Genomic DNA, 56490 nt, shown 5'->3' with positions numbered 1-56490 from the left:
TCGTCCGGCGAATGCGTTCGAGTCCTTCTACAACACACCGGTGGCCGGCGGCTACAAGGGCAACACCAGGCTGCATCCCGAAGACGTCACCGGCGAGGAACTGGTGGCGGAGTTCAGGCCCGACTCGGCCACCCGCGCCACTGCCACGGCCTATGCCAATCACACCCGCGGCCTGCTGGTGCAGGCGGTGGACCCGGCCGACGGCATGCTGGTGTTCAGCAACACCGGGACCTTCGATGCACATGGACTGGAGCTGGAAGCGGAACACGTGTGGCCGCACGGCGCGCAGGCCAAGGCCAGCTACAGCATTCACCAGGTGAACGGCGCCTCGGCGCCGGGCATCGCCGCAGGCAATGCGGCGCACCTGGCCAAGCTGCTCGCCACCTGGCCCTTCGGCCGCGACTGGACGGCCGGCCTGCACACCGAGCTGGTGGGCCGGCGCGGCGATACCGCCGGCTACGGCATCACCGGTCTCACGCTCACCCGCTCGTTCGGCACGCCACGCAGCAGCCTGTCGCTGAGCATCGATGATCTCTTAGATCGCCGGCCGAGCGACCCGGGCGCAGACTCCGTGCTGCAAGACCGCACGCCCCTGTACGGCCGCGGCGTGCGGCTGAAACTGGAGCTGGCGTTCTGATGTCCATGCTCGGCCTGCGTTCGACCCTTGCCGCGCTGCTGCTCGGCGCGGCGGCCACGCTCGTGCCGGCGGTGGACGAATCGGAGCTGGAGGCGGCCATCGTCTACAACGTGCTGATGTTCGCCGACTGGCCACCCGAGGTGCTGGCCACCGGTGCGCCGGTGCGCTTGTGCGTGGCCGCAGGCGGCGGGCTCGCGCAAGCCATGAAGGCGCTGCAGGGCCGCGACCTGCGCGGTGCACCGATGCAGACGCAGGACCTGGGCAGCACGCCGCCCGCGCGCCCCTGCCACGCGGTGTTCGTGGACGGGTCCTCGCGGCCTCATCTGTCGCCGCTGCTGAAAACGCTGCGCGGCGGCGGCGCACTCATCATCAGCGACGACGCCGCCGCACCGGCCGACGATGCCGGCGTCGTGCTGTCGCGGGCCGGCACGCGCTACGTCTTCGACATCAACATGCAGCCTGTGAAGCAGGCACGCGTGCGGCTGAGCTCCAAGCTGCTGCGCCTGGCCCGGACGGTGCGTGAATGAACACCGAACGCCGCACCGACCCCTTCCGCGTGCGCCGGCCGCAGCGGCTGAGCCAGCGGCTGTCGCGCGCGCTGGTGGCCAGTTCCGGCCTCGCGCTGCTGCTGGCGGGCCTGATCTTCGACGGCTACGTGTACTTCTCGCAGCGCGCGGCGCTGGTGGACGACATGCGCGTGCAGGCACGCATCATCGCGGAGAACACCTCCGCGGCCATCCTGTTCGAAGACACCCGCGCGGCCGCGCAGACCCTGGCCGGGCTGCAGGCTTCGGCGTCGGTGCTTCGCGCCGAACTCCTGGACGCCAAGGGCCGCATCGTCGCCAGCTATTCGGTGTCAGACAACCCAGCACTGCCGCCTGACGTGCGCCAGCAGCTCGCGCCTTCGCAGCCGCATGACTTCGTGGACGGACGCCTGCTGCTTCGACAGGTCATCCGCGAAGGCCGCCGCGACGTGGGCAACCTGTACCTCGTGGTGGACCTCGCCCCCCTGCACCGCCGCGTGCTGATGCACGTGGGCATCACCATCCTCGCCTCCGCCGCGGCCTTCGCGCTGGCCTACGTGATGGTGCTGCGCATCCGCCGCGACATCGACGCCACCGAGGGCCGGCTCGACTACCTCGCCTACTACGACCCGGTGACCGGCCTGCCGAACCGCCACGCCGCCAACGAGCAGATGTCGCGCCTGATCGGCACCGTGGGCCGCTCCAGCGACGGCTTCGCCCTGCTGCTGCTGGACCTGGACGACTTCAAGATCGTCAACGACACGCTGGGCCATGCGGTGGGCGACGAGCTGTTGCGTGCCATCGCCCAGCGCCTCACGCAGCACATGCGGCCGGCGGACATCGCCTGCCGCTTCGGCGGCGACGAATTCGTCATCCTCTCGCCGCGCGTGGCCGGGCGCGTCCACATCGAGGTGCTGGCCGTGGCCGCGATGAAGGCGCTGGCCGAGCCCGTCAACATCGGCGGGCACGAGGTGCGCATCAGCGGCAGCATCGGCCTGGCCCACTTTCCCACCGATGCGAACGACATCGCCGGCTTGCTGCGGGCCGCCGACACGGCGATGTACGACGCCAAGGGCAAGGGCAAGAACACCTATTCGGTCTACGACGGCGGCATGGAGCAAGGCGCGCTGGCCCAGCTGCGCCTGGACAACGACCTGCGCCGCGCCATCGAGCGCAACGAGCTGAGGCTGGCGTACCAGCCCATCGTCAACCTGGGCTCGCACCGGGTGGAAGGCGCGGAGGCGCTGCTGCGATGGGACCACCCCGAGCTGGGCGCCGTGCCGCCGGCGGAGTTCATCCCGCTGGCCGAGCGCAGCGGGCTCATCGTGGAGATCGGCCAGTGGGTGCTGAACCAGGCCTGCCTGCAGATCAAGGCCTGGGCCGAAGCGGGGCACACCGGCATCTTCGTGGCGGTGAACGTGTCGGCACGGCAGATCCGCCGCGGGCTTCGGGCTCAGGTGGACACGGCGCTCGCGCTGTCCGGCGCCGACCCGCGCATGCTGGAGATCGAGATCACCGAGCACTCGATGGTGGAGGACATCGCCTCCAACGTGGACCAGATCGCCGCCCTGGGCGAGATGGGCATCCGCGTGGCGGTGGACGACTTCGGCACCGGCCTGTCGTCGCTGGCCTACCTCAAGCGCCTGCCCATCAACAAGCTGAAGATCGACCGCGCCTTCGTGAAGGACCTGCCGCACAGCCGCGACGACGCGACCATCGCGCTGGCCATCATCTCCATGGCGCACAGCCTGGAACTCACCGTGGTGGCCGAAGGCGTGGAGACGCGCGAGCAGCAGGACATGCTGGCCGCGCAAGGCTGCGATGCCGCGCAGGGCTACCTCTACAGCAAGCCCGTCGCGGCGTCGGAGATCGGCCGCCTGCTGGCGCAGGAAACGGCCGCGGTCTCGTAGCAGTTGCCGCGAGCCGCCGGTGCCCTCATGCACCGGCGGCCTGCGCTGCCTCCTCTTACCAACTCAGTCCGAGCGTGTACTTGCCGTTCGTGGCACCCGTGCCGCCGCCGTAATACTTGACCCGAACGAAGCGCTGCACCGATGCGCCCGTGCTGTTGGTCAAGGTCACCGTGTCGACCGCGCCCGTGCCCTTCTCGCTCTTGCCCAGCTGCGTGCCGGCGGAGTCGTAGACGTACAGGTCGTAGTCGCTGGAGGTGTTGGGCGTGAGCGTGGACGTCAGCGTCTTGCCCGCCGGCAGGTTGACCACGAAGTAGTCGCTGTCGGTGGACGAGCCCATGTTGCCGTTCCAGGTGCCCGGCGTGGACACGGCGTTGGCGCTGGCCCGGCTGTCATTGGGCTCGGTCTCGTTGTTGCCCGGCGGCGTGACGTTCACGATCTTCAGGAACTGCGCCGTCACCGGCCCCCACTGGCCCGAGGCCACCTTGGCGCGCACGAACACCAGGTGCTTGCCCAGCGACAGGCCGCTGGTACTCAGCGTGCCCGTGATGCCTTCGGTGCTGGAGTTGAAGCTGCCGTCGCTGGCCGCGAGCGGAATCGCCACCGCGCCGGAGGACCACGGCGGCGTGTCGATGTAGGCCTCGGCGCCCGTCACCGTCTGCGTCGGCTCCGTGCCGTTGCTGTTGTTGAAGCGCGTGTCGGTGGCCGAGGCGCTGACGGTGACCGGCGTGCCCGCCGTCACGCCGCCGCCGCTGGCGTCATTGCTCAGCGTGAGCGAGAGCACGTCGGCGCCGGCAGGGATCTGGTAAGGCGCGCGGATCACCTTGGCCGCGTAGATCAGCGCCGGCAGGTTCTTCGGCTTGGTCGAGCTGGTGTACGTGCTGCAGCTCTCGAAGAAGCTGGAGCCCAGCTCGATGGTGAAGGCCGCCACGCCGAGTTCGCCGTAGCTCGGGCCGTCGCTGGTGCCGTCGGTGGCGTACAGGCCGATGGACTGCTCTGGCGTGTAGCCGTTGAAGTACGCCAGGCGCCGGCCCAGCGTCTGAAGCGCCGTGCCGTTGGCCGTGGGCGTGGAGGTCGTGCCCCATGGCCACAGCACCAGCTGGCTGTAGCTGTGGATGTCGATGTGCATGCCCATGGTGTCCGCGGGTGCGCCATCGTTCGGGTTCGGTCCGCGGCGGTCGGGGAAGATGCTGCGGATGTAGTTCTGCACCGCCTGGACTTCAGGCTCGGAACCGGCCGACGGCCCACGATACGTTTCGTCGCACTGGTTGCCGCTGGAGCCCGATCCGCCGGTGCTGTTCCAGCCGAAGGTGAAGTTGCGGTTCAGGTCCGCGCCGCGGCTGTTGCTGGTCGCGCCGCAGTAGTTGGTGTTGGTGTTCTTGCGCCATGAGAGTCCGCCCTCCGCCTTCTTGCGTCCATCGGGGTTGGTCTGCAGCATCAGGTGGATTTCATGGTGGTCCACGATCCACGTGGCTTCCGGGTCGTTGCCGTAGCCGTTGATGAGCCAGCGCGCGAATTCGAGCGACAGCGGCGCCGTCGTGTACTCGCGGGCATGGATGGCGCTCGTGATGAACAGCTTGGGCTTGGTGCCGCCGATGGCGCTGTTGGTGATCTTCAGCACCCGCATGTCATAGCCGCCCAGGCCTTGCGTCTTCTGCCAGGAGTCGCCCACGTCCAGCCAGGTGGCGAGGTTCGGGAAACTGGTGGCGAAGTTCTGCGCAGCGGTGAAGGTCTCCTCCACCGTCTCATAGCAGGAGAAGCCGGGAATCGACTGCACCGTCGCGTCGGTGCTGGTGGCACCCATGCGCTGCCTGGCGTCGGCCGCCTGCTGGATCTGCGTGAGGAAGTCGTCGCGCTTCTGGATGAACTCCGGCGCGTGCTCGATGCGGAAGCCGAAGCTGCGCAGCGTGGCGATTTCCTGCGGGCTCAGCTCCAGCACGAGGAACCCTTCGTCGTAGTTCGACTCCAGGAGGTTGGCGTGGAAGGTGATGGCCGCCTTGCGGGCCGTGCGCGCATCGGGCGCATAGGCCTTGTAGATGTTGGTCCGCTGCTTCTCCTGCTCTCGCAGGACCCGCATTTCGCTGGCATGGTCATTGGCGGAGACAACCGGTACAGCGGAAACTGCAAGCAACAGCGCGGCAACCGCCGCACTCAACGGCGGACGAACGAAGGTCATGACGACACTCCCTTGTGGTCGAGGGTCCCAGCCCAGCAAGCCCGGCTGGATCGGCAAGCGCTCACGGGTGATCGACCCGCCGAAGCGCCGCGCGATTCTGAGGTACTTCTCAGTACCGATACAGAGGGTTCGTCATGTCGTCAGGGTCATTGCGCTGCTGTTGGCGAACCTCGCCTTTTGCGGTATTTCATGCGCGTGCGAAGGCAGCGTGGAGCAGTGGTCGCGCGACTACCTGGTGCTCAAAACGGTGCAGGGGCACTTCGATGGTGGTGCATGGACACCCGATGTCGACCGCTGGGGCGGGCCCAAGCATTTGCTGATGCAGTGCCTGGCGCAGGAAGCGCAGTCACAGGCCGTCACGAAGTTCGTGCTGCTGCAGTGGATGGGCACGCCCGACGAGGCACGGACCACTGGACCAACGCAGGTCTGGGCGTATCACTGGCGAGGGCGGCACGACCGGCTGCTGGTCACGTTGTTCAACGGCAAGGTCAGCGACACGAAGTGGGACCTGGCCTTGGAGTGAGGCACCGGCTCACGACCAGATGCGGTAGACCCAGTAGCCCTCGTTGTCCTGCGCACGCTGCGCGAGTTCGGTCGGCGTCATGCCGGTGAGCGCTCGGGTCTCGCGGCACAGGTGCGCCTGGTCGGAGTAGCCGGCTTCCACGGCGCGGTCGGCCCACGACACTGGTTGCCCTTCGATGAGCTGGGCGCGCGTGGCGAGGAATGACTGCTCCGCGCGGTCCAGCCGCTTGAGGCCGCGCAGTGGTTGTCCCACGATGGACTTGATCTTGCGCTCGACCTTGCGCACGCTGCGGCCGAAGCCCGATGCCGCGGCATGCGCGGCGATGCCATGGACCCAATCACCGACCACGTTGCCCGGCACGGCGCCGCTGGCACGCGCCTCGCGCCAGCGCGGCTCGACGAACTCCTCGACGATAGCCACGCGTGCTTCGTCATCGGCCGCCTGCATCACGCGCTGCGACAGGTCCATCCATTCAGGGCCGAGCACGTCTTCCATCGCCACCACCCGGTTGGTCAGCGTGGACACGTCCATGCCCGTCACCGCATGCCAGGCCTGCGGAAACAGCAGGGTCATGAAGGCGTGGACAGGCCCTGGGTTGAAGCTGGCGCTGGGCCGCGTGTGGGGGCCGCTCACGATGGCCGATGCCAGCCACTGGCCGTCCGGCATGGCCACGTCCTCAGGCGCCACCAGCCGGCACTGGCCTTCGATGAACCAGGTGATGGCGCACATGGGGCTGGCCGGGAAGCGGTTGATCCGTTCGTCGGCCGGCAGCAGCGCGATGCCGGTGGTGTCGCGGTCGATGTGGGCCCGGATGCACGAGGCCAGTGAGGTGCGCGGCGGCAGCAGGCGCGCGGTCGGAGGGAGTTCGCTGTTGAGAGGCACGGCCTGCATCGTAGCGCCGGGCGCATGCCGCTTTCATTCAAGACCGGGCCGCCGGATTGCGGCAGAGTATGGCCATCGTTCGTCTTTTCGGCCCCGCCAACCCATGACCGCGCAGCGCCCTCCCGGCCCCTCGTCCGCCTACTTCGGCATCCCCCTGGCCCGTCGCATGTTCCAGGACTACGTCGGCTTCCACCAATGGCTGCACCGCGAGCACGGCGACGCGGTGTTCATGCAGCTGGGCCGCATGCGCGACTACTGCTTCGCCCACCCCGACCTCGTGCGCGAGGCGCTGGTGGAGAAGGGCAAGTCGTTCATCCGCTGGAAGTACGGGATGGAGGTGTTCTCCCGCGCCCACGGGCAGAGCGTGCTCATCACCGAAGGCGCGGTGTGGCAGCGCCAGCGACGCATGCTGCAGCCGGTGTTCGGCCCCAAGCGCTTCGACGGCTACGCCCGCCAGGTGGTGGCCGGCAGCGCCGCCGCGCTGGATGCGCTGCCGGTGAACCAGCCCGTGGACTTCGAGCACGCCATGACCATGCTCACCATGGACGTGATCATGCGCACCATGTTCAGCAGCGAGGTGCCGGCAGAGGGCGTGGCGGCCAGCCAGGCAGTGCGCGTACTCAGCCGAGCGGGCATGAAGGAGATGTTCCTGCCTTTCCCGATTCCGCAATGGGTGTGGCTGCCCTGGCGCCCCGAGGCCAACCGGGCGCGGGCCACGCTGGACACGCTGGTGTGGCGCTTCATCCGCGAACGGCAGGCAGCGCCGGGCGAGCATGACGATTTGCTGGCGATGCTGATGTCGGCCGCCGACGAGGAAGGCGACCAGGGCCGGCTGGACCCGCAGCAGATCCGCGACCAGTGCATGACGACTTTCCTCGCCGGCCACGAGACCACCGCCACCGCGCTCACCTGGTGGGGCTGGGCCATGGCTGCGCACCCGGAGATCGCGCGCCGTGCCGCACAGGAGGTGGATGCAGCGCTGGGCGGACGTTCACCGGTCCACGCCGATCTGCACCACCTGCCCTACCTCGCGCAGACCATCAAGGAGACGCTGCGCATGTTTCCGCCGGCGGCGTCGCTGTTCACGCGGCAGGCCATCGAGGACGTGCAGATCGGCCAATGGCAGATTCCCAAGGGCGCGATGGTGCTCGTCACGCCGTATGTGCTGCACCACGACCCGCGCTGGTTCGACGAACCCGGCCGCTTCGACCCCGAGCGCTTCTCGCCCGAGCGTGCCGAGCGCATCCCGCGTGGCGCCTACCTGCCCTTCGGCCTGGGGCCTCGCGTGTGCATCGGCAGCAACTTCGCCGCGATGGAGATGGCCTTGATCGCCGCGATGCTGCTGCAGCGCTTCGAGTTCCGGTTGCTGTCAGGGCAGCCGGCTCCGCGGCCGGTGCTGAACGTGACGCTGCGGCCCGCCGAGGGCATGACCTTGGAGCTGAGGCGCCGCGTGCCTGCCGCATCGCCCGCACACGCGGAGGAACCTGCCCCGGCGTGAAGGTCCCCAGCGAAGTCCACCCTGAAGGCAGGCGCCTGACGGATCGATCGCTCAGGCCGTCCGCTCGGGGTCTTTGCGCCACACGCGCCAGCTTTCGAACACCGCCACCACGGCACCGAACAGCGACACCGCCGCCGGCAACATCGCACCGGCCGCATCGTTGACGAGCGGCATGGTGGCCAGCCCGACCAGCCCGCCGAAGAACCAGATGCGGCCCAGCAGGCGATTGGAGCGGTCCCAAGCCAGCCGGCTGTGGCGCGTCCAGTAGACACGCACGCCCGTCACCTTGTTCGGCTTGACCTTGCCGATGACCGCGCCGATGCCGATGAGGGTGAGCCACACCAGCGCACCCACCCACGGCATGTGCCCGCCCTGGAAGGTTCCCATGCCCAGCGAGAGCATCAAGGCGGTCGCGCCGCCCATCGCAATGAGCATGACCAGGCGCGCCGCGCCCTGCACCGTGCTGTTGGCAGGATCGATGCCGACGCGCCAGGCGGACTGTGCGAGCAGGAACTTCGAGGCCAGGGTCAGCACCGCGAGGCCCAGCAGCACCAGCGCGATCTCGTTGCGGTCGCCCCAGCCGTTGGGTTGCCCGTGCCAGTCGAAATGCACCGGCAAGGACCCCTCCGGTCCGCGCAACGCCACCCAGGCCGCCGAGCACGCCTGGACTGCGGCCAGCAACCAAGTGGCCAGATCAAACAAGGGGCGTGGCTGTGAGTTCTTCATGCGAGTGGCTTTCTCTTGAGGCCGGGCTTCTTGCGAGGGCGCGAAGCACCGGTGTTCATCAAGCCGACGAGGAAAGACACCGCTTCCTCGGCGGCGGACATGTTGAGGCGGTAGCGGATGGAGGAGCCTTGGCGTTCAGCCTCGACCAGGCCCGCGTCCTTCAGCACGTTGAGGTGGCCGGTGACGGTGGGCCAGCTCATGTCGAACATGGCGGCGATGTCGCCCGAGGCCATGGGACCGGCATCCAGCGCGCTGATGATTTCGCGGCGAGCCGGGTGCGAGAGGGCCTTGAAGAGTTCGTTCATTAGCCTCAATGCTAATTAGCCAATCAGCTAATTTCAACCAGAGACCACCCTGTCCTGTCGGATTCGGAATCCACCGGGGCCGCTGTCGGTCACGGCCTGATCCCGGCTCAGTTGACCGCGTCGTTCTCGCGCAAGTCCAGGCACTGCCGGTGCTGCAGGAACTGCGGCCGCTTGCATTGGGTCTGCATGCAGTAGTAGAGCGAGAAGTTCGTGCGCTGCCCGCAGACGGCACGCGGGTTGTTGGGCTCTGCGGGTGCGGCCTTGGCCTGGGTTCGCTTCGTGTCCGGCACGGGCTCGGCTTGGCTGCTCGACGTGGCGACGATGGTGGCAACTTCCGCCGAAGCGGGCGACTCGACCGGCAGCACCTGCACCGCTTTGGATGCAGGCACGGCGGCGGACACCGGTTCGATGGTTGCCACAGGCGGCGATTCGCTCACCCTGGCCATGGGTGGCGGCGCGGCGTGCGTCTGCAGTCGCCACCAGCCACCGGCCACGCCCAGCACCGCCAGGCCCAGGGCCACCGCCCAAAGTTGCCGGCCGCGCTGTGGCTGCGCCGCCATCGACGGCATCGCGGCGGTGGATTCGGTCGGCGAAGGCCGTTCTGCCGTTCCGGATGGGACGGAACCCTTTTTCTGCGCCGTTGGCACGCGGTCCAAACGCTGCCGAAACTCGGCCACGCTGTTGATGCGCCGCCGTGGATTGTTCGACAGCGCCGCGTCGACGCACGCCAGGAATGCGGCGCTGTAATGCAAGCGGGGGAACCGCGCATGCAGCTCGAGCGCGGTGTCGACGAAGGAAGGCGGGCGATGGTCAACGGCGTCCCTCGTGGCGCCCAGCTCTCCGCCTCCGATGGCCAGGTGCAGCACCTCGGCCAGCGCTTTCAGATCAGCCCCGGGGCCTGCGGGCCGCGACGGGTCTGCCAGGCGCCTGGCGGCACCGAGGCCCAGCAACACCGGCGAGCCATCGGCCTGCACGAGGATGTTGTCCGCCGAGATGCCGCCGTGGGTGCACTGCGCCGCGTGCAGCAGCTCCAGCGCACCCAGCAACGGCGCCATCAGGGCGCGCAGCCAGGCTTCATCGGGCGGATCCAGCATCTCGGCCAGCACGTCCGCCAGGCTGTGTCCTTCGCAGTACGCCATCGTCATGTAGGCGGTCTGGTGCTCTTGCCAGAAGCCGTGCACGCGAGGAAGCGCCGGGTGGTCCAGCCGCGCCAGGAGCTTGGCACGCTGCAGGAAGGTGCTCACACCCTGCGCAAAGCGGGCCGCGTCGGCGCCTCGCTTGAGCGACACCCGCAGGCCCTCGCCCCGCTCGGCGAGATCGGCGGGCAGGTACTCCTTGATCGCCACCTGCCGCTGCAAGGACGAATCGAGCGCGAGGTACACGATGCTGGAGCTTCCGCGGCCCAACACCTCCACCACGCGGAAGCCACCGAGGTTCGTGCCGGGGGGAAGCGCTTCAGCGGCCTGTGCGGCGTGGAGTTGCTGGGTGGTCGGGCCGAAGTCTGCCGGATCCATGGGGGCGGAGGGTTGTGGGGTCGGGGGGAGTGTTCTACGTCTGGGGCTGCCTGGGACTGAGCTTGATCGGGCATTGCGGACATGCGTGAAAAAATCACGGTGTTTTGGCAAGCGTGGTTCGAACTGCGGATATGCAGCCAGCAGCGGACCCTTGACGATGCGCCGCCGCCTCGCAGGCGCCGGCATTGGCGGATCGCTGCGGATACCTGGCCTGTGCCGCCGACGGCAGCGCACAATGGCGTCGCTGGGAATCAAGTCGCTGGGAATCGACCTTGGCAGGCCCCCTGAGAGGCCGGCCACCGGCAGCTCGAGGAGATCGGCGTGGCAACTGAGCGTGACTTGACGATCCGAAGAGGATGCGCGATTCGCCTGGCCTTCGCGGCGATCGCCTTGTTCGGGCTGCGTCCGGCGCCGTGCGCGGCGGCCCCGACCGCCCCGGCTCGCAACGCCATCGAGGCCGCTTCCAGCCCCTCACCGACGTGGACCGGCCCGACCTCCGGCCCGGCAGCCGTCCCGGGAAAGTCGATCGTGGTGCTGGCCGAAGACCTGCGCAACGGCGGCATCCTGGGAGTCGCCCAGGGCATTCGCGAGGCCGTGCGCGCGATCGGCTGGAAAGTCCGCATCGTGGATGCAGGCGGCACGCCGGCGGGCCGGCGCCGGGCCGCGGCCGAGGCCTTGGCGGCGCAGCCCGACGGCCTGGTGCTGTGCGGCTCGGACGCCACGGAGCTCGAGCCCATCCTGCGCGCCGCGTCGCCGCAACTGCCGCCGCTCGTCGGTTGGCACGCGGGGCCCCGACCCGGCGCGATCGCAGGAACATCGGTCGCCATGAACGTGACCACCGACCCGATCGCAGTCGCCCGCACCACGGCGCTGGCCGCGGTGGCGCAATCGGGCGGCAAGGCAGGCGTCGTGATTTTCACCGACTCGCGATTCGCGATCGCCACCGCCAAGGCGCAGGCCATGGCGGAGGTCATCCGGCAGTGCAGCGGCTGCAAGCTGCTCGAGGTGAAAGACGTCGCGATCTCCGAAAGCGCGGCGCGCATGCCGGCGCTGACCGAGGAGCTGCTCGCCGCTTACGGCCCGCGCTGGACGCAGGCGCTGGCGATCAACGACATCTACTTCGACTACGCGGTGCCCATGCTGACCAAGGCCGGCAGGCCGGCCAGCGCCATCAGCCTGCTGTCGGCAGGCGACGGCAGCGCATCGGCGTTCATGCGCATCCGCGCCGGCACCTACCAGACCGGCACGGTCGCCGAGCCGCTGAACATGCAGGGCTGGCAGGTGGTCGACGAGCTGAACCGGCTGCTGGCTGGACACCCGGTCAGCGGCTTCGTCGCACCCGTGCACCTCGTGTCGGCCAGCAACGTCACCGCTGACGGCGGTCCTCGCTTCGTCTACGACCCCGAGAACGGGTATCGGAACGCCTACCTGCGGATCTGGAAGGTGCGCTGAAGACCATGCCGTTTCGCCTGCCTGCCCGCATCTTCCCAACGCTGCATGGGGGCGCACTCACGGACCGGCTCATGCCCCATTCGCTGCGGGCGCAGCTGGCTGTCGCGCTGACGGCGATGGCGCTGCTCGTCGTCGTCGGCGGCGCGACGGCCTTCGTCGCCCTGTTCGCCACCGGACAGGCGGCACGACAGTTCTCCCAGGAACAGCAGGAACGTGCGCAGATCACGCAGGACCTGCAGCAGCGGACCCTGCAGATCGAGCTGCTTGCCGAGCGGATGACATCGGCCGAGTCGCAGTCCGCAGCCCGGGCCGCCTATGCGCGGATCCTGGAGGAGCTCGATGCGCTCGACCGGCTGACCGCGCGCCTGGCAGTGAGCGAGGATGCCTCGGTGCTCGACCTGCACCAGGCCAGCCAGCTGTTCAGGAACTCCGCGCACGTGCTCGCCCAGCTTCGGGAATCCGCTGCAAGGTCCGGGACCACCGACCTGGCGACCGCCGCGGCGCTGAACAGCTACCGCAACGAGATGCAGGCCCAGGCGCTGGCCCTGGCGCAGGCCACTCGCGAACAGTCGGACCGGCTGGCACGTGCGCACCTGGCGGCCGTCGCACGCGTCGTGGACGCCGCGCAGACGAGCGCGTACTGGGTGGTCGCCTGGCTGGCCTTCGGCCTGCTCGCCGCCGGCCTCGTCGCGCGGATCTTCATCGGGCGGCACGTCATTGGGCGCTTGCAGGAAGTGAGCCGAAGCCTGCTTTCGGCCGACCAGGCCGGCGATTCGCCACCGCAGGTTCCGGTGCACGGCGACGACGAGATCGGAGAGATGGCGCGCGCGGTCGAGCGCTTCCTGTCGGACCGGCGCGAGCTGGCCTCCACCCGCACCTTGCTGGAGGCCGAGCAACAGCGCCTGGCCGCAATCATCGACAACACGGCTGACAGCATCGTCGTGCTGCAGGGCGGCCGCGTGCGACAGTTGAATCGTGCCGCCGAACGCATGGTCGGCGTGTCCAATTCCGAGGCGGCGGACCTGCCCGCCGATGAATTCCTGGCCGACTTCGAGGGCCTGCACGGCGGCGTTCCCGGCATCCCGCGCGATGCGGTGGTTCGCCGCCGCGACGGCTCCAGCATTCCGGTGGAGGTGTCGCTCAATCCGGTCAGCTCGGGCAACGGCGAACTGCTGGTCCTCGTCATCCGGGATGCGACTTTGCGCAAGGAAGCCGAGCGGCACCTGATCGCCGCCCGCGACGCGGCCGAGTCGGCCCGCGAAGCGCAGGCCATCTTTCTCACGAACATCAGCCACGAGCTGCGCACGCCGCTGAACGGCATCCTGGGCTTCGTGCAAGTGCTGCGACGCGGCGATCCGCTGACCGAGCGGCAGGCCAAGGGCGTGAAGGTGATCGAGGAGAGCGGGCAGCACCTCAAGCTGCTCATCGACGACCTGCTCGACCTGGCCCGCCTCGAAAAGGCACGCGGCGAACTCAGCCCGTCCGAGATCGACTTGCCGCCATTCATGCAGGCGGTGTGCGACATCGTGCGCGTGAAGGCCGAGGAGAAGCGCCTGGCGTTCTCCTACCAGCCCGCCCCGGACCTTCCGCCGGCCATCGTGGCGGACGGCAAGCGACTGCGCCAGGTCCTGCTCAATCTCTTGTCCAACGCTGTCAAGTTCAGCGACACGGGCCGGGTGATGCTGCGCGCGGCGGCCGTGCCTGCTGCTGCACGCCCAGGCACGGTCCGACTGCGATTCGAGGTCGAGGACCAGGGCATCGGCATGACCGAAGCCCAGGCGGCCAGGCTGTTCCACCCGTTCGCGCAGGTCGCCGAGCACCAGGAGCGTCGCGAAGGCGGCACCGGGCTGGGCCTGGCGATCAGCCAGCAGCTGGTGCGCCTGATGGGCGGCGAGATCCAGGTGCGCAGCCCGCCAGGCCAGGGCTGTGTGTTCTCGTTCGAGATCGAGGTGCCGTTGCCGCAGGTTCCGGACCACGGGCAGCCGCAAGGCCAGGGTTCCGACACCGACGATGCATCGGTCCTGCGCGGAGCCCGCGTGCTGGTCGTTGAAGACAACATCTTCAACCAGGATCTGATGACCACGCTGCTGGGCGACGCCGGCGTGGAGGTCAGCGTGGCAGGCGACGGCAGGCAGGCCATCGAAGCCCTGGAACGGCAGCGTTTCGATGCCGTGCTGATGGACTGCCTGATGCCGGTGATGGACGGCTACGAGGCCACCCGCGCCCTGCGCCAGAGGCCGGCGCTGCAGACCCTGCCCGTGATCGCGCTCACGGCGAACGCGATGGTCGGAGATCGCGACAAGGTGCTCGCCGCCGGCATGGACGACTACGTCACCAAGCCTGTAGAGGTCGAGGAACTGCTCGCGACGCTGGCGCGGTGGTTGCGTGCTCGGGATGCAGACGCTGCTGATCGGCCGCTGGTGCTGGATGGGTCCAGGGGGCGGTAGACGTGCTGGGCGAGATGCATCGATGGAGCCCACCAATAGCCGCTACGACGCTTAACAGCAGAGTAATTTGGGTTCAGGAGGCCGCTGCCGCTCGGCTCCCGTAAGTGAATGGTTGGGTTCCGTCTGAAGCCGACTTGCCAGCACGCATGACGGGAAAGCAGCGGGAGCGGTCGATGATCTCAAGCCCCGAACCGACCTTGTCGGTCACCTTGCAGTCATTCATCCAGCGGTAATTGCCAGCGTGTCTCGCAAGCTCATACGAGCCAACCCCACCGAGTTCGACGAGTCGCGTCGCGAAACAAGGGCGTTCCGGAAGGCCCAGCGCCGGATCAGTATGGCGCCCGAGGCACGCGTCGATGATCAGATCAACGTTGACGTACAGCGGTCGCGTTCGTCGGGTACGACACTGTTATGGAGCACCAGTGGAAGCGCCTACCCGGCGACACGCAAGAGAGAGATCGACCACAGGGCCAGCCGTCCAAGCTGACCCATCTCTGGGTTGTCCCCGAGTTGGGTGAAGTTCAGATACAAGATAATGAATCAAAACTGGTTGTCCTAGGGAGGCGACGTGGGGGGAGAGACTAGCCGGACCGCGCAGATGGCGGCCAAGCTTTCGGACGAGGTGTTCGCAGAGTTCTTCTGGGAAAGGGTTGGCCCCGTCGATCAGAACTGGCCCTGCGAGGACAAGGAACATCACGGCGTTGATACGCACCCCGCCGACGTAGTGTTCTTTTACGACGAGCCGTATGCGCTCAAGCGCACTTTTGTGCACTGCGACCTGAAGAGTTATGCGAAGACGACCATCACCGCTGGCGCGGTGCATGGCGCCGTGGAAAGTCTCGCAAAGCAGATCGCGTGCGCTGAAAAGAGCGAGAAGTGGCGCGACCTGTACATGCACAGTAACGTCACGCCCGAGGTCTGCGGGCTCCTTTTTGTTTACAACCACGATGGCGGGTACGAAAAGGACTTTTCATCGCACCTCGTCACGATCAAGAGAGAGAAGCTGCCGCTGCCCAAGGGCGCGCGCATAGTCGTCCTCGGCCCAGCCGACATCTTCTGGCTCGACAACGTGAGGTATGACATTCGGCAGCTTCGTGGCGCCGCGGCTGGCATAACGCTACCTCCTCCGGCCTACTGCAAGTACTTTTATCCGCAATTCGATGGTCGTGCCAACCTACAGCCCGAGAAGGCACGCGCTGCCACCTTGGAGATGCTGACCTCGCCCTGGATCGTGCTTGAGTACAAGCACGGCCAGAACTACTCGCAGCGAGGCTTCATCGTCTACTACCGCAGGGACGGCAGTGACGAAGAGCAGTTCATGTACCTCTTGGACTACCTTCGCCACTACCAAGTTCTTGATGAGGGCGCTAAGGTCGAGGTGCGGATGCTAGGCGGCGATGCTGCTGCGGCTCCGCGCTTTCAGAAGGCGCAGCATCGCTATATCGAAAGCCTTGGCGACGACGCAGAAGCAACGGAGCTGGCCACCAAGGTGAAGGAGATCAAGTTCGCCAAGATGACCCACATCATCACGGACTTCTCCACCATTGACCTTGGGATGGACTATGCGTGACCGGAGCCAGCTCTACTACGCGACAAATCGTGAGATCCGGGACCTGCTCATGTCTGGAAAGCAGAGGATCACCGAGAACGTTTTGCTGGAGTTGTTGAGAGATCGCGGAATTCTGTGCTCACCAGATGAGCCCCGCGAGGATCTCGTGGAGCGACTGTCGATGCTGACGCACGACTACGCAGACGTGTGCGGTTTGCTTGAACGCCGCGAGGCACAACGCCGCGGCGAGAAGACTTCGACCATCGCAATCGACGTCTCGCTGACCCCAGACGAGCTGAAAGAAATCATCGACGAGTACCAGCAGGCTGAGACTGGCGAGAAAGTCTCGCACTACAAGAAGAGTCCCGACGAGTTCGTGATGAACGTGACCTACTACGACCCCGACTACTCGAAGACGCGACTTCTTCAGTGGCAAGAGCTGCACGCGACGATTGAATTCGTGAAGAAGGAAGGTCGAACGGAACTTCGGTTGCCTGCGACCGAAAAGGCACGGTCCATTGTTGACAATATCAAGGCGCGCGTGGAAGCCAAGAAGAAGACGCCTATTCAGCTCGAAGAGATTGAGCTGACGAACCTGACGGCCCCAGAAGATCGGACGACATTCTTTACCAAACTCATCTCGTCCTTGCCTCACTTTCCTTTGGAAAACGTCTCTCGCCTACGGGTAGCCCACTCGAAAAGCATCGATCAAGACGATGACTTCGATATGGAAGAGGAAGAGGTGGAGGAGGCAGCAGAGAAGATGCTAGGCGTGGTTGAAAACGTCGCACTGTCTGGAGAAAACTTGGTCGCGTCAGAGATGTACCAAGAGCTGAAGGCGAAGGGCTTCTACATCACGTCGGTCACATGGCGCGCACGCCAGGATGTGGACCCGTACGCAAAGGTCGAGTTCGATGCGGGGTTTGAGGACAGACAAGCGGCCAAACGGTTCAGGTACTCAGTGCACGGAGCCCTTCGCTTCAAGAATGGGAAGTACACGAAGAACCTTCGGCATGTTGAGGACGCGGAGAAGGCGGCGCTGCTCGGCATGATCGAGCAGACAGCACGCAAAGTGCTGGCCGATCTTTTGGCGGCGCAGGCGGCCGCTGATGCGGCCGCACAAGGCAACGGAGGGATCGAATGAAAAGGTATCGTTGGCTGCGCGCCAAGTGGCCGATCTCCATGCGCGTCCTAGCCAAACGTCTTAAGGCAAAGGGCTTTGAGGACGGCAAGACCGACGGTTTCGTAGTAGATCGAGCGCGTGATGACTACCTTGAAGCGAGGTTCGTCGAGCGTGTTGAGTATGACGACACAGTTGTTGATCCGTTCGGCAAAGAGCTATCGTTTCATCGGGTCGAGTATCGACAGTGCGAGTTTCGTGCCTCGGTTGACGGCCCCGGACTAGAGCTTGTCGATGCGCCTCGCGCTGTTCAGGCAGCAATTAGCGGGCTTGCCGAGGCTACCGAGTTCGGCCTTGCGATTGCATCCCTTAACCTCAATGTGCTGGCGTGGGCCAAGGGTGTGCAGCGCTTGGCCAACATCAGTGGCATTGTTGACTCGGTCCAGATTGGTGCGATCGAACTAGCACCTGGAATTACCGCCAAGGCCTTGGTTAGAGGATCCACGGACGTTCTATCTGCGAGCAACCGCTTAGTTGATGGCAAGAAGCACTTGATCGAGAAGGTGCAGTTGAAGCTCCCGGGCTCGCGAAAGACCGCGATTGTCCTCGCTGGCAACGGAACAGTGCGAATTGACTCAGAAGTTCCATCGGACACGGTCGTTTCAATTCGCGCCGCGCTACAGGAACTACTCGGTCACGATTGACGATCGCTTCACCAGATTTGGACGCTGTGTCTGATTCCTGGAGAGACTTTTTTCCCGATCAGATGTCGGCGTGATCGGCTGAGTTAGAGTCTGCCGCCAACACCGCGGTGCCGGCTGCTAAGAGCGACCCCTCCTCATCAATCTCGCTTTGCAGGGCCCCTATCACAGCGCGCGACCCAGCGTGGTCGAAGTGCGCCGCCATGTCGGTCAAGAGTGCCAGCAACTCGCGCTTGCGGGCTACATCATTGACTTCGTGAAAGGTCCTGAGGGCGGTTTCCGCAGCGCCATCCCTCGTAATGGCGAACTCGTCGGCAAGACGAGTTGCGTTCAGGGCGGCGAATTCGCAGATGCGGCTCGTCTCCCGGCCCTTTAGCGATCCAGCCTGAGGAACGATACGGCCGATCTCGTCAAACTTGAGGTGATGGTCCCATTCATCCAGATGCGGATGAACGATGAGGTAATCACCGCTAGTTGTTGACAGGGTGGCGAAGCGCTCACCAGTTGCGGAGATCGATCTGTTGGACTTGCTTCCATTGCAATGCTTGCAAGCCGCCGCAAGATTGGCGGGTTCAAACATGTACTCTTTATAGTCGGCCTTGTCCAGGATGTGCTCAGCGTCGTAGGTCAGTTTGTGGTCTTGAAACTCCACACTGCAATAACAGCACCTGCGCCGTTGCTGACGATAGTAGTGCTCCTTAGCCTCGGCCCGAAACTTCACGATGAGCGCGCCATAAGGACCGTCCTTGGTAGACCAATCGAGAGCGCCTTCTTTTGCCAGTTGCTTGATCCCAGTGTGCTCCTCGGCCGTCAACGACTCGACCGGATTGAGTACGTGCGCCCGACTTCGAAATCTTCTCATACCACTTCTTCCTCCTCAGCCTGGGGTGGGAGACGAGTTCTCAACGAGCTTTAGGGCTTTGTCCAGGAGGTTCTTCATTTCCCGCGAACCCTCGCCGTCCCGTTGGTACAGCAACATGTACTTCTCCAGCTGTGCACGGGCTTCAAGCCGGTCGTTGAAGGAACCTGATTCGGCCTGGGTCACCAAACCGAAGATCTCGTTCGAGATGTGAAGGTTGTTTGGAATGGGCGTATCGAAAACATCAATCAGCACCTCCTCGACGGAGGTTCTCTCGCGTTTGTTCACGGAAGTGGAGACACGACCCAAGCGCGGGTTATCCATCGCGATAGTCTTTACGTCGTGCCTAGCCGCTGCCTGAGCTATCAGAGGCGAGTGAGTCGCAATAATGACGTGGCAATCCTGAACCACCTCTAGCGCAGTTTCAAGATGCTTCAGGTAGCCCATTTGCCATCGGGGATGCAGACTGAGTTCGGGCTCATCTATCAGAACAAGGGAGTGGTCTTCGAGTGCCGCCGCCAAACCGAAGATTGAGCACAGCATCTGTTGCTGGCCAGAACTTGCGTGAGTCAGGTCGACTGGGTCACCTCCAATGGGTGTGAGCTTGCAGCCAACGAGTTCGAGCAGTTCGAGACGGGCGAGCACCGAGAACGCCTGAAGATAGGCGAAATCGGAGGACATGCCTTCCCTGCCACGGAACGCGGTAAACCTGAAGATTTCCAGGTTTCGATCTCTATGGGGCTCTCTTCCGACAAGGTAACTATCGACGAGGTTGATGGCATGCCGAAGATATTCGGCAGTCTCCCCGATGTCGCCGTTGCGGGCCTCGCGCCGGAACCGCTTCAAGACGTTCTTGCCGAATATCTGATTGTCGATACTGAATTCTCTCCCGCTGGCAAATAGCCCGAGGACGTTCTCGAGTCGCTCGGCCTCGGCGTCCAGCGACATGATGGCCGATAGGCCTCTGTGCGCGCGATAGGTCAGCTCGATTCCGCTCTTGAAACCGAGTTCCTCTAAGACGTCAAAGGCGACTTTCGCGGTCCCCGGTTTTTCGCTGAGGCGAAGGATGCCGTTTTCCACAGTCGAACGGGCCAGCTTGCGTAATCCAATGCTTGAGCCCTGATGGAAGCCAATGCAGACGTATTGCTCCTTACTCTCGTCTCCTCGGCCGTAGATGGACCCGAACTCGGGTGCCAATCTGGGTGGCGGCGGGAATCTGGAGAACGGACTGAATGTTTGCGCAACGAGTCGGATGCGGTCGTCCTCATCCTGCGAGGCTGGACTGTAGGAGACACGAAAGCCGGAGTCCTTTCTCCATCTCACGCTGGCTCCATCGGCTGTTGCGGAGCGGCCGTGAAACACCCTAGCGATCGAAGCGAGTACGTCCGTCTTGCCAGAGCCGTTCGGCCCGGTCAAAAGAGAGATCTGGTTGCGACGACTCGGATAAGGAATGTCAAAGCTTACCTCGACGTTTCGTGACGTCTTGGCGAGGTAGACGAACATAAGATCTCCATGCGTCAAAGTTCGAGCGGAACTCTTAAGCCACCGACACGCGATGGATGATAGTGCCGGCGGCGCGAGTCCGGACAGGACGCGAAGATGGCGGCACGGGTCCAACTCGGGGAATCCTTTCGCGGGCGAAATGACGCCGTTGCAAGGAACTGCGGGTTCTCAGCTCGTGCATCCTCAATTGCCCAATGGCTCATCATCGAGGCTTCGGCTAGGCCTCTGATGGGGCTGGTGGCGGTGGACTCTTCGCGTGGTACTCCGCTTGGCGTTGCTCGCGGTCCGCGCGCTGCTTCTCGATCTTGTCGATAACCTCTTGCAGGTAGTGCGAACGGATCAGGAGGTGCGTTCGGGACGCATGGACCCGCACAAGCAGAAGGAGGAGTTCAACTACGCCTACGTGTGCGCTCTTGGAGCGCATGCAGGGCTGAACCGTACCTCGTCAGTTACCCTAGTGCTCGCCCGGACATTCGGTGGGCTTTCAAGTCGAAGCCGCGTGCACGACCGCTTACGCTCGGAGTGGTCAATCGGCGTCTACACGTGAACGGCCGCACCCAGTCTGGAACCGCCGGTCGCCGCACCGACGTGGCAAACTTCTTCCGCCCCATCAGCGACATTCGTTGCCGTGCAGTTCATCGCGTCTCGGTGACAGGGTCAGCCTGCTCCGACGACCAAAGGCCCCTGCGCTCGTCTACCTGCACTTCGCACCCAGGATACAAACATGCTGCCCGCCCACTACGTTTGCACCAGTTGCAGCACGAAGTTTCTCTTCGAGTTTCGTGAGGCGGACTACTACCTGGGTACCGGGGAAATCGGCGGTGAAGTCACCGACAAAGACCTGCTGGCGGTGCCTCTTCGCCCAGCATGGTGCAGGGACTGTGGATGTGTCTGTCCGGTAGAAGACATTGCACCTCTGCGTACGTTCGAAGCAGCCTACGGGGCCGTGCGCAGAGGTCTCGCCTTCGACTATCCGTTTTCGTCTGAGCATGGAGACTCCTCCGAACACCTCGAAGCGGTCGAGGCCTACCTGCGTTGGAGGACGGGGCGTCGGCACGCGGCACGCGCCCTGTGTTGCGGCGGATCGAACTTCCTGTTGATGGATGTCGCGACTCCACTGTTTAAACACGCGGAATGCGATTTCGGTGTGGTCGAACCGGCCACGGCTTTCCTCGGTTCCTACAACTGGTCGCCGGGTATCTCCGGCCCAAGCAACACCCGCCTCTACACGACCGAGGGAGAGTTGATCGGGCTGCGCACTTGGCTACACACTGACAGAAGCTCGTGGAGCGTCGAGAAGCTAAGCTATCCACGGCACACCAGCGAGTAAATGACCCCCACCTCACTACGCCAAGCCCTGGCTCATCTCCGAGCCGGCCAGTGGACCGAAGCGCATGACCTGGCGCAGCAGGACAACTCGGCCCTGGGCGCGTGGCTCCATGGAATCCTGCACCTTCAGGAAGGCGACCTTGAAAACGCCGAATACTGGTTTGGCAGGGCGAGACGCGACTTTCGCAAGCGAGGCACCGTAGAGCAGGAGCTGGCAGCCTTCGAGGCTGCCCTTCCTCTCTAGAACTCCGCCGGTCCTTCGCAGCAACCGCGGACCAGCCCGACCACCGACGGGCGTGTGTCACCAGGTATCGCCCTTGGACTCACAAGGTTCTGCCTAGGCAGTTGCCTCCGGGCCGCCTACGCTTCCTCCCCACGCCAACAGGGAGACACATCATGGCGACACACCTCGGCCCTCTCGTCCGCCTGACCTTCGGCCTGACTCTCGCGCTCGTCACGCAGCTCACCCACGCCCAATCCACCTGCAGCACCGACGACCCCGCGCTCGACGACACCCTCATCGCCCACCCCTACGAAGCGAACGTCTCCCCCTACCCGCTCGGCCACTGGCTCTACACCCCTGCCGGCTACTCGAACGCAGCCTGCAAGACCTATCCCCTCCTCGTCGTCCTCCACGGCCTCGGCGAGAAATGCCCAGCGCATCCCCTCTCCGCCATCAACACCTCCAACACCAACTCCCCCGGCTACCAGATCCAGAAGCGCACCGCCTACACCGACCAGCGCCCCTTCCTCGACGGCCTGATCCTCGAACCCCAGACCTGCGACAGCAGCTGGACCGCCGCCAGCGTCGACGCGATGGTCGAGTACATCAAGACCACCCACCGCGTCGACCTGGACCGCATCTACGTCACCGGCCTGTCCCTCGGCGGCGGTGGTACCTGGACCTATGCGGCCGCCCACCCCACCAAGGTCGCTGCCATCGTGCCCATTGCCGGCACGGAGAAGGCCTTGTCGTCCATCCAGGCCGCGAGCCACGTGCCGACCTGGGCCTTCCACAACTTCAACGACACCAACGTGGGCCCCGGCCTGAACCCGCCCACCGATCTCTTCCGCTGCAAGAGCTACACCCACCGCATGTGCACCATCGAGCACATCGACCGCATGGTTCCCTTTGCCAACACCTACGTGATGGCCGGCTACTCCGCCGACGGCGGCGCCACCATGGCCGCCACCGACCGCACCGCCTCGCTCATGCCCGGCGGCGATCTGCTGCCCACGCAATGGGTGTGGGATTCATCAGCCTACCCGCTGGGCCTGCCGTCGACCATGCAGTTCACGCTGTTCGCCAAGTCCGGCCACGGCGGATGGCAGGAGGCCTACGCGATGCCGCAGATGTGGCAGTGGCTGTATGCACAGCGGCGCCCGCCGGCCACCACGCTGGTCATCGGCTCGCCGTCCGTCGCGCCCACCACCGTCGGCGTGAACGACGGCAGCACCATCACCATCACCGCCAAGATCAACACCGCCAGCAGCCTGGCGCAGATGTGGGTCGACCTGAAGAAGCTGGGTGGCGCGGGCCAGGTGCGAATGTCGCTCGTCAGCGGCACCACCAACACCTACCGTGCCGTGGTCGCGCTGCCGGCCAGCGGGCTGAGTGCGGGCGTCAAGGGCATCGGCATCACGGCCATCGACACCGCTGGACGCAGGACCATCAAGTACGTCACCCTCACCTTGCAGTGAAGCGGTTCCACCCAGGCCCTAACCGTTGGGATGCCCAGCGAGCGGGGCTTGGGTTTCAATGCAGGATGCGCCCAGCAACGCAGGATCATTCCTGGCTGTCCAAAGGAGCCCCCGCATGAACCAGCCCAAGGCTGATGCCATCTTCGCCGGCTCCGTGCCGGAGCTCTACGACAGCCTGATGGTGCCGCTGATCTTCGAGCCCTATGCCGAAGACATCGCCCGCCGCGTCGCGGCCCTGAACCCGAAGCACGTCCTCGAAACCGCCGCCGGCACCGGTGCCGTGACGCGCGCTCTGGCCCGGAGCCTGCCGCCCCATGCCGAGCTCACCGCCACCGACCTCAACCAGCCCATGCTGGACCGGGCCGCCGCCGTCGGTGCGCAACGGCCTGTCGCGTGGAAACAGGCCGATGCGATGAAGCTGCCTTTCGACGACGAGAGCTTCGACGTGGTGGTCTGCCAGTTCGGCGTGATGTTCTTCCCCGACCGGCCGCATGCATACGCCGAAGCGCGGCGCGTGCTGCGTCCGGGCGGCACCTTCATCTTCAATGCCTGGGACCGCATCGAGGAGAACGAATTCGCCCACACCGTGACCAAGGCGCTGGCCACGCTCTTCCCGACCGACCCGCCGATGTTCATGGCCCGCACGCCCCACGGCTACCACGACCGCGTGCGCATCGCCGCCGATCTGGCGCAGGCTGGCTTCACCACGACCGCGCTCATCGAGCGCGTAACCGCCCGCAGCCGTGCCGCATCGGCCGAGGTGCCGGCCATGGCCTACTGCCAGGGCACGAACCTGCGTGGCGAGATCGAGGCGCGCGGCGGCACCCTGACGGATGCGACCGCCGCCTGCACTCGGGCGATCGAAACGCTGTTCGGGTCCGGCGAGGTCGATGGCAAGATCCAGGCGAATGTCGTGACCATCAGGCGCTGAGGTGCCTGCGCTTCGCCCATGAGACTGTCCACTGTCCTCTTCGTCGCCCTGTTCGCGCTCTCTCCAAGCCTGCAAGCCCGCCCGGCCGCCCCACCGCGCGCCATCACGCCGCGAGGCCCGCTGGCGGCGGAGGAACTCAACAACATCGCCGTCTTCAAGGCGTCCTCGCCGTCGGTCGTCAACATCACCGCGCTGGGGTTGGAGCGCGACTTCTTCTCGCTGGACGTGCAGCAGGTACCCCAGGGTACCGGTACGGGCTTCGTGTGGGACGTGCAAGGGCACGTCGTCACCAACTTCCACGTCATCCAGGGCGCGAGCGGTGCGCGGGTGACGCTGGCGGACCAGTCCAGCTACAAGGCCGAGCTGGTGGGTGCCTTCCCCGACCGCGACATCGCCGTGCTGAAGATCGCTGCGCCGGCAGCCAAGCTGCGCGCCCTGCCGGTGGGCAGCAGCCGTGACCTGCAGGTGGGGCAGAAGGTCTATGCCATCGGCAACCCGTTCGGGCTGGACCAGACGCTCACCACCGGCATCGTGAGCGCGCTCAACCGCGAGATCGAGTCGGTGACGCGGCGCACGATCAAGGGCGGCATCCAGACGGACGCGGCCATCAACCCGGGCAATTCCGGCGGGCCGCTGCTGGATTCAGCCGGGCGTCTGATCGGCGTGAACACCGCCATCTTCAGCCCCTCGGGCGCGAGCGCGGGCATTGGTTTCGCGATCCCCGTCGACGAGGTGAACCGCATCGTGCCGCGGCTCATCCGCGATGGGCGCATGGTGCGGCCGTCGCTGGGCGTGACGGGCGGCGGCGCGGAGATCAACCGCGCGCTGGGGCTGCCCAAGGGCGTGGCGCTCTTGCGCGTGCAGCGCAACGGGCCGGCGGCGCGCGCGGGCCTGAAGCCCTTCACGCGCGGCGACAACGGCATCGTGCAGGGCGACGTCATCACGGCGGTCGACGACGAGGCGGTCGAGACCATGGACGACATGCTCACGGTGCTCGAACGGCTGGAGCCGGGCAACCCCTGCACGCTCACGATCTGGCGCGCGGGCGCCACCCGCAAGCAGACGGTGACGCTGGCGGAGTCCGAAGACTAGGCGTGGCGCTTCATCACGCGCAGCAGCCCCTGCAGCCCTTCCACGATGGCCGGCTCCTCGATGGCGCCGTAGCCGAACATCAGGCCCGCAGGCCCGCGCCGCAAGGCGTAGCGTGAGATCGACCTGACACCGATGCCTACTTCTCGCGCACGGGCGACGACGCCGTCAACATCCCACTCGCCCACCGCCAGCGCGGCGATGTGCAGGCCCGCGGCACCCGGCACGGGCCGCAGCCAGCGCGAGAAATCACGCTGCAGGCCGTCGAGGATGAGCTGCCGTCTCGCGCCATAGACCTGCCGCATGCGCCGCAGGTGGCGCATCAGGTGGCCTTCGGCGATGAAGGCGGCGGCGGCTTCCTGCAGGATCACGTCGGTGTGCGAATCGGCATGCCGCTTGGCCGCGACCAGCGCCGGCACCAGCGATGGCGGCGCCACCATGAAGCCCAGGCGCGCCGTCGGGTAGAGGACCTTGGACAAGGTGCCGACGTAGACCACGTCGCCATGGCGGTCCAGCGTCTGCAGCGCATCGAGCGGGCGGTCGTCGTAGCGGTACTCGGCGTCGTAGTCGTCCTCGATGACGAGGGCGCGTTCACGCCGCGAGAAGTCGATGAGCGCGGCGCGGCGCTGGCTGGAGAGGATGCAGCCCAGCGGGTATTGATGGGAAGGCGTGACGTAGACGAGGTCGACGCCGGTCTTGAGTTTGTCCACGCGCAGGCCGTCGTCGTCCACCGGCGTGGGCATGAGCCTGGCCCCGGCGGCAGCGAAGGTCACGCCGGGTGGCGAGAAGCCCGGGTCTTCCACGGCGATGCGCGTTTGACCGGGGATGACCAGCGTCCGCGCCAGCAGGTCGAAGGCCTGCTGCGACCCGTTGACGACGATCACCGACTCCGCATCGCAGGCCACCGCCCGCGTGTGGGCCACGTGGCGGGCAAGCGCAGCCCGCAGGCTGGCCTGACCTTGCGCCTGTCCGCGCGGGATGCGTCCTTGCGACAAGGCCCTGACGCTGCGCGCCAGCAGGCGGCCCCAGATGGCGTGGGGGAAGCGCACGGCATCGGCGATGCCAGGTGCGAACTCGATGCGTGCGGGCGGCGGGTTGGGATCCATGCCCTCGAGCCGCACGTGGGCGCCGGCGCTGAGGGTGCGCGGCTTGGCGGCATCGCGCCGCACGGCCGCCTTGCTGCGCGCAATCTCGGCCACGAAGTGCCCGGACGCCGCACGCGAAGCGATGTAGCCCTCTGCCAGCAGCAGTTCGTACACCGCCACCACGGTGTTGCGCGACATGCCCAGCTGCTGCGCCAGGTCGCGCGTGGATGGCAGGCGAAAGCCCGCATGCAGCCGCCCTTCGATGATCGCGTCGCGCAGCTGTCGGTGAAGCTCACGCAGCCGCTGGCGCGAGCCGGGTGGGGGCAACTGCAGATCGACGGGAAGGTCTGGCAAGGCGGACATGGCGCACCATCAATTGGACCAGTAGATTCTGTCAGAAGTGGATCTTTTGCAGGTCCATCGTCAGGCCGATGATCACTCCATCGACCAGGAGGATCACCCATGCCCCGCTACATCTGCGCCGGCTGCGGCCTGCAGCACGAAGACAGCCCCGAACCGCCCGCCGCCTGCGCGGTGTGTTCAGACGAGCGCCAGTACGTCTTGCCCACCGGCCAGCGCTGGACCACGCACGAAGAAATCGCTTCGAACCATCGCGTGCGCATCGAGCGCGACGGCTCCTTGCTCGGCCTGGGCATCACCCCCAGCTTCGCGATTCCGCAGCGCGCGCTGCTGGTGCCCGATGGCACGTCGAACATCCTCTGGGACTGCACGAGCCTGGCGACGGACGAAGCGGTCGAAGCAATCCAGGCCGCAGGCGGCGTGCACACCATCGCCATTTCGCACCCGCACTTCTATTCATCGATGGTGGAATGGAGCGACGCGCTGGGCGGCGTGCCGATCTACCTGCACGAGGCAGACCGCCAATGGGTGCAACGCCGCACCGCCAACATCGAGTTCTGGCGCGGTGACAGTTGCCAGTTGTCGGACTCACTCACCCTGCTGCATTTGCCGGGTCACTTCCCCGGCAGCGCATCACTGCATTGCGCCCAAGGTCCGGACGGCCGATCGCTGTTGCTGGCAGGTGACTCGGTGCACGTGGCGCAGGATCGGCGGCACGTGACCTTCATGTACAGCGTGCCCAACTACATCCCCATGCATCCGGATGCGGTGGTGCGGATTGCTTCGCGGTTGTCGGAATATGAGTTTGACGACCTCTACGGATTCACTTGGGGGCTGAACATCTTCGGTGATGCCAGCTTGGCGGTGAAGAGGTCGCTTGATCGGTACTTGGCTGCTGTGGGGCGGTGAGGTCGGGATTTCTCGTCGAGCCAAGCCTTCGCCACTTGAGCGGCAGGCGGCATGGGCCAGGGGCTGCGTCTGTGGCGGCGAGCAGCGCAGCACCGAGGGGTGGCGTGCGCAGCACGCTTCGTCTTCTAGCTTGCCGCGGCTGTTTGAGCGCAGCGCACCGCAGGGGCGCGTAGCGAGTTCCGCGGCACACCCCTCGGTGCGAGCAGCACAGCGAAGTCGGCGCTACGCGCCGACCGCCACAGCCGCAGCCCCTGGCCCATGCCGCCTGCCGCGGCCCCACCAAACGGAAGCGAAAGAAATCTCAGCCGAAGATCACTTCCCCGAAGGCAGCCCCAGCAACGCATCCCGCGTGCTGCCCCGAACCTTCGGCCCGATCCAGACCTTCATCATCATCGGGAAGAAGGCCTCGCCCTTGATGGTGTCGCCGATCTTCTGCCCGTTGAGGTTGAACTGCGTCGACTGCGTCGCAGGGTCGTAGTCGATGACCATCACGTCGCCCTTGAACACCTTGGCCCGGTTGCCGAACACGACCCCCAGCTGCGCCGTCTGCATGATGTTCGCGGCGAAATCTTCCGCGGCGTTCTGGCGGATGCGGTCCAGCATCGCGTTGGAAAGATCGCGCGCCGACACGTCACGCAGCATGTAGAACTGGATGCGCTTGGCGCCCTTTTCGGCCACCGCTGCTTCCATCGTGTTCTGCTTCTTCGGCAGGTAGAAAGCGACCGCCGTGGACTTCGTCGACAGGATGCTCGATGTCGCCGCCCCGTTCAGCACCAGGTTCGCACCATTGACAGAGGCTGCATCGGAAAACTTGAACCCTTCCACGTCCACATCGGCGGCCAGGGCCATGGAGCCGATCACGGTCAGACAAATCGCGGCGAGGAAACGGAAGAGGTGTCTCATGATGGTCTAGACAAGTTGTGATGCACCCCTGGACGCGGTCGCGTCGGGGCAGCGAATTACAACTTGGCCGGACGCCCCGCGATAGGGCAAACCCGTGGGGTCGGTTCTCTATTTGGTGCACATCGTGAAGGTTCGCACACCGATGTTGTGCACTTGGCTGGCACCATGCCGCCGCTGAATCACAACACCTTTTCCGAGGAACTCCATGACCCCGTCGACCCCTGCCTTCGCGAAGTCTGCGAAGGCCCGAACCCGTGTGGCCGCCGCGCTGGCCCTGCTGTGTGCCGCGCCGGCATTCGCCACCGAAGGCAGCCAGGTCCGCGCGCTGCTGGGCGCGCCGTCCTATGAACTGGCCACGCCTCAGTTCCCGGGTTGGTATGGTCAGCTCTGGCTGCAGCACTACGAAGCCACCAAGCTGCGCGGCGACGACGGCAACGCCGCCACCACCAGCACCACCCTGCCCGGCCTGGGCACGGTGCCGTTGGCGGTCGAAGGCAGCATCCGCGCCAACGTGCTGGTGCCGCGCGTCACCTACGTAAGCGAGAAGATCGTGCTGGATGGGCGCCTGGGTTTCTCGGCCACGCTGCCCATCGTGCAGCAGACCACGCATGTGAACCTGATTCCCACGCTGCCTGCCGGACTGCCGGCCGGCACCGTGGCCGCCGTGCAAGCCGCCATGGCGGCCGAAAGCGCGCGCCGCTCGGGCAGCCACACGGGGCTGGCCGATCCTGAACTGGCAGCCTTCGTCGACTGGGCGCAGGACGAGTCGCGCATCGTGGCGGGCGTCGCGGTGAACGCGCCGCTGGGCGACTACGACAAGGATCGCGCCGTCAACACCGGCTCGGGCAAGTACTGGACGATCAAGCCGCTGCTCGTCGCCTCGCGCGTGTGGGAGAACGGCTTGGAAGTGGGGCTGCGCGCCACCTATTCGTTCAACACCACCAACCGCGACACCGACGTGCGTTCGGGCCAGTACGTCCACGCCGACTGGGCCGGCATGTTCCGGATGAACGACCAGTGGCGCGTGGGCCTGCAAGGCTACGTGCTCAAGCAGACCACCGCCGACAGCGGCCCGGGTGTGGCGGCCAACGGCAACAAGGTGCAGGCCCTGTCGGCCGGCCCGGTGGTGGGCTACATCAGCGAAAGCGGCAGCTGGGCGCTGGACGTCAAGGTGATGCAGGAATTCTCGGTGCGCAACCGGCCGGAAGGCACCACGAGCTGGGTGCGCCTGAACCTGCGCCTGGACTGAAGCCAGGCGCAGTCGGCGCTGCCCGTCAAAGCGTGCGGATCTTCGAGGCCTGGGGACCCTTCTGGCCCTGGGTCACTTCGAACTGCACGCGCTGGTTTTCCAGCAACGTCTTGAAGCCGTCGCCCAGGATTTCCTTGAAGTGCGCAAAGAGATCCTTGCCGCCGTTGTCGGGCGCAATGAAGCCGAAGCCCTTGCCCTCGTTGAACCATTTCACGGTACCAGTTTCGGTGGTCATGTCGTCATCCCTGATTAAGTGGGTGGAGTAAATGCCCCAGCTGTCGCTGGTGCGGGTCAGCAGCGATCCGACGTGGACGCTGAAGTCTTGAATGGAGTCAGTGCCGCGATTCATCGGCGCGGCGTGTACCTCGACGCCGACGGCGGACCGCGGCGTTCGAGGTGGCGGAACGTGATGCGCCCCTTGCTCAGGTCGTAGGGCGAGAGTTCCAGTGAGACGTTGTCGCCGGCGAGGATGCGGATGTGATGCTTGCGCATCTTGCCCGCGGTGTAGGCAATGAGGGTGTGCCCGTTTTCGAGGGTCACCCGGAATCGTGAGTCCGGGAGGATTTCGTTCACGACACCGTGCATCTCGATGAGTTCTTCCTTGGCCAAACGCTCACTCCTCAAAGGTGGATCGATGGGCGGCGCGCGCTGGCGGCGCACCGATGTAGGCAAGGCCCTGCGCTCGCGCGTGGTCTGCCGCTTCTTCACGTGAATCAAACACGTTGTTCAGCCGCAGCACGCGGTCGTGCGTGGCGCGGCCTGAGCCGGAACGGATGGAGACCGAGGCCTCGTAGCGGCCGCTGCCGACCGGGCGGGTCAAGGGAGAAACGAGGTATCTCCCGACCTGGATGGAGGTATGGATAAAAAGTCTTTCGTGGCCGGGCCCGTCATCGGGGCGGCCGGGGGTCAAAGAGGGCATGCCCTGGGGCACGCTGGCGGCGGATGAGCTCTGTCCCGCGCGGCTGTCCAGCAGGGGTAGTCGCTGCGGGACAGGGGCCACCAGACGCCGAGGTTGCCAATCAACAGGGGCTGGTGAGGAAGGAGATCAACTCGTGATCTCAGCGCATCCGGCCTGCTCTGTGAAGCATCGGCACCAGACGCGTCGAAGGCCCAGAGTGTACCACCCGGTCTCGAACAACCCTGTGGCGGGGCCTTTGCGGCCGGCAACGGACAGCTAGGGCACACCCTAGCCAGGGCACGCACCATCTGTCTTCGGGAATTCCCACGGCCTAGCCTGCACCCTCTTGCGTCCCAGGAGTGCGCCGCCATGACGACCTTGCAGTCCACGTCCGCCGTCCGCCACAGCCCGCTCGCCGCATTCGATGGCGGCGGCACCGTGCATCACATCCGCCACGGCGAGACGCTGTCGGGCATCGCAGCGGCGCACGGCGTGAGCGTCGAGGCGATCATGCGGGCCAATCCGCAGATCCACGACCCGGACCGCATCTATGCCGGCGACACGCTGCACATTCCTCCCGCATCGCATGGCGAGAGCAGCAGTGGGCAGCCCGCCACGCACCTCATCCGCCCCGGCGAGACGCTTTCGCAGCTCGCGCGCAGCTTCAACACCGACATCGCCACGCTGGTGCGGCTCAACGGCATCCGCAACCCGAACCAGATCTACGCCGGACAGCTGCTTCGGCTGCCTGGTGCCTCCGGCCACGGTTCGACGGGCGGCACCTCGCCCACCCCGAGCGGCACACCACAACCGGGCCACCCCACGGGCAACTGGATGGCCATCGCCCGCGGCGAGATGGGCCAGGCCGAGATCGCCGGCTCGCGCAACAACCCGCGCATCGTCCAGTACCACCAGACCACCACGCTGCATGCGAAGAACGACGAAACGCCGTGGTGCTCGTCGTTCGTGAACTGGACGCTGGAGAAGGCCGGCTTCAAGGGCACCGACAGCGCGGCTGCCATCAGCTGGGCGCACTGGGGCCAGAAGGTGAATGGCCTGTCACAGGGCCGCGAGGGCGACGTGGTGGTGATCCGCAACCGGTCCACCGGCCAGGAGCACGTGGGCTTCCTCGTGCGAACGAATGGCCACCAGTTCACGCTGCTGGGCGGCAACCAGAGCAACCGCGTGAAGGAGTCGACCTTCAGCACCGGCAGCTACGAGGTGGTGGCGGTGCGCCGGCCGCCGGCTGCCGCGGCTGCATCGCCGTCCACACCCACGGGCGGCGGCAAGGGCATCAGCGAGGCCGACTACCAGCGTGTCGCCCGCGACCTGGGCGTGGACGTCGCGGCCATCAAGGCCGTGGCCGACGTCGAGTCCTCGGGCAGCGGCATGCTGCCGTCGGGCAAGCCGAAGATCCTCTTCGAGGCGCACATCTTCCACCGCGAGACGGGTGGGCGTTTCGATCGATCCAACCCCAACCTCTCCAGCCCGACCTGGAACCGGTCGCTGTACGGTGCGGGCGGCGAGCATCAATGGGAGCGGTTCGAGGCCGCCTACAAGCTGGACCCGGCCGCGGCCATCAAGGCGACCTCGTGGGGACGCTTCCAGGTGATGGGCTTCAACCACCAGCGCGTGGGCTACCCCACGCCGCAGGCCTTCATGGCGGCGATGAAGTCCGGCGAGGGCAAGCAGCTCGACGCCTTCGCGGCCTTCATCCGCACCGATTCCAAGCTGCTCACCGCACTGCGCAACCACGACTGGGCCAGCTTCGCCTACCGCTACAACGGCGCGGGCTATGCGCAGAACCACTACGACTCGAAGATGGCAGCGGCCTACGCGAAGTTTGCGCACTGACCGGGTGGCATCGACCTTGCGGCGCCTGGGCCTGGCGCTGGTGATCGGCGCGTCGCTGGCCGAGGCGGCGCAGCCGGCCAAGCCTCTGGCGCAGGCGCAGATGGAGGCCCTGGCGCTGGCAGGCGAGACCGCCGTTCGCCATGCACGCCTGGCTGCGCACGATGAATCGCCGCTGCGCTTCGAGTTCCATCGCCGGCAAGCCTTCGTCGTGAAGCTGGGCGATGTACCGGTGCAGGTGATGTCGCTGTCGTGGTGGCCGCAGTCGGGCGGCGACGCGCACTGCGCGCTGGTAGTGAAGTCGGCGAGCGCCACATCCCAGCATGCCGACGTGCCCGTCATCGACGCCCTCGCCGGTGCCGCCGACGATCCGCCGTGGTCCTGCGACGGCGAACCCGCCTTGCGCTTCACCGACGTGAACGATGACGGCTGCACCGACCTCGTCGCGCTGTTCCCGATGCGGCCGCCCTCGGGCGAGCGCTTCTGGCAGCCGGTGGTGCTCACCTGCACGGGCAAGGGCTCGCTCGCATTCGAGCAGTCCCTCACGAAACAACTCACCGGCCACCAGCCCCTGCACGATCTGCAGCAGGCGGTGCAGTGGCTGAAGCCCCGAACCGACTCAAGTTCACGCCCGGGCAGCCGATAAGGCGGGTTGCGATGTCCCGTCTCTTGAAGCCGTACCCGATGCGGTCATCTCCCCTTTTCCAAACCTCACTGCTGCCGTGGCTGCACCTGCTGCTCGGCTGGATGCTGCTGTGCCTGTGCGGTGCCGCGCAGGCCGCACCGGCTGCCGTCGCCCTGCGCGAGGGCAGCAGCCGCCTCGCGCTCGCCGGCCACTACGAGATCTTCGAAGACCCGAGCCGCACGCTCACGGCAGCCCAGGTCGATGAAAGCACCTACGGATGGACGACGCAGCGCCACGTGCTCAACCTCGGGCACTCCACCTCCGCCTGGTGGCTGCGCCTTCGGGTGGCCAACCCCGAGAGCGCAGCCATCACCCGAATCCTCGACCTGCAGAACCCGCGGCTGGATGACATCGAGTTCAACCTCATCCGGCCAGGCCAGCCCCGCCAATCCATCCACACCGGCGATCGCCTGCCCTACGGCACGCGGGCCATTCAGTACCACGGCTTCGCCTTCCCGATCACGCTGGCGCCCGGCGAATCGGCACAGGTGCTGATCCGCCTGGACTCGCACGACGGCTACTTCGGCCTGCTGCCCATGGCGCTGCTGAGCGAACCGGTGTTCCAGCAGGACACGCAGCGGCACACGCTGCTGTGCGGGCTGTACTACGGCGCACTGCTCATCCTGCTGCTGTACCACCTGTGCCTGCTGGGCAGCACCCGCGACGCTGCCTTCGCGTGGTACGTGTGCTACCTCGGGTTCCTCGTGGCCACGCGCTTTGCGATGGAAGGCCACGCCTCGCAGTACTTCACCGCGCTGCCGCCGGACTGGATCAACCAGGGCCTGCTGCTGTGCTATTCGATGAGCGCGGTGCTGTTCGGCCTGATGCTGATGTCCAACCTGAAGACGCTGCTGGTCCAGCATCCCTGGCTGCAACGGACCTGCTGGGCCGTGCTGGCGCTGAACGCCGTGCCGCTGCCGATGGCGCTGATGGGCTCCTACAGCGGCACGCTGAAGCTCGCCATGCCCGCCACCATGCTGAGCATCGCTTTCGTGATGGGCATGAGCGTGTGGGCCTGGCGGGTAGGCATGCGGCACACCCGCTACTTCCTCGCAGGCAGCACCTGCATGCTGACGGGCCTGCTGGCCGAGCGCCTGAGGCTGGAGTCGGCGCTGCCCGACCACCCGCTGCTGGCCTACGGCGTGGCCATCGGCTCGGTGCTCGAAGCCTTGTTCATCGCCATCGCGCTGGCCGAAGGCATGAACCGCATGAAGGCCGACAAGCTGCACGCCGAGCAGCAGGCACGCGAGGCGCAGGCGCTGCTCAACGACGAGCTCGGGCGGCTGGTGCAGGAGCGCACGCTGGAGCTGGAATCGGCCAACCAGCGGCTGACCACCTTGTCCATCACCGACGAGCTGACGGGCGCCTACAACCGCCGCCACTTCCAGGAGCAGCTCGCCGAGCGCATCGCGCAGGCCCGCCGATCGGACGATGCCATCGGCCTGTGCCTGTTCGACCTGGACCACTTCAAGGGCTACAACGACCGCTACGGCCACCCGGCCGGCGACGAGGTGCTGCGGCGCGTGAGCTCCACGGTGTCCAGGCACCTGAAGCGCTCGGTGGACCGGCTCTACCGCGTGGGCGGCGAGGAGTTCGCGCTGCTCATCTCATCGGCCGACCATACGCTGGGCGACCGCTTCATCGAGGAGCTGCGCACGTCCATCCATGCACTGGGCTTGCCGCACGAGAGGAACGAAGGCGGCGTGGTCACCGCGTCCTTCGGCCTGGCCTGGTGCAGCGATGTGGCGCGCGCGCAGATCGATGCGGAATCGCTCTACCGCGCGGCCGACGAGATGCTCTACCAGGCCAAGGCGCTGGGGCGCAACCGGGTGGAGAGCAGCGAGGTGGCGCCGCGCCCGCCATCGGCACGGCGGGCCTGAGACGGGCCGAAGAAGGTCAGCGGTAGAACGCTTCGACCTTGCCCTTGAGCTTGATCATCAGCGGGTGGCCCTTGCGGTCCAGCGCGCGGCCGGCGGGCACCTTGATCCAGCCTTCGCTGATGCAGTATTCCTCCACGTCGGAGCGTTCCTTTCCGTTGAAGAGGATGCCGATGTCGTGCTCGAAGATGGCGGCGACGTGGTGCGGGCTGCGCGGGTCCACGGACAGGTGGTCGGGCAGCGGCGGCTGGGGCTTGGCGGCGTCGGTCATGGGGTTCGATTCAGGAAGCGCAAAGCCGCTATTGTCTTCGCTCACAGGAAGCGCCTGGGCATGAGTTCCTTGTACGGGAAGTACGGGAACCAGGGCTTGGCTTCCTCCAGCACGCGGCGCACGGAGGGACGCTCGATCAGTCGCTCGAAGTACGCGGCCAGGCTGGGGCAGCCGGCCGGAAACGGCTCGAGGATGTGCGCGTAGAACAGCGACGGCGCCGCCGCGCAGTCGGCCATGGTGAAGCTGTCGCCCACCGCCCAATGGCCTGACGCCAGCTGCTTGTCGAGCATGGCGTAGGCCGCCTGCAGCACGCCCCGTGCATCGGCCACGCCGCGCGGGTCGCGTTCGCCTTCGGGTCGCAGCCGGTCGCCGACGATCTTCTGCATGTGCACATGCACGTAGTGGTCGAACACCCGCTCCCACAGCCGCACCTGCAGCGTGGCGTCCTTGTCATCACCCATCAGGCCGGCGGCCGACGGGAAGTGCTGGCACAGGTACTCGATGATGATGGTGGACTCGGGCACCACCCGGCCGCGGACCTCGTCGCGGATCACCGGGAATTTGCCGACCGGCCACAAGGCGTCGAGTTCGTCGCGATCCTCGGCCTTGCCGAGGTCGATCACGCGGCCCTTGAAGGCGATGTCCGCCTCGTACAAGGCGATCAGCACCTTGTGGCAGAACGAAGCGAGCGGGTGGTAGTACAGGGTCAGCATCGTCGGGCTCCGGGCGGTCAGGCGCACATGCGGCGCCAGTGTGCACGACTTGCCGGAACCCTGCGCGGGTGTCGCTCAGGCCGAGGTCTCGGCGTACAAGGCGAGGTCCGCCTCGACGCCGAGCTGGCGCATGAAGGCCTCGGTGTCGAAGCCTTCACGCTCGTAGTGCGCTTGCATGGTCGAGCGGGCGTGGCGGATGGCCTCGTCGCTCTCCCACTCCACGATGGTCACCACATTGAAGACCCCCGTGCCGCCCGTCTGCGTGAGCACCAGGTTGCGCCGGCAGCCCGGCAGCTCGCCCAGCAGGCGGTCCACGTGGTGCACGCGCGGCATGAACTGGGCCATGGCGGCCTCGGGGACGATGAACTTGTCGATGCGGTAGGTGCTGGTCATGGTGCGTCCTTCGGTGTGCGGTGGATGGAATGGCACGCACTCTAAAACCTCAAGTAAAGTTGAGGTCAAGAGGTTCTTGCACATGACGAATCCGCTCGAAGCCGCAGGCATCGCCACCACCTTGAGCGTGGGCGAAGTCGCCAGCCGCAGCGGCGTGGCGGTGTCCACGCTGCATTTCTACGAGGCCAAGGGGCTCATCGCCAGCCACCGCACCGAGGGCAACCAGCGCCGCTATGCGCGCGAGGTGCTGCGGCGCGTGGCCTTCATCCGCGTGGCGCAGCGGGTGGGCATTTCGCTGCAGGACATCGCGGCCGCGCTCGCCACGCTGCCGGACACCGGCGCGCCCAGCCGCGCGGACTGGAAGCGGCTGTCCAACACCTGGCGTGGCGATCTGGACCAGCGCATCGCCCAGCTGGAGAAGCTGCGCGACACGCTGGACGACTGCATCGGCTGCGGGTGCCTGTCGATCGACCGGTGCCGGCTGCGCAATCCGCTCGATCAACTGGGTGAACAGGGGTCCGGGCCTCAACGCCTGCTGGTGGCAGGCCCTCGGCGCAAGCTGCGTTGAGCCGTGCGGTCAGGTGGTCGGCGAGGCGGCCTGTTCGCGCGCCAAGGTGTCCACGGCCTTCAGTAGCGTGGGAATGCGATACGGCCCATGCATGCTCGCCACGCCCTGCGCGGCTTCCGACACGGGCATCCCCAGCGCCGTCACATACAACGGCCGCGCGCTGTCGCCCCGGAGGACTTCGATGGACGGCGCCGACAGGAAGGCCGTCTTCGCCACGCCCACGATGGCACAGCGCTGCCGCACGGCCGCATGCAGGTGCGCGCCCAGCCCCGGACGGCCATCTTCGGACAGCAGGCAATAGCCGTCGATGACCAGCGTGTGGATGTCGGGCGGCAGCTGGTCCACGATGCTCATCAGCGGCCCCAGTTCGCGCTTGTAGAACTCGCCCGGCTGGTAGTCCTGCACCGCGGCGGTGGCGCTGGTGAAGCGGGCCTGCACCTGGGCACTGCCCCAGTCCCAGAAGACCAGGCCGGCCGCATGTGCATGGGTGTCGGTGTACTGGACGTCGAGGCAGGCAAACACGGTTCGGGTCTCACGAAGAAAATGCCATGCACGATGCTGTGGCTTTCCGGCCGTAGTACATCACGACTCCCTGCCTCGGACACGACACCCATGACCCTGGATGCGACCCTCGCGGCGCTCGCCGCCTTCCCCGACCAACTCGAAGCGCACTTCAACGCCTTCCCGCCCGCGCTGCGGCACTGGGCGCCTGCCGACTGGGAAGGCATTCCCAGCGAGCACCTCACCGCGCTCGAACAGGTGTGCCATGTGCGCGACATCGAGATCGACGGCTACCACGTGCGGTTCCGGCGCACCTTGGCGGAAACGAACCCCACGCTCGTGTCCATCGACACCGATGCGTTGGCGGCCGAGCGTGCCTATGGACGCGACGATCCCGTCGCCGCCATGGCCGCCTTCCGCAAGGCCCGCGCGCAGACGCTGACGATGCTGGCGGAAGTCACGCCCGAACAGCTCGCACGGCCGGCCGTGTTTGAAGGCTACGGCCCGCTCACGCTGCGCAGCCTCGTCCACTACCTGTGCAGCCATGACCAGCAGCACTTGGCCGGGTTGCAGTGGCTGCTGGGCAAGGCCACGGCTGGCGCCCCATGAAAAACGGCCGCACGAAGCGGCCGCCTTCATCTCGGCGGGAGCCGATCAGCCCAGCTTGCGGCGACGGGCCATGAAGCCCACCACGCCCAGGCCGGCCAGCATCAGCGCATAGGTCTCGGGCTCGGGCACCGGCGTGCCGATGGCCGCGAACTCCGACACCGAGTAGAAGCCGTCGCCGCCCACGGCGGAGATGGTGAAGGCCGTGGCGGTCACGCCAGCGAAGTCGACGGAGCCGTTGTCCAGGCCCCAGGAACGGTGCGGCGAGATGGTGGTCAGCGAGTGCCAGGTGCCGCCGACGTCGCGGTAGCTGACGCCGTAGTCATCGTTGTTGTCGGCCTGCAGGTCCAGGTGCGTGACGAACGAGGCGCCGGCCAGTTCCATCGTGATGCTGGGCGCATTGCCGGTCCAGAACACGGTGCCCGTGTTCCATTGCGTGCCGACGGCCAGGACGGCACCGTCGGTGACGGTGGAGGCCGCGGCCAGCGAGCCACAGCACCAGCCGCCGCTGTCGCCGAAGGAGGCGCCGCTGAGGGTCACGGTGCTGCCCAGCGCGACGTTGGTCGCGGCGCTGGCGACGCCGGAGAACAGGGCCAGGGCGGCCACGGCCAGAAGCTTGCGTTGCATGAGGTGTCCCTCCGATCAGGTTGTTGGTGGGGAAATTATGTGGATCGCACACTTCAGCACGAAGACATGTCACTGTCTGAGCGTTCACTCACCCCGCGCATGGGGGCCGGGTTAGCCCGAGGTTTGGTGTCTGGCGGCTACGGCCGGTCGGCTGATGGTCAGTCCGGCCCCCGGCATGGCCCGGTTCGCCAAGCAGTTGCGCGCTTGGGGTACAACAGCGCATGCACCAGGATCAGCTTGCCCACTTGGCCCGTGAGGCCATGCTGCAGCGCGGCCTGCAGCCCGATTTCTCCGACGCGGCGCTGGCCCAGCTCGCCGCCATCACGCCGCCGGCCGCCGCCCCCGTCGATGGCCTGCGCGACCAGCGCTCGCTGCTGTGGTGCTCCATCGACAACGACGATTCGCGCGACCTGGACCAGCTCAGCGTCGCCGTCGAGTCGCCCGGCGGCGCGGTGCGAATCCTCGTGGCGGTCGCCGACGTGTCGATGCTGGTGCCGGCCGGCACGCCCATCGACGCGCATGCCTCGGCCAACACCACCTCGGTCTACACCGCGGCGCGCATCTTTCCCATGCTGCCCGAGCGGCTGTCCACCGACCTCAGCTCGCTCAACGAGGAGGAAGACCGGCTGGCGATGGTGATTGACATGAGCATCGGCACCGATGGCAGCGTGATCGACTCCGACGTCTACCGCGCCCTGGTGCGCAGCCACGCCAAGCTGGCCTACAACAGCGTGGCCGCCTGGCTGGAAGGCAAGGCACCGCCGCCCGCGCGCGTGAGCGAGGTGCCCGGCATGGACGCCCAGCTCAAGCTGCAGGACCGCATCGCCCAAGGCCTGAAGGCGCTGCGGGCCAGCCGCGGCTCGCTGCAGTTGTCCACGCCGCAGGCGCGGCCGGTGTTCGAAGCCGGCGTGCTCACCGACCTGCGCCCCGATGACAAGAACCGCGCGAAGGAGCTGATCTCCGACTTCATGATCGCCGCCAACGGCGTGACGGCGCGCTTCCTCGAACGGCGGGGCTTCCCGTCCATCCGCCGCGTGCTGCATGCGCCCCGGCGCTGGGAACGGCTGGTGATGCTGGCCGCGCAGCACGGCGTCACGCTTCCCGCGCAGCCGGACGCGCTGGCGCTGGATCGCTTCCTCGCGGCACAGCGGCAGGCCAACCCGCAGGACTTCGCCGAGCTGTCGCTCACGGTGGTGAAGCTGCTGGGCTCGGGCGAGTATTCGGTGGCGGCCGCAGGCCGCGGCAGCGAAGGCCACTTCGGCCTCGCGGTGAGCGACTACACCCACTCCACCGCGCCCAACCGGCGCTTCCCCGACCTGGTGACGCAGCGGCTCATCAAGGCCGCGCTGGCGGGAGAGCCCACGCCCTACACCGAGGAACAGCTGGCCGCCATCGCGCAGCACTGCACGCAGCAGGAAGACATGGCCGCCAAGGTGGAGCGGCAGATCCGCAAGTCGGCCGCCGCGGTGCTGCTCATGCCGCGCATCGGGGAACGTTTCCAGGCGGTGGTCACCGGTGCCTCGGCCAGGGGCACATGGATACGCATCAGCAGCCCCACCGCGGAAGGCCGCGTGGTGCGCGGCTTCGACGGGCTGGACGTGGGCGACCGCGTGCCCGTCACGCTGCTGGCGGTGGATGTGGAGCGCGGCTTCATCGACTTCGAGGCGTCCCGATGAGCGCGGCGCTGGGCTTCGCCCTCTTTCCGACGGCCATCGGCCATTGCGCGGTGGCCTGGGGCGAGCACGGCATCGTGTGCATGCAGTTGCCGCAGACCAGCGAGGCCGGCACACGCTCGCGCATGGGACGACGGTACCCCGGCGTACCGGAAACCGAAGCACCGGCCGACGTTCAGCAAGTCATGCAGCAGGTCACCGCCTTGCTCGACGGTGATGACGTCGACCTGTCGCAAGTGCCGCTGGACATGGACGGTATCCCCGAGTTCCACCGCCGCGTCTACGAGATCACACAGGCGATTCCGCGCGGCCAGACGCTGACCTACGGCGAGGTGGCCGCGAAGATCAACGCCCCCGGTGCTGCACGCGCAGTCGGCCAGGCGTTGGGCGCGAACCCCTTCGCACCCATCGTCCCGTGCCATCGCGTGCTTGCTGCCGGCACGCAACTCGGCGGCTTCTCCGCCCGCGGCGGCCTCAGCACCAAGCTGAAGATGCTCGGCATCGAAGGCGCGCGCATCACCGAGGCGCAGTCGCCGGGCCTGTTCGACTAGGGCGACACTGCGTCCCCTGGATGCACTTCCAAGGCAGCTCGGGGTGCTGAGGCCAGGCATCCACTGGCTCATGCAGTGAGCCAGTCGGCTGGTCTACTCACCACTCCACCGTTCACCAGGGAGACTGCATGCGACATCATGTCCTCGCCGCCGTTGCGCTGTTCGCGACCACGGCCGCCCACGCGCTTGAGCCCTTCGCCCCTTACGACCAGTTCGACGAGAAGCCGCTGGACCCCGCTCGCTGGGTCGAAGGCGAGCAGGTCCGTGCCATCCGCGGCTCCGCACTGCAACTGATGCAGCGCAAGCTGGGAGTCGGCGGCTCCGACACTGGCCTCACCTTTGCCAACTTCAACACCAACCTCACGGCTCCCGCGGTCGTCACGTCGCTGCGCGCACGCATCACGGTCAACGCGCTCGAGGTCAATGCCTGCCCGTCGAATCCGGCCCTGGGGCAGTCGCGCGCGCGCATCATCGGCACGCTCTTCAACGTCAACGCCGCACCCACGCCGGGCTCGATGGTGGGCGACGTCACGGCCCAGGTCCGGATCACGCGGTTCTCGAACTCCGCCGACCCGGCCGGCCTGTTGCGCGTGCAAGGTCTCGCCTTGCTCTGCACCAGCCCGGATTGCAGCCTGGGAACGACGATCGGCAACGTCGTCGATCTCGGGACGGTCACCACGGGGACGCCCACGGTCGTCCAGTACCAATGGGACAAGGCCTCCAGGAGCATCTACTTTGCGCGCGACCACGGCGCCCTTGCCGGCACGGTGGGCTATGCCCTCTCCGACGCGGCACCTCCGGGTCTGGCCTTCCATGAACTGTCCACTCGGCTCGACCTCCCGAATTGCATGAGCGCCGCGCGTGTGCCGGGCAGTGTGGACGCGAAATTCGACAACATTGCCGTGAACCAGTCGGGTGCGGCACGCTGACGGCAGTCCGCCGGGTGCGTTGCAATTCGCAGCCCACAACCGGCGAAGAACGGTTACGCTCAAGGCCTCGTTGCAACTGCGAAAGGAGGTGATATGTCCATAACCTCTAGGTCCGGGGCGGATCCCCGACCGATGTAGTCGGTTCCGTAGCCAGACCCGCGGGCGCTCCACACTTCGGTGGGAGCGCCCGCGTCACTTTGCCGGCGGGATTCAGGCTTCCCACGGCAGGCGGGCCGATTCCGCCCACTCGTGCCGCGCCCTCGCCTGCGCCGGCCGCAAGGGCGCCGTGAAAAGGAAGTAGGTCTTGACCACGTCCAGCCGGGGCAGGTAGTCCTGCACGACGCGGTCGGGTTGCAGGCTCTCGATGGCGAAGTCATGCGAGACGACCCGTGCGCCCGGGTGCATACGCCGCAGCTGCGGGATCAGCCGCTCGTTGAGTTGCGGCAGCAGGTAGAGCACGACCACGTCGGCGGCCGAGAGGTCAACGCTGAACATGTCGCGCTGCTCGACCCGCACGCGGTCGGTGAGGCCTGCCGCTGCGATGCGTGAGCGCGCCTCCTGCACCCGCTGCGGGTCGATGTCGTAGCCGATGGCACGGCAGCCGCAGCGCCGCGCCGCCTCCACCAGGATGCGCCCATCGCCGCAGCCCAGATCCACGAGCGTCTCGCCCGGACGCGGCGCAGCCAGCGACAGCACCGCGTCGATGGATTCCGGCGGCGTCGGGATGAACACCACGTCGGGATGCACCGCCTGGCCGTCCGCTTCGAGCGCAGCCGCCGTGGCCGGGGTCTTCTTCGCCGGGTCGTCCTTCTTCTTGGCGGCCGTGGTGTCGTCCTTCTTCTTGGTCTCCGCGCCGCCCTCGTCCTTCTTCTTGGCCGCCGGCTCGTCCTTCTTCTTCGCCGCGTCCTTGCGCGCCTTGTCCGCATCCTCGGCCGTGCCCTTGTCGCCGGGCTTGCCCGGCGACAGCTCCGGTGGCGCCACCTTCGCAATCGCATCGCTGCGCTTGGCTTCCGCATCGCGGCTGGCCTTGTCGCGCGTGGCACGTGCATCGCTCACGGCCTTGGCTTCGGCGTCGGGGTTGAGCGTGTTCACCTTGATGCGTTCGAGCTGCGGCCCGCCGGCCAGCCGCTCCAGCGGCAGGTAGTCGGTCTTGAACACCAGCTCGACCGATGAATCGAGGTTGAGGTCGGTGTTGATCTCCTCGGTGTTCTGCGAGCGCTGCGTCGACACGTAGCTGATGGTGTTCTCCACCTCCGCACTTGCCCCCCAGGGCCCGAAGCCGAAGCTGCCCGCGGCCTTCACGCGGTTCTGCATGCCGAACTGGCTGCCGCGGTCTTCGCTGGCGGCGCTGCGCGTGTCGATGTGAAAGCGCATCGAGGCATTGATGCGCCCGCTGTCGATCACGATGCGCTGCATGCCCATCATCACCATCGTGGCCAGCATCTGCTGCCGCTGCCGCGCGATCTGCCGCCGCGCCAGCGGCACCAGCTGCTCGGGGTTGCTCGCGTCCACGCTCTCGTCGGGCCCCATGCCCAGCACCGTGCGCAGCTCTTCCGCGCCCGGCATGCTGGCATTGGGCTTCAGGCGCAGCCGGATGTTGGCCACCTCTTCCGGGTCGGGCGGGTCGTCGCCCGGCTCGGTCTCCGGCAGGTCGTACTCGATCTGGTCCGGGAAATGGTCGGCCACCCACTGGCGGATGGCACCGGTGCTGAACTGCGAGCGCTCGAAGCCCTCGGCCGAGGCCGACACGTTGTTCAGCAGCTGCACGTACATCTGCATCTGCTGCGCGCTCGAATCGAGCATGGACTTGAACACGCCGTTGATCAGGTCCGTGACGAAGCGCGGGAACGACACGGCATTGAGCACGTTGCGCGTGATGCCGGCGACACGGTCGGCCGAGGTGCCGAAGGGTGGTGCGTCCTGCGCCCGGGCCAGCGGCTGCCGCGCGGGCGCTTCAAGAGCCGTCGCATGCGCTGCGGGCACGGCCGCTTCGGCATCGCACTCTTCGGCAATGAGCCCCGCCGCGATCGCGCTGACCTTCACCATCGCCTGCGCCAGGGAACGCCGCTGCTCCACCGGCATCTGGTGGTAGCCCGGCGACTTTTCCAGCACGCCGCGCACCGCATGGCGCAGCCAGTCCGGCGGTGATGCGGCAGGCGTGGTGCGCTCGGCCATGGGAGGCGCCCCGCGTCAGGCCGCCGCAGGCAGACCCACGTCCGCGATGGCCTGCGGACTCCCCGTCCCGGCCGGTGGGGTGCCGCCGATGCGCTCCCAGCCGGTGCGCCACGCATACGCCGCCGCCATGAGCTGCTGGCCTTGCGGCGACGCGGGGTCGAACGCATAGCCCGTCGGCACCGCGCCCGCGAGCCAGGCCAGCACCGTCGATCCCTGCCGGCCCAGGTCCACGCGTTGGCGGATGACGCCGGCGCCCAGCCCCTGCGTGTTGCCCACGGTGCCGAGCAAGCCCCACAAGTCCTGCGCACCGAAGGCCGTCAGCAGCAAGCGGTCGCGCAGGAAGTGCGTGGCCTGTGACAACGCCTGCACGATGTCCTGCGCCGCGAAGGCGGCCATGCCAACGGCGCGCGGCGCCAGCCAGCCGCCGAGCGCATCCGCGGCTTCGTGCAGCACGACCTGCGCGTGGATGTCGCCCGCACGCGGCGGACTGTCGAGCAGGTCCGACAGCGCGACGCACAGCGCATGCATCAGCGGATAGAAACCCTGCGGCTCGAACACCTGCGCGAAGAGCTGCTGTCGCTCGGCCTCTGACAAGCGCTCGCGCCGGGCCCGCCAGAAGTCGTTGATGAGCTGCGCCGTCGGACCCAGCGGCTGCGTGATCGCACCGCTGGCGAACAGCCCCGCGATCAGCTCCGCGGTGCGCAGCAGGCCCGCTTGTTCGAGCTCGCTGGCCAGGTACAGCGGCGCGATGACTTCCAGGTGCTGCGCATCTTCATGCGTCGGCGCGGTGTCGGGCAGGTCGATGTCGCCGAGCGCTGCCAATGCGCCGGCCCAGGCGCGTCGTGCGCTGATCCGCTGCACCGCCTCCATCGCCAGCGCCAGCGTGCGCAGCAACGTCGGGTCGATGCGGTGGACCGTGCAGGCGCCGGGCGGGAAGATGCGGGAGGCGGGCATGGCGGCATCCAGGGTGGGCGTGGCGGCGCGCTCATCGCGCGGCGGGGGCAGGTGCGGGTGCGCTGGCCGTGGCTGCACGCGACGACGGCGTGACGTTGGGATCGACCGGCAGCGAGTTGCCCTGGATCGCGGCGATCATGCCCGGCGAGGCCAGCTTCTCCATCGGGAAGTAGTCGGACTTGAAGTTCACGCGCACCTCGCCGGTGAGCTTGGCCTTCACCTCGGCCTTCGATTCGGAAGTCTCGTCCACGGCGGATGCCACCGTGGTCACGTGGCGCTGCTCGTTCACGTTGGCCGTGGCCGCGCCCCAGCCGAGGAAGCCGCCGCCGGCCACGGTGGTGTTCTTGTTCATGCTGGACTGGCTGTCGTACAGCGAGGCACGCGCCTGGCGCTGGGCCTGGTCGCTGGCCTTCAGGTCGAACACCACCTTGGCGTTGATGGCGCCGTCCGTCACCACGATGCGGTTGATGCCCAGCACCACCATCGACGCGAGCAGTTGCTGCCGGCTGCGCGCCATCTGCATGCGCGCGGCCATCACCAGCCGGTTCTCCTGCTCGGCATCGGAGATGTCCGTGATCGGGTTGGCCATGCCCATCTCGCTGTTGATGCTGGTGAGCACGGCCTCGGTGTCCTCGGTCGTGAACGTCAGCCGGGGCTGGCCGCCCTCCTCGTTCGCGGCTTCCTCATCGAGCCCGATCTGCCCGGGGTACTTGTCGATGAGCCAGTCGCGCGCATTGTTCATGCTGATGTTGTCCTGGGCGAACTGGTCCACCGTCTGCGCCACCGACTTGAGCAACTGTCCGTAGGCGTTCATCTGCTGGATGGAGGCGTTCACGATGGCCTGGAACACGTTCTGGATCAGGCCGCCGACGAAGCTCGGGAAGTCCACCGAGCCCACCAGGTTCTTGAACTGCTCCACGCCCTGGCGCACCGCGCCGGCCTGGAAGTCGGCGCCGGCGAAGGTGCCGATCTTGTCGGAGGCCTTGGCCCCGGCCGAGTCGACGTTGCCGGACTGTGCGCGTGCCAGCGCCGGCCGCGCCTTGGCTTCATCGGACACGCCTTGCCCGCGCGCGAGCACCGCCTGCCCGGGCGTGAGTTCCTGCTTGGCCAGCCCGTCGGGATTGGCCATGTAGGACGCCACGCGCACCATGGTGCGTGCCAGGTCGCGCTGCTGGTCGGTCGAGAGCGCGCGAAAGCCCGGCGAGCGCTGCAGCAGCTCGCGCACCTGCGGGCGCACGGCAGCCAGCGTGTCGTCGTCCAGCCAGGCCGGTCCATGGCCTGGGTGGGCAGCGAGCGCAGCAACGGCGGACAAGGCGGTCCTCGCCGCTCAGCGCGCGGCCGCGGGAGCCGGCGCGGGGGTGGCTGCCGCAGCAGGAGCCGGCGCAGGCGCGCCCGCGGCGGCCTGGGGCCGCGCGGCCAGGTTCTTCACCATGCCGGGCTGGGCGTTCATCTGGATGGCGGCAATGTTCTCCGGGTTGGCCATCTTCTCCAGCGGCAGGTAGTCGCTCTTGAAGTTCACCTCCACCGAGCCGGTGAGCGAGGCCTTGGTCTGCAGCTGCGAGTCGTCCATCAGCTTTTGCGTGCTCATGAGCTTGACCACCGGCTGCTGCGAATACTTGTAGCTGCCCTTGGCGTAGTAGCTGCCGTCGCGCCGCTCCTCGGAGTCGTCGCTCTTGCTGTAGCTGCCGCCCTCGCTCTTGCCCTCGTAGTCGCCCGAGTAGGTGTTGGTCATCTGCAGGTTGCCCGAGGCGTCCTTCTCGTGGTCGAAGCGGGTGGCGCTGAAGGCGTACTTGCGGTTGTCGCTGGCGCGGAAGTCGAACACCACCTTCGCCGAAATCTTGCCGTCGGTGACCACGATGCGGTTGATGCCCATCATCACCATCGTCGCCAGCAGTTGCTGCCGGCCGGTGGCGATGGTGGTGCGCGCGGCCGGCACGAGCACGGCCTCGACCACGTCGTCGTCCAGGCTGGTGAGCGGCTTGTCCAGCGGCAGCGAGCGGTTCAGCCGGTCGATGGCACTGCCCTCGTCCACGTCTTCGCGCAGCGTCACGCGCGGCTGCGGCGGCGCGTTGCCGTCGCCGCCGAAGTCGCCGAACGCGTCATCGCCGCCGGTGCTCAGCTGGAACAGGTCGGGGAACTGGTCGACCAGGTGGTCGCGGCCCTGGTTGTCGGTGGTGTTGTCGTCGCGGAACTGGTTCAGGCTCTTGGAGACATCGGCCACCAGCTTGGCGTAGGCCTCCATCTGCTGGATGGAGCTGTCCACGATGGAATGGAACACGCCCTGGATCAGCCCCGAGACGAAGCCGGGGAAGTTCACCCCCTGGATCAGGTTCACCATGTTCTCGACCCCGGCCTTGGTGGCCTGGCCGAACTGCTGCGGCTTGGGGTCGCCCGCCAGCGCGCGCACCTGCGGGCTTTGCCGCTTCAGGCGCTGCCCGTCGGGCTCCGCCAGGTAGCTGCCGATCTGCACCAGGTCGTGTGCAAGCTGGCGGCGCTTGTCCTCCGGCAGTGCGTTGAAGGCCTGGCTGCGCTGCAGCAGGCCGCGCACCGCGTGGCGCGCCGCCTCCACGGTTTCGCGGCTGGCCGCAGGCTTGTTGCCAGCGGCCGGCGGCGGGGCGGGCCGTCGCACGGCCGAGGACGGAAAGACCGAGGCAGGCATGGCGTGCTCCTCACATGGACTCGCGTGTTTCGTCCAGCGTGTCGCGCATCTCGAACTCGATGGGCCGCACGTACAGGCTGATGCGTGCCTGCGAGCGGGGTGTCACGCGCACCGACAGGACGGAGAAGTGGCCCTGCTCATTGGCATCGTCCACGCCGAAGGCCGAGAGCCAGCGCTCCAGCGCGGCTACCTGGCGCGGCCGTTCGGCCAGGCCCAGGCGCAGCAGGTCCAGGAAGCGGCCGGGCAAATCCGGCAACGCGGCCAGCAGCACTTCGAGCTTCATCTCCACGCCCTCGGGCGTGTCGCGCAGGCCGACCAGCACGCCACCCGGCGGCAGCTCGAAGCGCCCGCCGAGCGCCACGCCGACGATGCGCATCAGGCTGGGCAACTGGTGCCCGATGCCCAGGCGATTCATCAGCGGCCCGAGCGCGGCCAGCACCAGCGGCCCGCGGTGCATGAAGGTCACGCGCTGGCTGCCGGTGTCGCGCTTGCAGCCGATGGACGTGAAGATGGGCATGAGCCCCGGCATCTCCGCCATCACCTGCCGCGTGAGCCGCGAGAGACCGGGCGAGAGCGCATCGATCTGCGAGGGCGAGAGTTCGTAGTAGATCTTGGCCGCGTACAGGCCGTCCTCGTCGAAGGCGCTGCCGAACCAGGCGCCGTACGACATCCAGCCCAGCCCGCTCATGCCGCGCCACTCCTCGCTGCGCGAGTCGAACCAGTGCAGCGCATCGCGGCCGAACAGCGGCGCGATGAGCCGGCGCATCTCGCGCGTGGCCTCATCGCGCCGTGCCACCGGCGAGGCGCCCGGGCCCAGCGGCTCGATGGTGAAGCGCAGCGTGTCGGGCTCGGCTTCCGAGAACGAGGGCTCGAAGGGCACGGCGCCCGGCGTGAGGCGGTTGTCGGCGTAGGAGGCGTCGTCGTCGGGCCGCGAGAAGGTGCGGTCGATCAGCGAGCCCATGATGGGCAGCGGATCGCGCACGCCCAGGGCCTGCGAGGCATGCGACAGCGACTGCTTCACATGCGTGGCCATCGGGCGCTTGGGAGGGTCGACGTATCGCATGGTGGTCTCCGGTTCACAGGCCGGGCATGCTGATGCCGCCGGCCACGCCGCTGCCGTTCAGGCCCACGCCCAGGCCGCTCAGCATGTCGCGCGCCACCTGCGGGATCTCGATGGGCCTGCTGGTCATGGTCGGCGCCTCGATGGGCTGCGAGTACTGCTCGATGCTCTGGTCCTGCACCCCGCCCACCGCGAGCCACTGCTCGCAGGCGTTGACGAGGTCCCAGTCGGTCGGGTCCACCGTCGGGTTGCTGCTGCCGCCGGCGGCGCGCAGCTGCGGGTTGATGATCTGCTCGACATAGATCACCGGTCCGCCCACGTTGGCCAGGCGCTGCACGTTGTTGGCGATCCAGCGGATGACCACCGCGCCGGCGCGGCTTTGCGTGCGGTAGCGGTGCGTGTTGCGTGCGCCGCCCAGGTAGTTCACGTTGACCTGGTCGATCACCTGCCACATGTCGCGCGCACCGAAGGCGTTGCGCAGCTCGGCGTTCTGCAGCACGTCGCGGAACTCCAGGATGGTCTGCTGCATCTCGGTGGCCGCGAAGTAGGCGATGCCGTAGCCGTTGCGCGAGAGGTTGGCGCCCAGGTCGCGGCCGGCCTTGCGCACCTGCTCCTGCGACACCGCCATGGGCACGGCGTTGCGCAGCATGCGCTCCACCGTGAGCTGGCGCGCGAAGCTGGAGACGGCCGACACGAAGCGCAGCCACAGCTCGTTGAAGTCGCGGTTGGGTTCGCTCGACGGGTTGCCGCCCGGCGCGCCGAATGCACGCATGTACAGGTCGCGCCGCTCGCCCTCGGTGATGCGCTCGGCCGCCTTCTTGTAGTAGTTGAAGAGGTAGTCGCCCACGAAGCCCTTGCCCAGCGGCAGCAGGCCCTGGCGGAAGAGGTCCACCACGCGCTCCACCACCTGGAACAGGCGCATCTCTTCGAGCTGGTAGGTGAAGTAGATGGCCTGCACCGCATGCAGGTTCTCCGTCACGATCTCGATGTCCACCGCCTCTTCGAGGTCGGGCAGCATGATCTCGACGGCCGACGGGGAGCCGCCGGAGGTCACGCCGGTCTGCTGGTTGTAGGTGCTTTCCAGGCGGCTGCGGATCCAGGCGTCGTCGGCGGTCACGCCGTCGCCGGCGAGCTTGCGCACCACCGCGGCGATGTTGCGCGCCGAGAGCACGTTCACCTTGTCGGTCGCCGCCGGGATCCACGCCTCGCCCTCGTCAAGGTCGCGCAGCTGGCCCTTGGTGTCGCGGCGGTAGGGCTTGCTGTCGTCGTCCGGGTCCTGGTTGATGGGCCCGCCGGGCGAGATGCAGCCGATGATGTCGGCGTCGACCATGCCGGAGTCGATCTGGCTTTGCACCGTGACCACGAAGCTGCGCCGGAAGGTTTCATAGGCAATGTCGAACAGCGCCTCGTTCTGGCGGAACTCGCCCTGCGCCTCGCTCACCTTCTTGATGAAACCCGGCGCGGTGGGCACGGTGAAGTTGTCCACCTCCAGCAGTCCGCAGACGAAGGCGATCTCCTGCTCATGGTTGCCCAGGCCGCCTTGCACCGGGTCCATTTGCTGGGAGCCGAAGAGGCCGTGTTCGAGCACGTGGTCGCGTGAACCGGCCAGTTGGTTCCAGGTGCGGCGGCGCAGCGCGGCGGCCACGGCCTGGTAGAACGGATCCACCGGCAGGTCGCTGTCGAGCGCGGCCTTGATGCGCTCGAGTTCGGCCTCCTGCTCGGCGCTCAGGCCGCCGCTGGAATCCTCGGTGCGCTTGACGGCTTCGAGCCGGTCGCGCCGGGTCTTCAGGCGAGCACGCTCCTGAAGCTCGCGCTGGCTCAGATCGATCAACAGGGTGCGGTTCATGGTGCGGTCTCCTGGACGGCGGGTGGCCTTGGACGCCGATGCGTCGGGGTTGTCATCGAAGTTGGTCGAGTCCGCGTCGGCATCGGCCGCTGCGGTGGTGGTCTTGCGCGCCGCGCGGCTGCGGCCGTTGGCCTTGCGTGCTGTGCTGGCGTTCTTCTGGTTGCGCGTGGTGGCCATGGCGGTCTTCCTTTCTCAAGAGTCGAGTGCCGCATCGATGCGTCGATCCAGCAGCGTCAATGCGGCATGGACATCGAGCACACCGGCGCCGCAGCCCTCGGTGTCCCGGGTCGAATCGAAGGGTCGTGCGCTGTCCACGAGGATCTCGCGGGCGGTGTGCGGGTCCAGCGGCCAGGCGCGCGACTCGGCATGCGCGACGAGCAGCGCGCAGGCCGCGGCGACGAAGGGCGCGGCGAAGCTGGTGCCACTCACGCAGGTGTAGCCCTGCAGGCCGCAGGTCCAGATGTCCAGGCCGGGGGCGCACAGGTCCACGTGCTCGCCGCGCGTGCTGAAGGAGCACGGCCGCAGCGTGTCGTCCACCGCACCCACGGCGATCACGTCGTCATGCGCGGCCGGGTAGTAGCGCTCCACCGCGCCGGAGTTGCCGCTGGCGGCCACCAGCAGCACGCCGCGCGCGATGGCGTAGCGCACCACCTCGGTGTGCGGGCGCGGGTCGTCGGCGTTGAGCGAGGACTCGGGCGTGCCGAAGCTCATGTTGATGACCTGCACGCCCAGGTCGATGATCCGCTTCATGCCGGCGTCGATGTTGGCCAGCGCGCCCACGCCCACGCGGCGTCCGCCTTGCAGCGCCGCGCCCAGCACGCGCACCGGCGTGAGGCCGCACAGGCCGGCGCCGCCGCCGGGCATGCCATTGCCATTGGCGCGCAGGATGCCGGCGCAGGCAGAGCCGTGGCCCACCTCATCGTCCGGGTCCTCGTCGCGCGATGCGTTGTCGCCGACCAGCGTGAGGTCGCCCAGGGTGGCGGCATCGAGGTCCACCGTGTCGAAGCCGCGCCGCATGCGCCGCGCGAGTTCGGCATGGCCCTTGGCCACGCCCGTGTCCACGAGGCCGATCACCACCGAGGGGTCGCCGCGTTGCAAAGCCAGCGCCTGCGGCAGCCGCATCAGGGCGCGCGGGCGGCGCGCGGCAGCGGGGTCGAGCGGTGGCGAAGACACCGCACGGCGCGCATCGAAGGGCGTGGTGCAGACCCAGTCGGGCGCCACATGCTCGACCTGCGTCACCTGGGCCAGCGCCTTCACCAGCGAAGGCAATGCCTCGTCGTGCGCCACCTCGACCCGCAGCACGCGCGCGACGCCGCTGAGCTGCTCAACATCGTCGAAGCGGCGCGCACCCGGCACGCCGGGACGCTGCAGCCGCGTGACGCGGGCACTGTGCAGGCGCAGTGCCCGCGCACCGCCGCCGTGGTGGGACAGCAGCCGGTCGATGGGCCCGCCGTCGATGCGCGTGGCCATCGCCACGCCTTCGCGCCGCACCTCACGCAGGCTGGGCAGGTGGTCGGGCAGTTCGCCCAGGCGCAGCGTCAGCACGAGGCGGCGCGGCACGCGGGGCATGGCGGGACGGAAGGTGTTCACGCGATGCCCTCCGCCTTCGCTTCACCGGCCCAGCGGCCGATGCGTCCTTGCGTCAGCGGCACGTGCGCCACCTCGCCGTCGCCGAAGTCGATCTCCGCATCGACGCCGAGCTGCATGGCGTGCGGCGCGAGCACGAGGCGGCCGTCGTGCGCCTCGACCACCGGCACGTCCTGGCCGGCCGCGCGCACGAAGGGGATTCGCCCGGCGCGCAGGCCCGGTGCCTGCAGGTGCACCCGCGCGCCCGCGGAGCCGCCCGGCGGCGCCGGCTCCACCTGCGTGACGCGCGGCGCGGCCGCATTCAGCAGTGCCTGCTGCAGCCGGTTCACCGGCATGCGCGCGAGCCGCGCCACCACGTCGGCACCGGCGGTCTTGCGCAACTCGGTGAGCTGCTCCACGGTGCGCACGCCGATGCGCTCCAGGCGGCGCTGGTCTTCGTCGCTCATCCGGCCCTGCAAGGCCTCGCGCAACGAGAACTGCGGCTCCTCGGCCTTGAAGTCCACCGCGTTCTCCTCGACCATCGACCGCGTGATGGTGGTGAGCGCCAACCGGATGGTGCTGGCCTCGGAGTCGCCGGGGCCGGCAGGGCGCACGTACACGTCGTCGTCCACCATCTGCACGAAGGCCCGCAGGTCCAGCGAGATGTCCTTGACCGCGAAGGTCAGCGGCAGCTTGGCCACGCGGGCCTTCAGCGCCATGGCCGCCTGTGCCTTGTCCAGCTGCTCGGTGAGCGACTGGATGAAGACGTCGAAGGGCACGCCCGACTCCTGCACCAGCGGCGGCAGCGCGGCGTTCATGAGAACACCTCCGTGGGCATCTCGCCCCAATGCACGACCAGGCGTGAGCGCGATGGCAGCCAGTCCGTGTCGGCCGCATTGCGCGCCACGTCCGCGCGCAGCACGCAGCCGCCACCTTGCAGAACGAGCGCGCAGTCCATCGGCAAGGTCATCTCGGCCTGGGCAATGCGCACAGCGTTGCCGGCCTGGCCGGCTGCTGCCAGCAAGCCCTGGTGCAGATCTTCGAGTACGGTGCAGAGGTCACGCAGCATCACGCGCCTCCTGCAGGACCGGTGGCCGGCGCGGCGGGCGCGGCCGGTGCCGGTGCCGGTGCCGGCAAGGCCGGTGCGGGCGCGGGCCTTGCCACGGCGGCGTTGCGCTGCACCAGCGCGATCTTGGCGGCATCGGCCAGCTTGTCCAGCGGCAGCGTCTCGCTCACGAAGTTGAGCTTGACCTCGCCGAAGAGGTCGGCCCGCAGGCTGGTGTCGCTCTGCGCGTTGACGCCCAGCGTGGACACCATGGTCGAGCTGCCGCCGCTGTAGGTCAGGCTGCCGCGCTCGCCCCAGTCGGCCACGCTCTTGGGGTCGCTGCCGGTGGCATAGCCCACCTTGGCCGAGTCGTTGGCGCTGGCGCGGAACATCACCTTGGCGGTGATGGAACCATCGCGTACCGCGACGCGGTTCATGCCCAGCATCACCATCGTGGCCAGCAGTTGCTGCCGCTCCGAGCCCACATGGGTGCGCACCTGCGGCAGCACACGCTCTTCCAGCAGCTCGCTGGTGAGTTCCTCGCCGTCGATGCCGTAATCGGCCAGCCAGGCCGGTGTGAGTCCTTCGGCCACGGGCACCAGCACCGGTGCGGGCTGTTCGGCCGTGGGCGGCGCCACGCGCACCTCGCCGGGGTAGCGCTGGGCCAGCCAGTCGCGCGCCTGGTTGGGGCTGACGTTCTCTTCGGTGAACTGGTCCACCGTCTTGGCCACCGCCGACACCAGGCTGGAGTAGCTCTCCATCTGGCGGATCGACGCATCCACGATGGCGTCGAAGGTGCCATGCACCAGCCCGGCCACGAAGCCGGGGAAGTCGATCTCGTTGACCAGCGCGCCCGTGCGCTGCGCCAGCGATTCGGTGGCCGGCGGCTTCGGTGCAGGTGCCGGCGCTGGTGCCGTCGTCGGTGCCGCTGTCGCCGGCTCGGCCAGTGCACGCACCCGCGCGCCGCCGTTGAGCTGGGGCGGGAAGATGGAGCCGCGCGGGCGCTGCGTCATGGCCGTTTCCGGTGTGTCACTGCCAGGCGCTGTCGAGGTCGTAGCGGCCGTTGCCTGCCAGGCGCAGCCTCACCCGCGCCGATGCCTCGCCATTGGGCGTGCCGCTGAAGTCGTAGTCCACCGTCACGCGCAGCGCAGCCTGCGGCGAGTTGGTGCCGGGCAGCGGCGCGTCATCCTCGATGGTCGCGGTGACGCTCACCTCGTAGGGCACATCGCCCGGCGTGCCGGCGGTGATGCGCACATTGCCCACCGCACCGCCGCCGGCATCGAAACGCACGGTCAGCGGCAGCGGCACGGCATCGTGTCCGGCACAAGGCCATTGGTTCAGCTCGATGGTGGTGGGCAGCAGCGCAGGCACCATGGCGGCGGCCGGGTCGGGCAGCTTCACGCCGTCCAGCTGGTCGAGCACCCAGGTCACGCGGCCACGGTTGCCGCGTTGGCGGTGCATGGTGGTGCCCGGCACGCGCGAGGGCTCGATCGGCTCGTCAGGCGCCGTCGCATCCAGCGCCAAGGCGCGCACAGGCCGCGGCGGTGCGGCGAAGTAGGCCGAGGCGGCTCGTGCACTGGCGGCACGATGCGATCTCGTGGTGGTCGACAAGCCCTGCGCCTTCGCCGCCTGCGCGGGCAGGTGCAGCACGCGCCAGTTGCCGTAGTCGGCCTCGGCCATGTTGCCGAAGTCCGAAGCGAACTGCTGGAACGGCAGCCAGTCCGCGTAGCCATTGTTGGCGGGATGGAAGGCCACGGCATCGTCGTCGAAGGTGACGCGCGTGTCCCAGGGGTTGAGCAGCTTGACCTCGCAGGCGCTGGCATCGTCGGTGTTGCCGCGCAGGCCGCTGACGACCACCGCATGCGGCATGCCAACGATGACCACCCACAAGGGGCCGAGCTCGCGCAGCCACTGCGCCCATTGCGATGGCGAGAAGTACAGGCTGGCATTGGACGGCACGTCGATCGCGACGAAACCGTAGCGGTCGCGCACGGCCTGCAGCAGGTCCCAGCCGTAGCTGCTCATCAGCGAGCCACCGACTTCGTTGGCCAGCGACTCCGGGGTGTACGAGGCCTGCCGGCGGAACGACAGCAGCATGGTCATCGACGCGGCCCAGCAGGACAGCTTGTCGGGCTGCGGCACGAGCTGCACCGGATAGTCGATGGTCTCGGTGCTCAGCGATTGCGCGCGGACCCGCTGCGCAGTTTGTGGCGGCGTGATCTTGCGCGGCGCAGGACGGCGCGCGACGGGCTGGATGTCGCTCGCCAGCCCCAGCGAGAACGGCGCTGCCGTGACCGGCCGCCGGCCGGAGGGAATCGACGCCGAATGCATGATCTGGTATTCGAGCGTGGCCCCTTCGGTGGCGACGCGGCCTTCGTACAGGCCCTGGAAGTCCTGGAAGTTCCACTTCACCTTGCCCCGGCTGGCGGTCGGGTTGTGCAGGTACATCACGGTGTCGGAGCCGTCTTCCGCGCCGTCGCTGGTCATGCCGACCAGCACCCAGGCATGGCCGCCGGTGCCGGCGCTGTTGGTCATGTCGAGGTAGAGCGGGCCGTAACTCTCCAGCATGTTGCGCCAGGCGTCCACGGTGTAGCAGGCGGGCGGTTCGGGCACCAGGTTCCACACGTCCGACAGCATGTGCCGGTCGGACGGCCACAGCCCGTTGCGGTAGGCATCCAGCGCGGGCACCTTGGCGGCGATGTCGGCGTCCGACAAGGTGATGCCGTCGCGCCAGGCCACCACCATCGCCGCGGCCGCGGCCCAGCACGACGCATCGGTCTGTTGCGCGTAGTAGGGCACGGTGTCCCAGTGGATGGAGTAGCACTCGGCCGCGAGCGACTGCGCCACCGTGCCGTGGCCGTAGAGGATGTCGACCACGGCCGGATGGAAGCGCTGGCTGAACGGCTCGGGCGCATTCGCGCTGCCGCCGTTGGCGGTGACCCAGTCGGTGAGCTTGCGCTGGAAGCTGCGCCACAGGTGGTCGGCGCCGAAGAAGGCGATGCTCTCGCCCAGGCCGTCGGTGGCACGGTCGGCGCCGCGGGTGTAGACCACCACGGTGCCATCGGCATTGGTGCGCACGCCGAATTCGCGATGCCCGCTCACCGGGTGGTCGCCCGACCAGGTCGTGTGGATGGTCGTGAAGCGCCAGCGGTGCTCTTCCACC

The 56490-nt window shown here is 67.4% G+C and carries 52 protein-coding genes (2 of these 52 cut by a window edge); 24 read left to right on the top strand and 28 right to left on the bottom strand.

Features of this window, described 5'->3' with window-relative positions; translation table 11 throughout:
• The 3 genes in view from DZC73_RS18380 to DZC73_RS18370 are tightly spaced (each overlapping or abutting the next) and all read left to right on the top strand, a layout consistent with a single transcriptional unit that may run on beyond the window.
• Positions 1-637: the end of a TonB-dependent receptor plug domain-containing protein gene (locus DZC73_RS18380; protein ID WP_124541825.1), read on the top strand. The gene continues 1355 nt to the left of window position 1, outside the view; 637 of the gene's 1992 nt are visible here — the last part of the coding sequence; its start codon lies off the left edge, out of view; the stop codon is at positions 635-637.
• On the top strand, positions 637-1164 hold the full coding sequence (locus DZC73_RS18375; RefSeq protein WP_124541824.1) for a YfiR family protein: 528 nt from the start codon (positions 637-639) through the stop codon (positions 1162-1164). The genes DZC73_RS18380 and DZC73_RS18375 overlap by 1 nt, the downstream gene beginning before the upstream one ends.
• Complete coding sequence (locus DZC73_RS18370; RefSeq protein WP_124541823.1) at positions 1161-3071, top strand: putative bifunctional diguanylate cyclase/phosphodiesterase; 1911 nt, start codon at positions 1161-1163, stop codon at positions 3069-3071. Before DZC73_RS18375 ends, DZC73_RS18370 begins: the two co-directional genes overlap by 4 nt.
• A 55-nt stretch (positions 3072-3126) precedes the next feature.
• Here DZC73_RS18370 and DZC73_RS18365 read toward each other — a convergent pair whose 3' ends face one another.
• Positions 3127-5145 (bottom strand): M14 family zinc carboxypeptidase, encoded by a 2019-nt coding sequence (locus tag DZC73_RS18365; protein ID WP_198414891.1) that lies wholly within the window; start codon positions 5143-5145, stop codon positions 3127-3129.
• Positions 5146-5242: 97 nt separating this feature from the next.
• On the opposite strand from DZC73_RS18365, the gene DZC73_RS18360 reads away from it, so the two are divergent.
• Complete coding sequence (locus DZC73_RS18360) at positions 5243-5767, top strand: hypothetical protein (RefSeq protein WP_124541821.1); 525 nt, start codon at positions 5243-5245, stop codon at positions 5765-5767.
• Between the two features lie 9 nt (positions 5768-5776).
• Here the strand turns inward: DZC73_RS18360 and DZC73_RS18355 are convergent, their stop codons facing one another.
• A complete protein-coding gene (locus tag DZC73_RS18355) occupies positions 5777-6658 on the bottom strand; it encodes a helix-turn-helix domain-containing protein (protein WP_124541820.1) in 882 nt (293 codons plus the stop codon).
• Between the two features lie 94 nt (positions 6659-6752).
• Between DZC73_RS18355 and DZC73_RS18350 the strand changes: the two genes are divergently transcribed.
• Positions 6753-8147: a cytochrome P450 gene (locus DZC73_RS18350; protein WP_161974639.1), complete on the top strand. Its 1395-nt coding sequence runs from the start codon at positions 6753-6755 to the stop codon at positions 8145-8147.
• Positions 8148-8198: 51 nt separating this feature from the next.
• Here DZC73_RS18350 and DZC73_RS18345 read toward each other — a convergent pair whose 3' ends face one another.
• From DZC73_RS18345 to DZC73_RS18335, 3 genes are all read right to left on the bottom strand, one after another.
• Complete coding sequence (locus DZC73_RS18345; protein WP_124541818.1) at positions 8199-8873, bottom strand: SdpI family protein; 675 nt, start codon at positions 8871-8873, stop codon at positions 8199-8201.
• Positions 8870-9178, bottom strand: a complete 309-nt coding sequence (locus DZC73_RS18340) for a metalloregulator ArsR/SmtB family transcription factor (protein WP_124541817.1) — start codon at positions 9176-9178, stop codon at positions 8870-8872. Before DZC73_RS18340 ends, DZC73_RS18345 begins: the two co-directional genes overlap by 4 nt.
• Before the next feature lie 107 nt (positions 9179-9285).
• The gene (locus DZC73_RS18335; RefSeq protein ID WP_161974637.1) at positions 9286-10692 is read right to left on the bottom strand and encodes a serine/threonine protein kinase; all 1407 of its coding nucleotides are present in this window, start codon (positions 10690-10692) and stop codon (positions 9286-9288) included.
• 384 nt (positions 10693-11076) lie between these two features.
• Between DZC73_RS18335 and DZC73_RS18330 the strand changes: the two genes are divergently transcribed.
• The 5 genes from DZC73_RS18330 to DZC73_RS18310 all read left to right on the top strand — a co-directional run bounded on the left by DZC73_RS18330 (position 11077) and on the right by DZC73_RS18310 (position 17964).
• Positions 11077-12144, top strand: coding sequence for a substrate-binding domain-containing protein (locus tag DZC73_RS18330; RefSeq protein WP_407924118.1), 1068 nt, complete (start codon positions 11077-11079; stop codon positions 12142-12144).
• 71 nt (positions 12145-12215) lie between these two features.
• Positions 12216-14591, top strand: coding sequence for a response regulator (locus tag DZC73_RS18325; RefSeq protein ID WP_161974636.1), 2376 nt, complete (start codon positions 12216-12218; stop codon positions 14589-14591).
• A 598-nt stretch (positions 14592-15189) separates the two neighbouring features.
• Positions 15190-16161, top strand: coding sequence for a hypothetical protein (locus DZC73_RS18320; RefSeq protein WP_124541814.1), 972 nt, complete (start codon positions 15190-15192; stop codon positions 16159-16161).
• Between the two features lie 49 nt (positions 16162-16210).
• Complete coding sequence (locus DZC73_RS18315; protein ID WP_124541813.1) at positions 16211-17284, top strand: hypothetical protein; 1074 nt, start codon at positions 16211-16213, stop codon at positions 17282-17284.
• On the top strand, positions 17281-17964 hold the full coding sequence (locus DZC73_RS18310; protein ID WP_124541812.1) for a hypothetical protein: 684 nt from the start codon (positions 17281-17283) through the stop codon (positions 17962-17964). Before DZC73_RS18315 ends, DZC73_RS18310 begins: the two co-directional genes overlap by 4 nt.
• Before the next feature lie 58 nt (positions 17965-18022).
• On the opposite strand, the gene DZC73_RS18305 is transcribed toward DZC73_RS18310, so the two are convergent.
• Both DZC73_RS18305 and DZC73_RS18300 read right to left on the bottom strand, forming a co-directional pair.
• Entirely contained in the window at positions 18023-18823 is an 801-nt protein-coding gene (locus DZC73_RS18305; protein WP_124541811.1) for an HNH endonuclease family protein, read from the bottom strand.
• A gap of 15 nt (positions 18824-18838) precedes the next feature.
• Positions 18839-20323 (bottom strand): ATP-binding protein, encoded by a 1485-nt coding sequence (locus DZC73_RS18300; protein WP_124541810.1) that lies wholly within the window; start codon positions 20321-20323, stop codon positions 18839-18841.
• A gap of 724 nt (positions 20324-21047) precedes the next feature.
• On the opposite strand from DZC73_RS18300, the gene DZC73_RS18295 reads away from it, so the two are divergent.
• The 4 genes from DZC73_RS18295 (at position 21048) to DZC73_RS18275 (ending at position 25376) form a co-directional block, all read left to right on the top strand.
• Positions 21048-21653 carry a hypothetical protein gene (locus DZC73_RS18295; protein WP_124541809.1) on the top strand — a complete coding sequence of 202 codons (606 nt, stop codon included), beginning with the start codon at positions 21048-21050 and terminating at the stop codon, positions 21651-21653.
• A gap of 395 nt (positions 21654-22048) precedes the next feature.
• Complete coding sequence (locus DZC73_RS18285) at positions 22049-23353, top strand: carboxylesterase family protein (RefSeq protein WP_124541807.1); 1305 nt, start codon at positions 22049-22051, stop codon at positions 23351-23353.
• 115 nt (positions 23354-23468) lie between these two features.
• Complete coding sequence (locus DZC73_RS18280) at positions 23469-24284, top strand: class I SAM-dependent methyltransferase (protein ID WP_124541806.1); 816 nt, start codon at positions 23469-23471, stop codon at positions 24282-24284.
• An 18-nt stretch (positions 24285-24302) separates the two neighbouring features.
• On the top strand, positions 24303-25376 hold the full coding sequence (locus DZC73_RS18275) for a S1C family serine protease (protein ID WP_124541805.1): 1074 nt from the start codon (positions 24303-24305) through the stop codon (positions 25374-25376).
• On the opposite strand, the gene pdxR is transcribed toward DZC73_RS18275, so the two are convergent.
• A complete protein-coding gene (pdxR, locus tag DZC73_RS18270; protein WP_124541804.1) occupies positions 25373-26821 on the bottom strand; it encodes a MocR-like pyridoxine biosynthesis transcription factor PdxR in 1449 nt (482 codons plus the stop codon). The genes DZC73_RS18275 and pdxR overlap by 4 nt on opposite strands.
• Positions 26822-26920: 99 nt before the next feature.
• Between pdxR and DZC73_RS18265 the strand changes: the two genes are divergently transcribed.
• The gene (locus tag DZC73_RS18265; RefSeq protein WP_124541803.1) at positions 26921-27727 is read left to right on the top strand and encodes an MBL fold metallo-hydrolase; all 807 of its coding nucleotides are present in this window, start codon (positions 26921-26923) and stop codon (positions 27725-27727) included.
• Between the two features lie 312 nt (positions 27728-28039).
• Here DZC73_RS18265 and DZC73_RS18260 read toward each other — a convergent pair whose 3' ends face one another.
• Positions 28040-28630 carry a chalcone isomerase family protein gene (locus DZC73_RS18260; protein WP_124541802.1) on the bottom strand — a complete coding sequence of 197 codons (591 nt, stop codon included), beginning with the start codon at positions 28628-28630 and terminating at the stop codon, positions 28040-28042.
• A 205-nt stretch (positions 28631-28835) separates the two neighbouring features.
• Between DZC73_RS18260 and DZC73_RS18255 the strand changes: the two genes are divergently transcribed.
• On the top strand, positions 28836-29879 hold the full coding sequence (locus DZC73_RS18255; RefSeq protein ID WP_124541801.1) for a SphA family protein: 1044 nt from the start codon (positions 28836-28838) through the stop codon (positions 29877-29879).
• Positions 29880-29904: 25 nt separating this feature from the next.
• Here the strand turns inward: DZC73_RS18255 and cspE are convergent, their stop codons facing one another.
• The 3 genes from cspE to DZC73_RS18240 all read right to left on the bottom strand — a co-directional run bounded on the left by cspE (position 29905) and on the right by DZC73_RS18240 (position 30699).
• Positions 29905-30114 carry a transcription antiterminator/RNA stability regulator CspE gene (gene cspE / locus DZC73_RS18250; protein ID WP_124542164.1) on the bottom strand — a complete coding sequence of 70 codons (210 nt, stop codon included), beginning with the start codon at positions 30112-30114 and terminating at the stop codon, positions 29905-29907.
• 110 nt (positions 30115-30224) lie between these two features.
• Positions 30225-30488 carry a translation initiation factor IF-1 gene (gene infA, locus DZC73_RS18245; RefSeq protein WP_124541800.1) on the bottom strand — a complete coding sequence of 88 codons (264 nt, stop codon included), beginning with the start codon at positions 30486-30488 and terminating at the stop codon, positions 30225-30227.
• A 4-nt stretch (positions 30489-30492) separates the two neighbouring features.
• Complete coding sequence (locus DZC73_RS18240; RefSeq protein WP_328589521.1) at positions 30493-30699, bottom strand: ETC complex I subunit; 207 nt, start codon at positions 30697-30699, stop codon at positions 30493-30495.
• A gap of 447 nt (positions 30700-31146) precedes the next feature.
• Here DZC73_RS18240 and DZC73_RS18235 point away from each other — a divergent pair, with 447 nt between their 5' ends.
• From DZC73_RS18235 to DZC73_RS18225, 3 genes are read left to right on the top strand one after another with little or no spacing between them, the layout of a single operon-like run.
• Positions 31147-32631, top strand: coding sequence for a TIGR02594 family protein (locus DZC73_RS18235; RefSeq protein ID WP_124541799.1), 1485 nt, complete (start codon positions 31147-31149; stop codon positions 32629-32631).
• A gap of 4 nt (positions 32632-32635) precedes the next feature.
• Positions 32636-33274, top strand: a complete 639-nt coding sequence (locus tag DZC73_RS18230; protein ID WP_124541798.1) for a hypothetical protein — start codon at positions 32636-32638, stop codon at positions 33272-33274.
• Positions 33275-33285: 11 nt separating this feature from the next.
• Positions 33286-35193, top strand: a complete 1908-nt coding sequence (locus DZC73_RS18225) for a sensor domain-containing diguanylate cyclase (protein ID WP_124541797.1) — start codon at positions 33286-33288, stop codon at positions 35191-35193.
• Between the two features lie 16 nt (positions 35194-35209).
• On the opposite strand, the gene DZC73_RS18220 is transcribed toward DZC73_RS18225, so the two are convergent.
• The 3 genes from DZC73_RS18220 to DZC73_RS18210 form a co-directional block, all read right to left on the bottom strand.
• Positions 35210-35461 (bottom strand): DUF3297 family protein, encoded by a 252-nt coding sequence (locus DZC73_RS18220; RefSeq protein ID WP_124541796.1) that lies wholly within the window; start codon positions 35459-35461, stop codon positions 35210-35212.
• Positions 35462-35502: 41 nt separating this feature from the next.
• Positions 35503-36174, bottom strand: a complete 672-nt coding sequence (locus DZC73_RS18215; protein WP_124541795.1) for a glutathione S-transferase family protein — start codon at positions 36172-36174, stop codon at positions 35503-35505.
• A 75-nt stretch (positions 36175-36249) separates the two neighbouring features.
• Complete coding sequence (locus DZC73_RS18210; protein WP_124541794.1) at positions 36250-36567, bottom strand: antibiotic biosynthesis monooxygenase family protein; 318 nt, start codon at positions 36565-36567, stop codon at positions 36250-36252.
• An 82-nt stretch (positions 36568-36649) separates the two neighbouring features.
• Between DZC73_RS18210 and soxR the strand changes: the two genes are divergently transcribed.
• Positions 36650-37135, top strand: a complete 486-nt coding sequence (gene soxR, locus DZC73_RS18205) for a redox-sensitive transcriptional activator SoxR (protein ID WP_124541793.1) — start codon at positions 36650-36652, stop codon at positions 37133-37135.
• A gap of 9 nt (positions 37136-37144) precedes the next feature.
• Here soxR and DZC73_RS18200 read toward each other — a convergent pair whose 3' ends face one another.
• A complete protein-coding gene (locus DZC73_RS18200) occupies positions 37145-37657 on the bottom strand; it encodes an endonuclease V (protein WP_124541792.1) in 513 nt (170 codons plus the stop codon).
• A gap of 90 nt (positions 37658-37747) precedes the next feature.
• Between DZC73_RS18200 and DZC73_RS18195 the strand changes: the two genes are divergently transcribed.
• Positions 37748-38245 (top strand): DinB family protein, encoded by a 498-nt coding sequence (locus tag DZC73_RS18195; protein WP_124541791.1) that lies wholly within the window; start codon positions 37748-37750, stop codon positions 38243-38245.
• A gap of 45 nt (positions 38246-38290) precedes the next feature.
• Here DZC73_RS18195 and DZC73_RS30295 read toward each other — a convergent pair whose 3' ends face one another.
• The gene (locus DZC73_RS30295) at positions 38291-38869 is read right to left on the bottom strand and encodes a PEP-CTERM sorting domain-containing protein (protein ID WP_235835188.1); all 579 of its coding nucleotides are present in this window, start codon (positions 38867-38869) and stop codon (positions 38291-38293) included.
• Between the two features lie 245 nt (positions 38870-39114).
• Here DZC73_RS30295 and DZC73_RS18185 point away from each other — a divergent pair, with 245 nt between their 5' ends.
• The 3 genes from DZC73_RS18185 (at position 39115) to DZC73_RS18175 (ending at position 42022) form a co-directional block, all read left to right on the top strand.
• The gene (locus DZC73_RS18185) at positions 39115-40545 is read left to right on the top strand and encodes an RNB domain-containing ribonuclease (RefSeq protein ID WP_235835187.1); all 1431 of its coding nucleotides are present in this window, start codon (positions 39115-39117) and stop codon (positions 40543-40545) included.
• Positions 40542-41093: a methylated-DNA--[protein]-cysteine S-methyltransferase gene (locus tag DZC73_RS18180; protein WP_124541789.1), complete on the top strand. Its 552-nt coding sequence runs from the start codon at positions 40542-40544 to the stop codon at positions 41091-41093. The genes DZC73_RS18185 and DZC73_RS18180 overlap by 4 nt, the downstream gene beginning before the upstream one ends.
• 128 nt (positions 41094-41221) lie before the next feature.
• Entirely contained in the window at positions 41222-42022 is an 801-nt protein-coding gene (locus DZC73_RS18175; RefSeq protein ID WP_124541788.1) for a hypothetical protein, read from the top strand.
• Between the two features lie 210 nt (positions 42023-42232).
• Here the strand turns inward: DZC73_RS18175 and DZC73_RS18170 are convergent, their stop codons facing one another.
• The 11 genes in view from DZC73_RS18170 to DZC73_RS18120 are tightly spaced (at most 31 nt apart) and all read right to left on the bottom strand, a layout consistent with a single transcriptional unit that may run on beyond the window.
• Positions 42233-44197, bottom strand: a complete 1965-nt coding sequence (locus DZC73_RS18170) for an SAM-dependent methyltransferase (RefSeq protein ID WP_124541787.1) — start codon at positions 44195-44197, stop codon at positions 42233-42235.
• Positions 44198-44212: 15 nt separating this feature from the next.
• Positions 44213-45151 carry a hypothetical protein gene (locus tag DZC73_RS18165; protein WP_124541786.1) on the bottom strand — a complete coding sequence of 313 codons (939 nt, stop codon included), beginning with the start codon at positions 45149-45151 and terminating at the stop codon, positions 44213-44215.
• A gap of 31 nt (positions 45152-45182) precedes the next feature.
• Entirely contained in the window at positions 45183-46463 is a 1281-nt protein-coding gene (locus DZC73_RS18160; protein WP_124541785.1) for a hypothetical protein, read from the bottom strand.
• 15 nt (positions 46464-46478) lie between these two features.
• Entirely contained in the window at positions 46479-47810 is a 1332-nt protein-coding gene (locus DZC73_RS18155) for a hypothetical protein (protein ID WP_124541784.1), read from the bottom strand.
• A gap of 10 nt (positions 47811-47820) precedes the next feature.
• Positions 47821-48873: a hypothetical protein gene (locus tag DZC73_RS18150; RefSeq protein ID WP_124541783.1), complete on the bottom strand. Its 1053-nt coding sequence runs from the start codon at positions 48871-48873 to the stop codon at positions 47821-47823.
• 13 nt (positions 48874-48886) lie between these two features.
• Positions 48887-50893 (bottom strand): hypothetical protein, encoded by a 2007-nt coding sequence (locus DZC73_RS18145; RefSeq protein WP_124541782.1) that lies wholly within the window; start codon positions 50891-50893, stop codon positions 48887-48889.
• Between the two features lie 15 nt (positions 50894-50908).
• The gene (locus DZC73_RS18140) at positions 50909-52306 is read right to left on the bottom strand and encodes a S8 family peptidase (protein WP_198414890.1); all 1398 of its coding nucleotides are present in this window, start codon (positions 52304-52306) and stop codon (positions 50909-50911) included.
• A complete protein-coding gene (locus DZC73_RS18135; RefSeq protein WP_124541781.1) occupies positions 52303-53100 on the bottom strand; it encodes a hypothetical protein in 798 nt (265 codons plus the stop codon). Before DZC73_RS18135 ends, DZC73_RS18140 begins: the two co-directional genes overlap by 4 nt.
• Positions 53097-53351 carry a hypothetical protein gene (locus DZC73_RS18130; RefSeq protein ID WP_124541780.1) on the bottom strand — a complete coding sequence of 85 codons (255 nt, stop codon included), beginning with the start codon at positions 53349-53351 and terminating at the stop codon, positions 53097-53099. Before DZC73_RS18130 ends, DZC73_RS18135 begins: the two co-directional genes overlap by 4 nt.
• On the bottom strand, positions 53351-54340 hold the full coding sequence (locus DZC73_RS18125) for a hypothetical protein (RefSeq protein WP_124541779.1): 990 nt from the start codon (positions 54338-54340) through the stop codon (positions 53351-53353). The genes DZC73_RS18130 and DZC73_RS18125 overlap by 1 nt, the downstream gene beginning before the upstream one ends.
• A 16-nt stretch (positions 54341-54356) precedes the next feature.
• Positions 54357-56490, bottom strand: the 3' portion of a protein-coding gene (locus DZC73_RS18120; RefSeq protein ID WP_124541778.1) for a papain-like cysteine protease family protein. Its footprint extends 1943 nt past the window's final position; 2134 of the gene's 4077 nt are visible here — the last part of the coding sequence; its start codon lies off the right edge, out of view; its stop codon occupies positions 54357-54359.

The sequence above is a fragment of the Rhizobacter terrae genome (genome assembly GCF_003852895.1).
GTDB lineage: Bacteria > Pseudomonadota > Gammaproteobacteria > Burkholderiales > Burkholderiaceae_C > Albitalea > Albitalea terrae.
The sequence above is the reverse complement of the archived record's forward strand: the minus strand, read 5'-3'. Positions and strand labels throughout refer to the sequence as shown.

Bases quoted from the DNA above. Each gene is read 5' to 3' on its own strand.
- DZC73_RS18320 (WP_124541814.1), top strand. From the start codon at position 15,190: ATGGCGGCCAAGCTTTCGGACGAGGTGTTCGCAGAGTTCTTCTGGGAA.
- DZC73_RS18360 (WP_124541821.1), top strand. From the start codon at position 5,243: ATGACGACACTCCCTTGTGGTCGAGGGTCCCAGCCCAGCAAGCCCGGC.
- DZC73_RS18125 (WP_124541779.1), bottom strand. From the start codon at position 54,340: ATGACGCAGCGCCCGCGCGGCTCCATCTTCCCGCCCCAGCTCAACGGC.
- DZC73_RS18350 (WP_161974639.1), top strand. From the start codon at position 6,753: ATGACCGCGCAGCGCCCTCCCGGCCCCTCGTCCGCCTACTTCGGCATC.
- DZC73_RS18225 (WP_124541797.1), top strand. From the start codon at position 33,286: ATGTCCCGTCTCTTGAAGCCGTACCCGATGCGGTCATCTCCCCTTTTC.
- DZC73_RS18255 (WP_124541801.1), top strand. From the start codon at position 28,836: ATGACCCCGTCGACCCCTGCCTTCGCGAAGTCTGCGAAGGCCCGAACC.
- DZC73_RS18275 (WP_124541805.1), top strand. From the start codon at position 24,303: ATGAGACTGTCCACTGTCCTCTTCGTCGCCCTGTTCGCGCTCTCTCCA.
- DZC73_RS18310 (WP_124541812.1), top strand. From the start codon at position 17,281: ATGAAAAGGTATCGTTGGCTGCGCGCCAAGTGGCCGATCTCCATGCGC.
- DZC73_RS18355 (WP_124541820.1), bottom strand. From the start codon at position 6,658: ATGCAGGCCGTGCCTCTCAACAGCGAACTCCCTCCGACCGCGCGCCTG.
- DZC73_RS18365 (WP_198414891.1), bottom strand. From the start codon at position 5,145: ATGCGGGTCCTGCGAGAGCAGGAGAAGCAGCGGACCAACATCTACAAG.
- DZC73_RS18180 (WP_124541789.1), top strand. From the start codon at position 40,542: ATGAGCGCGGCGCTGGGCTTCGCCCTCTTTCCGACGGCCATCGGCCAT.
- DZC73_RS18305 (WP_124541811.1), bottom strand. From the start codon at position 18,823: ATGAGAAGATTTCGAAGTCGGGCGCACGTACTCAATCCGGTCGAGTCG.
- DZC73_RS18150 (WP_124541783.1), bottom strand. From the start codon at position 48,873: ATGCGATACGTCGACCCTCCCAAGCGCCCGATGGCCACGCATGTGAAG.
- DZC73_RS18195 (WP_124541791.1), top strand. From the start codon at position 37,748: ATGACCCTGGATGCGACCCTCGCGGCGCTCGCCGCCTTCCCCGACCAA.
- DZC73_RS18375 (WP_124541824.1), top strand. From the start codon at position 637: ATGTCCATGCTCGGCCTGCGTTCGACCCTTGCCGCGCTGCTGCTCGGC.
- DZC73_RS18210 (WP_124541794.1), bottom strand. From the start codon at position 36,567: ATGACCAGCACCTACCGCATCGACAAGTTCATCGTCCCCGAGGCCGCC.
- DZC73_RS18235 (WP_124541799.1), top strand. From the start codon at position 31,147: ATGACGACCTTGCAGTCCACGTCCGCCGTCCGCCACAGCCCGCTCGCC.
- DZC73_RS18345 (WP_124541818.1), bottom strand. From the start codon at position 8,873: ATGAAGAACTCACAGCCACGCCCCTTGTTTGATCTGGCCACTTGGTTG.
- DZC73_RS18215 (WP_124541795.1), bottom strand. From the start codon at position 36,174: ATGCTGACCCTGTACTACCACCCGCTCGCTTCGTTCTGCCACAAGGTG.
- pdxR (WP_124541804.1), bottom strand. From the start codon at position 26,821: ATGTCCGCCTTGCCAGACCTTCCCGTCGATCTGCAGTTGCCCCCACCC.
- DZC73_RS30295 (WP_235835188.1), bottom strand. From the start codon at position 38,869: ATGCAACGCAAGCTTCTGGCCGTGGCCGCCCTGGCCCTGTTCTCCGGC.
- DZC73_RS18220 (WP_124541796.1), bottom strand. From the start codon at position 35,461: ATGACCGACGCCGCCAAGCCCCAGCCGCCGCTGCCCGACCACCTGTCC.
- DZC73_RS18145 (WP_124541782.1), bottom strand. From the start codon at position 50,893: ATGGCCACCACGCGCAACCAGAAGAACGCCAGCACAGCACGCAAGGCC.
- DZC73_RS18340 (WP_124541817.1), bottom strand. From the start codon at position 9,178: ATGAACGAACTCTTCAAGGCCCTCTCGCACCCGGCTCGCCGCGAAATC.
- DZC73_RS18280 (WP_124541806.1), top strand. From the start codon at position 23,469: ATGAACCAGCCCAAGGCTGATGCCATCTTCGCCGGCTCCGTGCCGGAG.
- DZC73_RS18325 (WP_161974636.1), top strand. From the start codon at position 12,216: ATGCCCCATTCGCTGCGGGCGCAGCTGGCTGTCGCGCTGACGGCGATG.
- cspE (WP_124542164.1), bottom strand. From the start codon at position 30,114: ATGACCACCGAAACTGGTACCGTGAAATGGTTCAACGAGGGCAAGGGC.
- DZC73_RS18135 (WP_124541781.1), bottom strand. From the start codon at position 53,100: ATGAACGCCGCGCTGCCGCCGCTGGTGCAGGAGTCGGGCGTGCCCTTC.
- DZC73_RS18335 (WP_161974637.1), bottom strand. From the start codon at position 10,692: ATGGATCCGGCAGACTTCGGCCCGACCACCCAGCAACTCCACGCCGCA.
- DZC73_RS18370 (WP_124541823.1), top strand. From the start codon at position 1,161: ATGAACACCGAACGCCGCACCGACCCCTTCCGCGTGCGCCGGCCGCAG.
- DZC73_RS18315 (WP_124541813.1), top strand. From the start codon at position 16,211: ATGTCTGGAAAGCAGAGGATCACCGAGAACGTTTTGCTGGAGTTGTTG.
- DZC73_RS18295 (WP_124541809.1), top strand. From the start codon at position 21,048: ATGCTGCCCGCCCACTACGTTTGCACCAGTTGCAGCACGAAGTTTCTC.
- DZC73_RS18165 (WP_124541786.1), bottom strand. From the start codon at position 45,151: ATGCCCGCCTCCCGCATCTTCCCGCCCGGCGCCTGCACGGTCCACCGC.
- DZC73_RS18175 (WP_124541788.1), top strand. From the start codon at position 41,222: ATGCGACATCATGTCCTCGCCGCCGTTGCGCTGTTCGCGACCACGGCC.
- DZC73_RS18260 (WP_124541802.1), bottom strand. From the start codon at position 28,630: ATGAGACACCTCTTCCGTTTCCTCGCCGCGATTTGTCTGACCGTGATC.
- soxR (WP_124541793.1), top strand. From the start codon at position 36,650: ATGACGAATCCGCTCGAAGCCGCAGGCATCGCCACCACCTTGAGCGTG.
- DZC73_RS18265 (WP_124541803.1), top strand. From the start codon at position 26,921: ATGCCCCGCTACATCTGCGCCGGCTGCGGCCTGCAGCACGAAGACAGC.
- DZC73_RS18170 (WP_124541787.1), bottom strand. From the start codon at position 44,197: ATGGCCGAGCGCACCACGCCTGCCGCATCACCGCCGGACTGGCTGCGC.
- DZC73_RS18130 (WP_124541780.1), bottom strand. From the start codon at position 53,351: ATGCTGCGTGACCTCTGCACCGTACTCGAAGATCTGCACCAGGGCTTG.
- DZC73_RS18300 (WP_124541810.1), bottom strand. From the start codon at position 20,323: ATGTTCGTCTACCTCGCCAAGACGTCACGAAACGTCGAGGTAAGCTTT.
- DZC73_RS18155 (WP_124541784.1), bottom strand. From the start codon at position 47,810: ATGCCTGCCTCGGTCTTTCCGTCCTCGGCCGTGCGACGGCCCGCCCCG.
- DZC73_RS18285 (WP_124541807.1), top strand. From the start codon at position 22,049: ATGGCGACACACCTCGGCCCTCTCGTCCGCCTGACCTTCGGCCTGACT.